Source organism: uncultured Candidatus Thioglobus sp. (assembly GCF_963981275.1).
In the GTDB taxonomy this organism is placed as follows: domain Bacteria; phylum Pseudomonadota; class Gammaproteobacteria; order PS1; family Pseudothioglobaceae; genus Thioglobus_A.
Genome location: NZ_CAXCCZ010000002.1, coordinates 1 through 57,671, shown reverse-complemented (window position 1 = coordinate 57,671; position 57,671 = coordinate 1). Strand labels below are relative to the sequence as shown.

56 protein-coding genes (1 of these 56 running past the window's edge) are annotated in these 57,671 nt (G+C 40.1%); 26 read left to right on the top strand and 30 right to left on the bottom strand.

What is annotated here, in order from left to right:
- Together ABNR88_RS00700 and asd are read left to right on the top strand one after the other, a co-directional pair.
- A protein-coding gene (locus ABNR88_RS00700) for a proline--tRNA ligase (protein WP_291928215.1) crosses the window boundary here: on the top strand, positions 1-1,647 show its 3' portion. The gene continues 36 nt to the left of window position 1, outside the view; only the last 1,647 of its 1,683 coding nucleotides appear in the window; its start codon lies beyond the left edge, outside the window; it ends in the stop codon at positions 1,645-1,647.
- A 16-nt stretch (positions 1,648-1,663) separates the two neighbouring features.
- Positions 1,664-2,476, top strand: a complete 813-nt coding sequence (gene asd / locus ABNR88_RS00695) for an archaetidylserine decarboxylase (protein WP_291928212.1) — start codon at positions 1,664-1,666, stop codon at positions 2,474-2,476.
- Here the strand turns inward: asd and ABNR88_RS00690 are convergent.
- From ABNR88_RS00690 to ABNR88_RS00655, 8 genes are all read right to left on the bottom strand, one after another.
- Entirely contained in the window at positions 2,468-3,715 is a 1,248-nt protein-coding gene (locus tag ABNR88_RS00690) for a CNNM domain-containing protein (RefSeq protein WP_291928208.1), read from the bottom strand. The two genes, asd and ABNR88_RS00690, sit on opposite strands and share 9 nt — an antisense overlap.
- A gap of 36 nt (positions 3,716-3,751) precedes the next feature.
- Positions 3,752-5,032: a phosphopyruvate hydratase gene (gene eno, locus ABNR88_RS00685; protein WP_291928206.1), complete on the bottom strand. Its 1,281-nt coding sequence runs from the start codon at positions 5,030-5,032 to the stop codon at positions 3,752-3,754.
- A gap of 17 nt (positions 5,033-5,049) precedes the next feature.
- A complete protein-coding gene (gene dnaJ / locus ABNR88_RS00680; RefSeq protein WP_291928203.1) occupies positions 5,050-6,159 on the bottom strand; it encodes a molecular chaperone DnaJ in 1,110 nt (369 codons plus the stop codon).
- An 82-nt stretch (positions 6,160-6,241) separates the two neighbouring features.
- Positions 6,242-8,152, bottom strand: coding sequence for a molecular chaperone DnaK (dnaK, locus tag ABNR88_RS00675; RefSeq protein ID WP_291928200.1), 1,911 nt, complete (start codon positions 8,150-8,152; stop codon positions 6,242-6,244).
- 79 nt (positions 8,153-8,231) lie between these two features.
- On the bottom strand, positions 8,232-8,711 hold the full coding sequence (coaD, locus tag ABNR88_RS00670; RefSeq protein ID WP_291928195.1) for a pantetheine-phosphate adenylyltransferase: 480 nt from the start codon (positions 8,709-8,711) through the stop codon (positions 8,232-8,234).
- A gap of 25 nt (positions 8,712-8,736) precedes the next feature.
- Positions 8,737-9,312, bottom strand: coding sequence for a 16S rRNA (guanine(966)-N(2))-methyltransferase RsmD (gene rsmD, locus ABNR88_RS00665; protein WP_291928192.1), 576 nt, complete (start codon positions 9,310-9,312; stop codon positions 8,737-8,739).
- Between the two features lie 3 nt (positions 9,313-9,315).
- A complete protein-coding gene (ppa, locus tag ABNR88_RS00660) occupies positions 9,316-9,846 on the bottom strand; it encodes an inorganic diphosphatase (protein ID WP_291928186.1) in 531 nt (176 codons plus the stop codon).
- Positions 9,830-10,873, bottom strand: coding sequence for an HRDC domain-containing protein (locus tag ABNR88_RS00655; RefSeq protein ID WP_291928183.1), 1,044 nt, complete (start codon positions 10,871-10,873; stop codon positions 9,830-9,832). Before ABNR88_RS00655 ends, ppa begins: the two co-directional genes overlap by 17 nt.
- A gap of 86 nt (positions 10,874-10,959) precedes the next feature.
- Here ABNR88_RS00655 and ABNR88_RS00650 point away from each other — a divergent pair, with 86 nt between their 5' ends.
- The 4 genes from ABNR88_RS00650 to ABNR88_RS00635 are packed head-to-tail and all read left to right on the top strand — an operon-like array spanning position 10,960 to position 16,552.
- Positions 10,960-13,119, top strand: coding sequence for an ATP-binding protein (locus ABNR88_RS00650; protein ID WP_291928180.1), 2,160 nt, complete (start codon positions 10,960-10,962; stop codon positions 13,117-13,119).
- Positions 13,120-13,138: 19 nt separating this feature from the next.
- Positions 13,139-13,714, top strand: coding sequence for a response regulator (locus ABNR88_RS00645; protein ID WP_348669773.1), 576 nt, complete (start codon positions 13,139-13,141; stop codon positions 13,712-13,714).
- A 2-nt stretch (positions 13,715-13,716) separates the two neighbouring features.
- A complete protein-coding gene (gene trkA, locus ABNR88_RS00640; RefSeq protein WP_291928175.1) occupies positions 13,717-15,090 on the top strand; it encodes a Trk system potassium transporter TrkA in 1,374 nt (457 codons plus the stop codon).
- Between the two features lie 13 nt (positions 15,091-15,103).
- Entirely contained in the window at positions 15,104-16,552 is a 1,449-nt protein-coding gene (locus ABNR88_RS00635) for a TrkH family potassium uptake protein (protein WP_348669772.1), read from the top strand.
- Between the two features lie 47 nt (positions 16,553-16,599).
- Here ABNR88_RS00635 and dinG read toward each other — a convergent pair whose 3' ends face one another.
- Genes dinG through rlmE form a run of 3 tightly spaced genes read right to left on the bottom strand, consistent with a single transcriptional unit; the run spans position 16,600 to position 20,280 of the window.
- Positions 16,600-18,687 carry an ATP-dependent DNA helicase DinG gene (gene dinG / locus ABNR88_RS00630; protein ID WP_348669770.1) on the bottom strand — a complete coding sequence of 696 codons (2,088 nt, stop codon included), beginning with the start codon at positions 18,685-18,687 and terminating at the stop codon, positions 16,600-16,602.
- Positions 18,687-19,658: a polyprenyl synthetase family protein gene (locus tag ABNR88_RS00625; protein WP_291927604.1), complete on the bottom strand. Its 972-nt coding sequence runs from the start codon at positions 19,656-19,658 to the stop codon at positions 18,687-18,689. The genes dinG and ABNR88_RS00625 overlap by 1 nt, the downstream gene beginning before the upstream one ends.
- A gap of 4 nt (positions 19,659-19,662) precedes the next feature.
- Positions 19,663-20,280, bottom strand: a complete 618-nt coding sequence (rlmE, locus tag ABNR88_RS00620; RefSeq protein ID WP_291927601.1) for a 23S rRNA (uridine(2552)-2'-O)-methyltransferase RlmE — start codon at positions 20,278-20,280, stop codon at positions 19,663-19,665.
- A 91-nt stretch (positions 20,281-20,371) separates the two neighbouring features.
- On the opposite strand from rlmE, the gene typA reads away from it, so the two are divergent.
- Both typA and ABNR88_RS00610 read left to right on the top strand, forming a co-directional pair.
- Positions 20,372-22,177 (top strand): translational GTPase TypA, encoded by a 1,806-nt coding sequence (gene typA, locus ABNR88_RS00615; protein WP_291927598.1) that lies wholly within the window; start codon positions 20,372-20,374, stop codon positions 22,175-22,177.
- A 58-nt stretch (positions 22,178-22,235) separates the two neighbouring features.
- The gene (locus ABNR88_RS00610) at positions 22,236-25,286 is read left to right on the top strand and encodes an efflux RND transporter permease subunit (protein ID WP_291927595.1); all 3,051 of its coding nucleotides are present in this window, start codon (positions 22,236-22,238) and stop codon (positions 25,284-25,286) included.
- 139 nt (positions 25,287-25,425) lie between these two features.
- On the opposite strand, the gene ruvA is transcribed toward ABNR88_RS00610, so the two are convergent.
- Genes ruvA through leuC form a run of 3 tightly spaced genes read right to left on the bottom strand, consistent with a single transcriptional unit; the run spans position 25,426 to position 28,038 of the window.
- Positions 25,426-26,016 (bottom strand): Holliday junction branch migration protein RuvA, encoded by a 591-nt coding sequence (gene ruvA / locus ABNR88_RS00605; protein ID WP_291927594.1) that lies wholly within the window; start codon positions 26,014-26,016, stop codon positions 25,426-25,428.
- A 7-nt stretch (positions 26,017-26,023) separates the two neighbouring features.
- The gene (gene leuD / locus ABNR88_RS00600; RefSeq protein WP_348669766.1) at positions 26,024-26,638 is read right to left on the bottom strand and encodes a 3-isopropylmalate dehydratase small subunit; all 615 of its coding nucleotides are present in this window, start codon (positions 26,636-26,638) and stop codon (positions 26,024-26,026) included.
- Positions 26,638-28,038: a 3-isopropylmalate dehydratase large subunit gene (leuC, locus tag ABNR88_RS00595; protein ID WP_291927591.1), complete on the bottom strand. Its 1,401-nt coding sequence runs from the start codon at positions 28,036-28,038 to the stop codon at positions 26,638-26,640. Before leuC ends, leuD begins: the two co-directional genes overlap by 1 nt.
- A 55-nt stretch (positions 28,039-28,093) precedes the next feature.
- Here leuC and ABNR88_RS00590 point away from each other — a divergent pair, with 55 nt between their 5' ends.
- The 7 genes from ABNR88_RS00590 (at position 28,094) to ABNR88_RS00560 (ending at position 33,570) form a co-directional block, all read left to right on the top strand.
- Positions 28,094-29,872: an N-acetylglutaminylglutamine amidotransferase gene (locus ABNR88_RS00590; RefSeq protein ID WP_348669765.1), complete on the top strand. Its 1,779-nt coding sequence runs from the start codon at positions 28,094-28,096 to the stop codon at positions 29,870-29,872.
- Between the two features lies 1 nt (position 29,873).
- The gene (rnhA, locus tag ABNR88_RS00585; protein WP_291927588.1) at positions 29,874-30,314 is read left to right on the top strand and encodes a ribonuclease HI; all 441 of its coding nucleotides are present in this window, start codon (positions 29,874-29,876) and stop codon (positions 30,312-30,314) included.
- Between the two features lie 123 nt (positions 30,315-30,437).
- Entirely contained in the window at positions 30,438-30,668 is a 231-nt protein-coding gene (locus ABNR88_RS00580; RefSeq protein WP_291927586.1) for a hypothetical protein, read from the top strand.
- Between the two features lie 92 nt (positions 30,669-30,760).
- Positions 30,761-31,405, top strand: a complete 645-nt coding sequence (locus tag ABNR88_RS00575) for a rhodanese-like domain-containing protein (RefSeq protein ID WP_291927584.1) — start codon at positions 30,761-30,763, stop codon at positions 31,403-31,405.
- 51 nt (positions 31,406-31,456) lie between these two features.
- Positions 31,457-32,143, top strand: coding sequence for a rhodanese-like domain-containing protein (locus ABNR88_RS00570; protein WP_291927582.1), 687 nt, complete (start codon positions 31,457-31,459; stop codon positions 32,141-32,143).
- A 28-nt stretch (positions 32,144-32,171) separates the two neighbouring features.
- A complete protein-coding gene (locus ABNR88_RS00565; protein ID WP_348669763.1) occupies positions 32,172-32,690 on the top strand; it encodes a tetratricopeptide repeat protein in 519 nt (172 codons plus the stop codon).
- An 85-nt stretch (positions 32,691-32,775) separates the two neighbouring features.
- The gene (locus tag ABNR88_RS00560) at positions 32,776-33,570 is read left to right on the top strand and encodes a DUF3530 family protein (RefSeq protein ID WP_348669762.1); all 795 of its coding nucleotides are present in this window, start codon (positions 32,776-32,778) and stop codon (positions 33,568-33,570) included.
- 3 nt (positions 33,571-33,573) lie between these two features.
- Here the strand turns inward: ABNR88_RS00560 and ABNR88_RS00555 are convergent, their stop codons facing one another.
- The 3 genes from ABNR88_RS00555 to ABNR88_RS00545 are packed head-to-tail and all read right to left on the bottom strand — an operon-like array spanning position 33,574 to position 35,301.
- On the bottom strand, positions 33,574-34,362 hold the full coding sequence (locus ABNR88_RS00555) for a ferritin-like domain-containing protein (protein WP_348669760.1): 789 nt from the start codon (positions 34,360-34,362) through the stop codon (positions 33,574-33,576).
- On the bottom strand, positions 34,349-34,873 hold the full coding sequence (locus tag ABNR88_RS00550) for a pseudouridine synthase (protein WP_291927572.1): 525 nt from the start codon (positions 34,871-34,873) through the stop codon (positions 34,349-34,351). Before ABNR88_RS00550 ends, ABNR88_RS00555 begins: the two co-directional genes overlap by 14 nt.
- Positions 34,873-35,301 (bottom strand): type II toxin-antitoxin system RatA family toxin, encoded by a 429-nt coding sequence (locus ABNR88_RS00545; RefSeq protein WP_291927568.1) that lies wholly within the window; start codon positions 35,299-35,301, stop codon positions 34,873-34,875. Before ABNR88_RS00545 ends, ABNR88_RS00550 begins: the two co-directional genes overlap by 1 nt.
- On the opposite strand from ABNR88_RS00545, the gene smpB reads away from it, so the two are divergent.
- The 6 genes from smpB (at position 35,300) to ispG (ending at position 39,271) form a co-directional block, all read left to right on the top strand.
- A complete protein-coding gene (smpB, locus tag ABNR88_RS00540; RefSeq protein ID WP_291927565.1) occupies positions 35,300-35,782 on the top strand; it encodes an SsrA-binding protein SmpB in 483 nt (160 codons plus the stop codon). The two genes, ABNR88_RS00545 and smpB, sit on opposite strands and share 2 nt — an antisense overlap.
- Before the next feature lie 182 nt (positions 35,783-35,964).
- Complete coding sequence (locus ABNR88_RS00535; RefSeq protein ID WP_291927562.1) at positions 35,965-36,240, top strand: HU family DNA-binding protein; 276 nt, start codon at positions 35,965-35,967, stop codon at positions 36,238-36,240.
- Positions 36,241-36,347: 107 nt separating this feature from the next.
- On the top strand, positions 36,348-36,773 hold the full coding sequence (gene ndk / locus ABNR88_RS00530; protein WP_291927560.1) for a nucleoside-diphosphate kinase: 426 nt from the start codon (positions 36,348-36,350) through the stop codon (positions 36,771-36,773).
- A 53-nt stretch (positions 36,774-36,826) separates the two neighbouring features.
- Positions 36,827-37,900 (top strand): 23S rRNA (adenine(2503)-C(2))-methyltransferase RlmN, encoded by a 1,074-nt coding sequence (gene rlmN, locus ABNR88_RS00525; RefSeq protein WP_291927557.1) that lies wholly within the window; start codon positions 36,827-36,829, stop codon positions 37,898-37,900.
- The gene (locus ABNR88_RS00520; RefSeq protein WP_291927555.1) at positions 37,884-38,186 is read left to right on the top strand and encodes a hypothetical protein; all 303 of its coding nucleotides are present in this window, start codon (positions 37,884-37,886) and stop codon (positions 38,184-38,186) included. Before rlmN ends, ABNR88_RS00520 begins: the two co-directional genes overlap by 17 nt.
- On the top strand, positions 38,183-39,271 hold the full coding sequence (gene ispG / locus ABNR88_RS00515; protein ID WP_291927552.1) for a flavodoxin-dependent (E)-4-hydroxy-3-methylbut-2-enyl-diphosphate synthase: 1,089 nt from the start codon (positions 38,183-38,185) through the stop codon (positions 39,269-39,271). The genes ABNR88_RS00520 and ispG overlap by 4 nt, the downstream gene beginning before the upstream one ends.
- Here the strand turns inward: ispG and ABNR88_RS00510 are convergent.
- From ABNR88_RS00510 to yegQ, 3 genes are read right to left on the bottom strand one after another with little or no spacing between them, the layout of a single operon-like run.
- A complete protein-coding gene (locus ABNR88_RS00510; protein WP_291927549.1) occupies positions 39,266-39,760 on the bottom strand; it encodes a DUF2062 domain-containing protein in 495 nt (164 codons plus the stop codon). The genes ispG and ABNR88_RS00510 overlap by 6 nt on opposite strands.
- Positions 39,757-41,559 (bottom strand): 1-deoxy-D-xylulose-5-phosphate synthase, encoded by a 1,803-nt coding sequence (gene dxs, locus ABNR88_RS00505; protein WP_291927546.1) that lies wholly within the window; start codon positions 41,557-41,559, stop codon positions 39,757-39,759. Before dxs ends, ABNR88_RS00510 begins: the two co-directional genes overlap by 4 nt.
- A gap of 53 nt (positions 41,560-41,612) precedes the next feature.
- Complete coding sequence (yegQ, locus tag ABNR88_RS00500; RefSeq protein WP_291927543.1) at positions 41,613-42,968, bottom strand: tRNA 5-hydroxyuridine modification protein YegQ; 1,356 nt, start codon at positions 42,966-42,968, stop codon at positions 41,613-41,615.
- A gap of 56 nt (positions 42,969-43,024) precedes the next feature.
- On the opposite strand from yegQ, the gene ABNR88_RS00495 reads away from it, so the two are divergent.
- Both ABNR88_RS00495 and grxD read left to right on the top strand, forming a co-directional pair.
- Positions 43,025-43,615 carry a methyltransferase gene (locus tag ABNR88_RS00495; RefSeq protein ID WP_291927540.1) on the top strand — a complete coding sequence of 197 codons (591 nt, stop codon included), beginning with the start codon at positions 43,025-43,027 and terminating at the stop codon, positions 43,613-43,615.
- A gap of 56 nt (positions 43,616-43,671) precedes the next feature.
- Positions 43,672-44,001 carry a Grx4 family monothiol glutaredoxin gene (gene grxD / locus ABNR88_RS00490; protein WP_291927537.1) on the top strand — a complete coding sequence of 110 codons (330 nt, stop codon included), beginning with the start codon at positions 43,672-43,674 and terminating at the stop codon, positions 43,999-44,001.
- Positions 44,002-44,143: 142 nt separating this feature from the next.
- Here the strand turns inward: grxD and ABNR88_RS00485 are convergent, their stop codons facing one another.
- The 8 genes from ABNR88_RS00485 to htpX form a co-directional block, all read right to left on the bottom strand.
- A complete protein-coding gene (locus ABNR88_RS00485; RefSeq protein ID WP_291927534.1) occupies positions 44,144-44,794 on the bottom strand; it encodes a SprT family zinc-dependent metalloprotease in 651 nt (216 codons plus the stop codon).
- Positions 44,795-45,010: 216 nt separating this feature from the next.
- Positions 45,011-48,838 (bottom strand): phosphoribosylformylglycinamidine synthase, encoded by a 3,828-nt coding sequence (gene purL / locus ABNR88_RS00480; RefSeq protein ID WP_291927531.1) that lies wholly within the window; start codon positions 48,836-48,838, stop codon positions 45,011-45,013.
- A complete protein-coding gene (locus ABNR88_RS00475) occupies positions 48,835-49,578 on the bottom strand; it encodes a YebC/PmpR family DNA-binding transcriptional regulator (RefSeq protein ID WP_291927528.1) in 744 nt (247 codons plus the stop codon). The genes purL and ABNR88_RS00475 overlap by 4 nt, the downstream gene beginning before the upstream one ends.
- Before the next feature lie 42 nt (positions 49,579-49,620).
- Complete coding sequence (gene nadA / locus ABNR88_RS00470; protein ID WP_291927526.1) at positions 49,621-50,568, bottom strand: quinolinate synthase NadA; 948 nt, start codon at positions 50,566-50,568, stop codon at positions 49,621-49,623.
- 5 nt (positions 50,569-50,573) lie between these two features.
- Complete coding sequence (gene aspS, locus ABNR88_RS00465) at positions 50,574-52,325, bottom strand: aspartate--tRNA ligase (protein ID WP_291927525.1); 1,752 nt, start codon at positions 52,323-52,325, stop codon at positions 50,574-50,576.
- 4 nt (positions 52,326-52,329) lie between these two features.
- Positions 52,330-52,938, bottom strand: a complete 609-nt coding sequence (locus ABNR88_RS00460; RefSeq protein ID WP_291927522.1) for a DUF502 domain-containing protein — start codon at positions 52,936-52,938, stop codon at positions 52,330-52,332.
- Between the two features lie 56 nt (positions 52,939-52,994).
- Positions 52,995-53,771, bottom strand: a complete 777-nt coding sequence (gene map, locus ABNR88_RS00455) for a type I methionyl aminopeptidase (RefSeq protein WP_291927518.1) — start codon at positions 53,769-53,771, stop codon at positions 52,995-52,997.
- A gap of 3 nt (positions 53,772-53,774) precedes the next feature.
- Positions 53,775-54,665 carry a protease HtpX gene (gene htpX, locus ABNR88_RS00450; protein ID WP_291927516.1) on the bottom strand — a complete coding sequence of 297 codons (891 nt, stop codon included), beginning with the start codon at positions 54,663-54,665 and terminating at the stop codon, positions 53,775-53,777.
- 85 nt (positions 54,666-54,750) lie between these two features.
- Here htpX and ABNR88_RS00445 point away from each other — a divergent pair, with 85 nt between their 5' ends.
- Positions 54,751-54,978 (top strand): hypothetical protein, encoded by a 228-nt coding sequence (locus ABNR88_RS00445; RefSeq protein WP_291927513.1) that lies wholly within the window; start codon positions 54,751-54,753, stop codon positions 54,976-54,978.
- Here ABNR88_RS00445 and ABNR88_RS00440 read toward each other — a convergent pair whose 3' ends face one another.
- On the bottom strand, positions 54,979-55,803 hold the full coding sequence (locus ABNR88_RS00440; RefSeq protein WP_291927510.1) for an RluA family pseudouridine synthase: 825 nt from the start codon (positions 55,801-55,803) through the stop codon (positions 54,979-54,981). It abuts the gene before it with no gap.
- A gap of 17 nt (positions 55,804-55,820) precedes the next feature.
- On the opposite strand from ABNR88_RS00440, the gene ABNR88_RS00435 reads away from it, so the two are divergent.
- Together ABNR88_RS00435 and ABNR88_RS00430 are read left to right on the top strand one after the other, a co-directional pair.
- Positions 55,821-56,672, top strand: a complete 852-nt coding sequence (locus ABNR88_RS00435; protein ID WP_291927507.1) for an Hsp33 family molecular chaperone HslO — start codon at positions 55,821-55,823, stop codon at positions 56,670-56,672.
- 2 nt (positions 56,673-56,674) lie between these two features.
- On the top strand, positions 56,675-56,923 hold the full coding sequence (locus ABNR88_RS00430; protein ID WP_291927504.1) for a glutaredoxin: 249 nt from the start codon (positions 56,675-56,677) through the stop codon (positions 56,921-56,923).
- A 63-nt stretch (positions 56,924-56,986) separates the two neighbouring features.
- Here the strand turns inward: ABNR88_RS00430 and ABNR88_RS00425 are convergent, their stop codons facing one another.
- On the bottom strand, positions 56,987-57,331 hold the full coding sequence (locus ABNR88_RS00425; protein ID WP_348669752.1) for a hypothetical protein: 345 nt from the start codon (positions 57,329-57,331) through the stop codon (positions 56,987-56,989).
- Between the last annotated feature and the right edge of the window lie 340 nt (positions 57,332-57,671).

The window sequence follows — 57,671 nt, the reverse complement described above, 5'->3', positions numbered from 1 at the left end:
GAAGCGCCGAATGATGCGCAAATTATCTCGCACCAATTAATGATCCGGTCCGGCCTTATTTCTAAGCTGGCTTCAGGCTTGTATTCGTATTTGCCCATGGGTGTAAGAGTGCTTAAAAAAGTTGAAAATATCATTCGTGAAGAAATGGATAAATCAGGCTCTCAAGAGGTGTTAATGCCAGTAACACAACCGGCAGAGCTTTGGCAAGAATCAGGCCGTTGGCACGAATATGGTCCAGAATTATTACGTTTTAATGATCGCCATGGCCGTGATTTTTGCCTAGGCCCGACACATGAAGAAGTTATTACCAATTTAGCCGCTCAGTATATTCGTAGTTATAAGCAGTTGCCAATGAGTTTTTACCAAGTTCAAACTAAATTCAGGGATGAAATTCGCCCTCGATTTGGCGTGATGCGCTCACGTGAATTTATCATGAAAGATGCCTATTCCTTTCATTTAGATCAGGATTCATTGCAACAAACATACGATTTAATGCACCAAACCTATTGTCGTATTTTTGATCGTCTAGGGCTTGATTATCGACCTGTGTTGGCAGATTCTGGCTCTATTGGTGGTGATGCTTCTCATGAGTTTCATGTGTTAGCGGATAGTGGCGAAGATGCAATTTGTTTTTCTGATGAATCGGGTTATGCCGCTAATATTGAAAAAGTTGCTTTTACCAAGCAAGCCCAAACTTGCACACCAACAGCACAACAAGAATCTGTTTTAACTAAGAAAAAAACCAGTATTGAACAAGTCTCTGAATTTTTGAAAGTAGAGCGTTCTCAGTGCATTAAAACATTAATTGTTAAAACAGCAGGCGGATTTAAGGCATTAGCCCTTCGCGGCGATCATGAGTTAAACGAAATTAAAGCGCATAATTTATTGGGTGAATTTGAACTGGCAACCGATGAAGAAATTAAGTCATTAGGCCTTAAAAAAGGATTTATTGGCATCAAAGGCTTAAGCATTGAGCTAATAGCTGACTATTCGGCCAGTATTTTATGTGATTTTGTTTGTGGTGCTAATGAGTGGGATCAGCATTTAATTGGCGCTAATTGGCAAGGTGTTGAGTTTGTTGAAGCTGATTTGCGTAATGCGCTTGAAGGTGATGAGTCTCCAGATGGACAAGGAAAATTAGTGATCAAACGTGGCATTGAAGTGGGCCATATTTTTCAATTGGGCGATAAGTATTCTAAAGCTATGAAAGCTAACGTGATTGGCGAATCTGGCAAAGCGGTAACCACCACTATGGGCTGTTACGGTATCGGAGTTACGCGTGTGATTGCAGCAGCTATTGAGCAAAATTATGATGATCGTGGTATTATTTTTCCCGAAGCCATTGCGCCGTTCCAAGTGGTCATCGTACCGATTAATTACAACAAATCAACTCGAGTGAAAGACTTGGCCGATAGTTTATATCAACAGTGTCTAGAAGCGGGCATTGAGGTGTTACTAGATGACCGTAAAGAGCGAGCTGGTATTATGTTTGCAGATTCTGAATTGTTAGGCATTCCACATAGAATGGTGCTGAGTGATACGCATGCAGATAATGGCAATGTTGAGTACAAGGCGAGAAATCGTGCTGATAAAATTGAAGTTGTCTACAGTGAGGCTTTGAGTTTTATTCAGTCTAAGTTAGCTTAATACTGAAGGATATATTATGACTTGGTGGCAACACATTATTCCCCAGCACGCTTTATCAAAGCTTATGTTTCGTTTTGCGCGTATTGAAAATGCTTGGATAAAAAACACTTTTACTCGCTGGATCATAAAATCTTATGGTGTTGATCTATCTGAAGCAGTGCGTGAGAATGTTGAAGATTATAAGCATTTTAATGATTTCTTTACTCGTGCACTTAAGCCTGGTGCGCGTGAAATTGGCTTGAGTGACATTGTGAGTCCTGTTGATGGAGTGGTTTCACAAGCTGACAATATTAGCCATGCAACAATTTTTCAGGCTAAAAATCATTACTATACGGTTTCAGCATTATTAGCTGGAGATTATCGCGCCGATCAGTTTGATGCAGGTCTGTTTGCCACAATATACCTGTCACCAAAAGACTATCATCGTATTCATATGCCTTATGATGGCAAGTTGATTTCTATGGATTATATTCCTGGCGACTTGTTTTCAGTGAATAAGGCAACTGTCGAAGGTGTGGATAATTTGTTTGCTAGAAATGAGCGAGTCGTGTGTTATTTTCAAACTCAATTCGGCTTATGTGCTTTTATTTTAGTAGGTGCTATTTTTGTTGGCTCTATGCAAACGGTTTGGGCAGGTCAAATTAACCCGCCTTATCAAAAGCAAGTCCAGCATTTTGATTATTCAGACCAAAATATTGAGCTCAAAAAAGGCGAAGAGATGGGGCGCTTTAATATGGGTTCGACCATTATAATGCTAATGCCAAATCAGAAAAACCTGTTAAATTTAAACCCCGGACAGGCAGTTCGAATGGGTGAATCTTTAATTTAGTTTAGTGAGTTTGACTAATTTAATTGCTTGATCAGATATTTGTAAAATTTCAACTAAAATTTTTCCAATTTTTAGACTAACATCTCGCTTTGGAATGGTTTGTAATTCTTCCAAAATAAGACCGTTTAGGGTTTTGGCTTTTGCACTCGGTAGCTGAACATTAAGGAGTGCGTTTAACTCTCGCACGCTAATTCTAGGATCAACCAGATAGCTTCCATCCTCTTGCAAACTAATCTCATCGATGCATTCATTTTGATTGGAGGTAAACTGCCCTACAATTTCTTCTAAGATATCCTCAAGCACGATCAACCCGCGAACCTCTCCATACTCATCAACAATTAAGCCTAAACGTCTTTTTTGAGTTTGAAAATGCTCAAGCTGATGTGCAAGAGAAGTGCCTTCAGGGACAAAGTAAGGAGATCGAACTAGCGCCAAAACGTTGTCCATACTAAATTCTCCTTTAGCATAAAGGTTGACAATGTCACGCATATGTAGCACACCTGTAATGTTGTCACTAGAGCCGTCATAGGTAAGCAGGCGAGTATGTTGAATGCGCTCAAATTGCTTTAGGATTTCATCAGGTTTATTGATGTCAACACTGATAAGCTCATGTCTAGGAATCATAATGTCTTCAACTTTTACTTTTTCTAAATCAATGATGTTGAGCAGCATTTTTTGGTAATTTGAAGCAATAACAGGCTTGGCGTTACTCACCACCATGCGTAATTCTTCAGAGCTAATATCATCATTTTGTTGATGAGTATGAATGCCAAATAATTTTAGAATAAGAGTTGAAATTTGTGAAATAATCCAAACAAAGGGCTTAAAAAGTTTGATTAGTGCGCTAATAATAATCGAGGCCGGTAGGGCGACTTTTTCTGGATTTTTAGCGGCAAAAGTTTTTGGTGTGGTTTCAGCAAAAACCAAGATAACAAAGGTGAGTGTAAGTGATGCCAAGACAATAGAATCCTCTCCCCAAAGCTTAATAGCTAGAATGGTGGCAATACTGGAGGCAAAAATATTAACAAAATTATTGCCCAGTAAGATAGTGCCAATTAGATGGTCTGTGTCTTTTAATAAATGCTCAGTTCTTTTGGCATTTTTGTTGGTAGCGCTTAAAGCCTTTAGACGATAACGATTAATCGCCATCATCGACGTTTCAGTAGAAGAGAAAAAAGCAGAGACTAGTATCAAGCCAAAAAGCAGGACACTAAGCCAAAAAGTTGAAAGTGATTCCAATCAGTTGTGGTTTGGTTGAATAAGTTAAAGCTTAGTTTAATTTAAATGTTTAAAAGCATCAAGCCCTGGATAGATCGCTTTAGCACCTAATTGCTCTTCAATGCGCAAAAGACGATTGTATTTTGCCAATCGATCAGAGCGCGATAAAGAGCCAGTTTTGATTTGGCCGCAACCCGTTGCAACGGCCAAATCAGCAATGGTGGTATCTTCAGTTTCACCAGATCGGTGAGACATAACTGCTGTATAGCCTGCTGCATCAGCCATATCCATGGCTGCAAACGTTTCAGTAAGCGTACCAATCTGGTTAACCTTGATTAGGATAGAGTTGGCAATGTTGTTATCTATGCCTTGTTTTAAAATTTTGCTATTAGTTACAAATAAATCATCACCAACCAGTTGTACTTTGTCGCCTACTTTTTTAGTGAGTAAATCCCAACCTTCCCAGTCATTTTCATCCATACCATCTTCGATTGAAATAATAGGGTAGTTTTCAACCCAGTTGGCCAGGTAATCAACAAACTCTTGTGAAGTTAGGGATCTGTTTTCTGAAACAAGATTGTAAGTGCCATTTTTGTAAAATTCAGAACTGGCTGCATCAATACCGATAAAAATATCTTTTCCTGCTGTGTATCCAGCATTGGCAATTGCCTCTAAGATTACTTTAAGGGCATCTTCATTTGATGCAAGATCGGGTGCAAAGCCACCCTCGTCACCCACAGCTGTGTTCATGCCTTGAGCTTCTAAGACTGATTTTAAGTGATGGAATACTTCAGCGCCATAGCGTAGTGCTTCTTTAAAGCTTGGCGCGCCAGCAGGAATAATCATAAATTCTTGGATATCAACGCTATTATTAGCGTGCTCACCACCATTGATAATATTCATCATCGGCACAGGTAGCTGATAGTCATCACCTTGGTCAAGTGAATCATATAAAGGCTTGTGCTGTCTATTAGCGTTAGCATGTGCTGAAGCAAGTGATACAGCTAAAATGGCATTAGCACCCAATCTTGATTTTGTTTCAGTGCCGTCTAGGTCAATCATGGCTTGATCAATCTTGCTTAAATCTTCAATACCAAAACCAATAAGAGTTTCATTAATTTCAGTATTAACAAATTCTACTGCCTTTAAAACACCCTTGCCTAGGTAACGAGATTTGTCACCATCACGCAATTCTAAAGCCTCACGTTGACCTGTTGAAGCGCCAGAAGGCACCATAGCACTACCAATAGTGCCATCATCAAGAATAACATCTGCTTCAATGGTTGGGTTGCCTCTAGAGTCTAAGATTTCTCTTGCTTTGATTTGCTTAATTTTCACACTGATTCCTATTATTTTTATTCGAAGAATGATTTCATTTTACCAAAAAATGAGTCTGACTCAGGGTGATGTTTCTTGCCACATGAGTCAGAAAATTCCTCTAATAGTTGTTTTTGTTTTTTACTTAGGTTGACCGGTGTTTCCAATTTAACTTGGCAAATTAAATCACCTGTTCCACTACTACGAATAGCGGTAATACCTTTTCCTCGTAGTCTGAACTGTTTGCCAGTTTGAGTGCCAGCTGGAATTTTAATTTTTAATTTTCCGCTGAGTGTCGGTACTTCAATTGAGCCACCTAATGAAGCGGTTACAAAATCAATAGGCACCTCACAATACAAATCACTACCTTCACGCTGGAAGATTTCATGTGGTCTAACATGTACTTCTACGTACAAATCACCACTTTGACCCCCGCGAACACCGGCTTCACCTTCGCCGCTAAGACGAATACGGTTGCCCGTATCAACACCTGCTGGAATCTTGACCGATAACGTTTTTTGTTTGCGCACCACGCCTTGGCCACGACACGTGCCACACGGAGATTCAATTTTTTGACCTGTGCCAGAACAAGTCGGGCAAGGGCGTTGAACAGCAAAAAATCCTTGTTGCATTTGCACCTGTCCGGCGCCATGGCAAGTGCCACAAGTATTAACACTGGTACCCGGTTTGGCGCCTGTGCCAGAACAAGTATCGCAAGTCTCATTTTTAGGAATGCGAATCTTAACTGTTGTGCCTTCGGCCGCTTCTTTTAGGTCAACTTCTAAGTCGTAGCGTAGATCAGAGCCACGATTGTCTGCTTGCTGATGGCCGCCGCCACCAAAAATATCGCCAAAAATATCGCCAAAACCACCGCCGCCAAAACCGCCTCCACCACCAAATCCACCAGCGCCAGCACTACCATCAACACCTGCATGACCAAATTGGTCGTAAGCTTGACGTTTTTGCTCGTCTGAAAGAATGGCGTAAGCTTTTTGAATTTCTTTAAATTTTTCTTCAGCCGCTTCTTTATCGTCTGTATTCCGGTCAGGGTGATGTTTCATGGCCAAGCGTTTGTAAGCCTTTTTAATTTGCTTCTTATCTGCGCCTTTTTCAACACCTAGAACGTCATAATAATCTCTTTGTGACATAACTACCTTTTTATAAAGTTAAAAAACCTTCTTCAAATACTCAGATCTGAAGAAGGTTAGTGATTGATTTAGATCTTAAAGACTACTTGTCGTCTTTAACTTCTTCAAAGTCTGCATCAACCACATCATCGCCTGCATCCGTTGCTTGTGAAGCACTGCCGTCAGCTGATCCAGCTTTGGCTTGTGCTTTTTCAGCTAGAGGCTGTGCTTTTTCAGTTAACGCTTGTGATTTGGCATCAATAGCTTCCTTATCATCGCCTTTAACAGCTTCTTCAAGCTCGGTAATCGCTGCTTCAATTGAAGTTTTTTCATCTTCAGATACTTCTTCTTTAAGCTCTTCTAAGGTTTGCTTGGTAGAGTGGATTAAAGAATCTGCCATGTTTTTAGAAGTAACTAATTCTTGGAATTTTTTATCTTCATCTGCATGCGCTTCAGCATCTTTAATCATTTTTTCAACTTCTTCATCACTCAAGCCACTTGATGCCTTAATTGTGATTGATTGCTCTTTGCCAGTGTTTTTATCCTTAGCAGAAACATTCAAAATACCATCAGAGTCAATGTCTAGTGTTACCTCAATTTGAGGCGTTCCTTTAGGTGCTGCATCAATACCTTCTAGGTTGAATTGCCCTAGAGATTTGTTAGCACTTGCTACTTCACGCTCACCTTGTAGTACATGAACAGTAACAGCAGACTGATTATCAGCCGCAGTTGAGAAAGTTTGCGAAGCATTTGTTGGAATGGTTGTATTCTTTTCAATTAGCTTAGTCATCACACCACCCATAGTCTCAATACCTAGAGATAATGGTGTTACGTCAAGTAGTAACACATCCTTAACATCGCCACCTAATACACCCGCCTGGATTGCCGCACCCATTGCAACTGCTTCATCTGGGTTGACATCTTTTTTAGGCTCTTTGCCGAAAAATTCTTGTACTTTTTCCTGCACCTTAGGCATACGTGTTGAGCCACCAACAATGATCACTTCATCAATGTCACTAGCTGAAAGGTCAGCATCATTTAGTGCGATTTGACAAGGATCAATTGAGCGTTGAATTAAATCTGCTACTAACGACTCTAGCTTGGCACGTGTAATTTTAATATTCATGTGCTTAGGACCAGAAGCATCAGCCGTTACATATGGAAGGTTTACTTCTGTTTGCTCAGATGAAGATAATTCAATCTTGGCTTTTTCTGCTGCTTCTTTTAAGCGCTGAAGAGCCATTGGATCGTTCTTTAAGTTAACGCCTTGCTCTTTTTCAAATTCTTCAACTAAATAGCCGATAATGCGTTGGTCAAAATCTTCACCACCTAAGAATGTATCGCCATTAGTGGATAATACTTCAAAGTGTTTTTCACCATCGATATCTTCCATTTCAATGATTGATACATCAAATGTACCGCCACCTAAATCATAAACAGCAACGGTTTTGTCACCAGTAAGTTTGTCTACACCATAAGCCAATGCTGCTGCTGTTGGCTCATTAATAATACGCTTGACATTAAGACCGGCAATCTTACCTGCATCTTTAGTTGCTTGACGTTGTGAATCGTTAAAGTAAGCAGGAACAGTAATAACTGCTTCTGTTACTGTTTCACCCAGGTAGTCTTCAGCTGTTTTTTTCATTTTGCCAATAACTTTTGCTGAGATTTCTGGTGCTGCCATTTTAGTGCCGTTAACTTCAACCCAAGCATCGCCATTGTCAGCTTTAACAATTTTATAAGGCACAAGATCGATATCTTTTTGCACTGCATCTTCTTCAAAACGACGACCGATTAAACGCTTAATGGCGTACAGAGTGTTTTCAGGGTTGGTTACTGCTTGACGCTTTGCAGACTGACCAACTAAAACTTCTTCTGAATCTTTTGGAAAAGCGATGATTGATGGGGTGGTGCGATCACCTTCTGAATTTTCAATAATCTTAATGTTGCTACCATCCATAATGGCCACACACGAATTTGTTGTTCCTAAGTCAATACCGATAATCTTTGACATTTTTCTTACTCCTTGTATTTGATATACCCCCTATATAGGGGTAAGTATTTTTAATTCAAGCAGTAGAAGGGTAAAAAAATTAAAGACGTGATTTAAGTAGTTTTTCCACAGTTTCAGGCACGAAGTGACTAACATCACCTCCTAAGGATAAAATTTCTCTAACCAGTGAAGAAGAGATATTGGCGTATTGTTCTGCCGGTGTCATGAACAGAGTTTCGATATTGGTATTTAAATGTTTGTTCATGCCAGAGAGTTGGAATTCGTACTCAAAATCACTCACCGCACGCAAGCCACGCAAGATAACTTGAGCATTTTGTGATTGAGCGAAGTCAACCAAGAGGGTGTTAAAGCTCAGTACTTTAATGTTATCAATATCCTTTAAGATTTCTTTAGAAAGGCTAATGCGCTCCTCAATGGTCAAAAAAGCAGACTTTTTACTATTTTGAGTAATGCCAATAATTACTTCATCAAACAGCTTGCTAGCACGTTTAATCAGATCAATATGGCCATTGGTAATCGGATCAAAAGAACCTGGATAAATGGCGATTTTTTTTGTCATAAGTGTACTTAGTGGAAATTTAGACTCATAATACCTCAATTAGGCAATAGTGTACTTGTCCTGAGTGTTTTTGTTGGTTGATTTTGATTTTTTGCGAAATTTCTTGATTTAAAAAAACATCAGTAATGGCAAACTCAGATTCTATATAGAGTTTGCATCCTAAAGTCAAAAAACCACCTGCTGAGAGGCGATTTAGCGTATTTTCTAGGATTTTTTGATGAAAAGGTGGGTCAAGTAAGACAAAATCAAAGGTTTGCGAGGGTTTTTTGGATAAAAAATCCAAAGCATCACCGTGAATAACTCGATGATTATCCGATTTTAAGTTTTTCCGATTTTTTTCTAAATTTTGAAAGGCATTTGAATCTTTTTCAAGACTGATAACTTGTCCAGCACCTCGAGAGATTGCTTCAAAACTTAGTGCACCACTGCCCGCAAATAAATCCAAAAAAACCTTATTACTCAATTCAAACTGAATCCAGTTAAATAAGGTTTCTCGAACTTTGTTTGGGGTGGGTCTTAGACCAGGTGCATCAGGAAAGCTAAATTTTCTACCCCGATGCTCTCCACCAATTATTTGAAATTGATTGGTGGCTTTACTCAAAAGTTACTTGCGATATGCGTCGTAAGATTCTTGCAATTCTTTTTTAGCTTCTTGTGCATCGCCCCAGCCATCAATTTCAACCCACTTGCCAGCGTCTAGGTCTTTGTAGTAGCGGAAGAAATGCTCGATTTGATCTTTAAGATTTGCGCCAACATCATCAATACATTTAATATCGTGATATGACTTACAAAGTTTATCCGTTGGTACGGCTAAGATTTTTGAGTCCTTACCAGCTTCATCAGTCATACGCAGTACGCCAATCGGGCGAGCAGTGATAACTGAGTCATGAATTAGTGGAAAAGGGGTGATGACTAAAACATCAGCCGGATCACCGTCGTCCGCTAGGGTTTCTGGAACAAAGCCATAATTACACGGGTAGAACATCGGTGTAGAAATGAAGCGATCAACGAACATGGCGCCAGTTTCTTTATCGATTTCATATTTTACTGGCGATGAATTTGCCGGGATTTCAATAATAACATTAACCTCTTCAGGTAAGTTTCCTGCCGATACGGGTTTAAGACTGTTTTGCATTTTCCAACTCCTCTTTTAGAATGTGATGGCGCCAACCGGTTAAAAAACTAACTGATTGGTCGCCACGAATAAATTTCATTAATGTTTTACCATTAGCGATAATCGTTTCGTCTAGATTATACTGAACTGCGATTTTTTTGATGAGTTTTTGCAGTTCATTTTTTTGTTGTTTTTCACTTTTGCTAGGCACTTGGTGTGTATCAATCTGAATACGTGTTTGCACTAGCTGGGTTTGTTGAGATAAAAACTCATCAAAGTGTGTTTTCTCTTGATCAGACATCTTTGCTTTATTAAGGCTATGATCAATGAGTTGATCATCACTCATAATCCATTTTCTAGGTTTGTTGCGCTCAATAGCTTGTGACTCTCGCCAAGCAGCGAGTTGTGCAGCTTTTTGGTGGCTACTTTTTGGTAGGCGTGATAAGCCTTTTATTTTTTGCCAAGCTTGTTCAAGATTTGGCGAGTATAAATTGATATTTGCCAAATCTGAACCGTCTTGCATCAACCAGTTGAGTTTATTCTCAGTCGTGAGTTGATCCTTTAATTGTGCATAATTTTTAATCAAATAACGCACATCGTCTAGTGCATATTCAATGGCCTCTTCTGGCAGTGGACGTGTGGTCCAATCCAAGCGTGTATAGGCTTTATCTAGTACAATGCCTTGTAAGACTTCAGTGAGATTTTGGTAAGAAATTTGCGCCGGATGGTTAAGAAAGTGGGCGGCGATTTGGGTGTCAAACAGCTGGATTGGTAAGCGTTTTGAAAGATAGTATAAGGCTTCAATATCTTGACGAGCTGAGTGTACAATCCAGACACACTCTGGCTGGTAGAGTTTATCAAACAACGGCTCAAGATCTTCAATAGCCAAAATATCAATACATTCAGCAGTGTGCTGCGTGGCGATTTGCACCAGGCATAAAATAGGATAAAAGGTATCAATACGTTTAAATTCAGTATCAATGGCCAAGTGCGTCTCTGTCTCGATAGAGCTAAGAAAATGGGTTAGTTGCTGTTGTGTTTGAATCATTGTTGTATTTTAGCAACAAGTAACGATACTGCTGGTTTATTTATGAGATAATTCCAAGCAATTAGTCAATCGCATAATAATAGTTAATGACGACCCGTCAACAAAAAAACTTTATAAAATCGCCACCCGCTTGGTTTTGGGCGTCAGTCTTTATTCTATCTATTTCAGGTACCTTTTATTTGGGCCTAAACCCTGAGTTAATTGAAAATTGGTGGGGATATTTGGTTGGCTATAATGTTGTCTTAACTATAACTGCCATTTATTATATCTATACCGATATACGTCGATTAAAGCGCGATATGGGTAGTGACATTGTTGGCTCAAAATTCACCTGGTCATTTATTAAAATTGTACCTATGTTGGTCATTGTTCCGGTGTTGTCGTTTTATATATTTTCATTTCAAACGATTCAAAACAATGTCGCTGATTCTGAAAATACCTTTGATGCCTTTAGTAAAAACTTTATCCATCAAGTAGATGGGTTGTACGAAGGCGTGCAAGCCGTGAGAACTGAGCGCTATACACAGCAAACCAAACGCCTGTTAACACTCATTACCTCATTTGGTGATTTTAAGAAAGAGTCGGAAAACTATCGCCAGAGTATGCAAGTCTTTTTAGAGGGCTTAATTGACAAAGGTTGGGCTTGTCAAATTACCCTATTGGATGATCAAGAGGAAGTTATCGCAAAAACAGCTGATGTGTCCAATTGTATGGCAGTTGAAGATCAGCCATTACCAGGCTCTCAGCCAAGAACCATTAACGAGGATAGTGCGACCAACGTTATCCAAGTGAAAATGTCCACACGTTTTATTACCCGATCAGCTGACAAGGGTTTTTTTGTTGTAGATGCGGTATATGCAGCTGACCCAGGGTTGTTAGGATTTTTATCTCAAGTTGAAGCGTTTACTGAAAGAACCAAAAATATTGACTTTGACTTAAACACCTCGATCACGCAAAAACGTTTTATGATTGATTTCTCTTCCACCATCTTACTGGCCGTATTAAGTGCATTGATGCTGGTTTTTCGTATGATTGAGAAGTTGATGAGACCACTTAATAATTTATCGCTTGCCACTCGAGAAATGGCTAAAGGTAATTACGGTGTACGTATTGAACAAAGTAAAGACAGCGATGATGTGCGCTTATTGATTGACCAATTTAACATCATGTCTAGAAAAATTAAAACCTCTCAAGAGGGTCTGGATACGCACAATCTTTATTTAGAAACCATTCTAAAATATTCTTATGGTGTTATTGCATTGGACAAAAACAAAGATATTCGACTGATTAATCCGATCATTGGAGAAATGTTTAACATTCAAAATGAGCAGTCTTTTGTGGGCGGAAATTGCTCAAAAATTAGCAAAAAATATCCACAGCTGGCGGCTTTATTCGCATTAACTGCTGACAAGTTTAAAGCACAACAAAGTGAATGGAATGAGGAGCTTGAGCTAAGCTTGCTTGATCGGCATTTGCTTTTATCATGCCAGGGTGCCAAGCTTGAAAGTCATGAAAAAACATTGGGTTACGTGATTATCATTAAAGATATTTCCAGACTTAATCGCGCCCAAAAGAAAGCTGCTTGGGGTGAGGTGGCTGTGCGTATGGCACATGAAATTAAAAATCCATTGACGCCTATTTTGCTCTCAGCACAGCGTCTGCGTAATCGATTTATGAACTCTTTGCAAGATCGTGATCTAGAAGTAATTGACAAAACTACCAGCACTATTATTGATCAAGTGCAATCCATGGACTTAATGGTGAGCGCTTTTGCTGATTATGCTAACACCCCTCAAATTGAGCGAAAGCTGGGCAACCTAAATGAAATTGTAAATCAGTCGATTTCTTTGTATGACTCACAAGAAGGTTTGGATATTACCTTCAACTTAGCTGAGGACATTCCGTTACTACTTCTAGATTCGGTTAGTCTTTCTAGAGTGTTAATTAACCTAGTTAAAAATTCGGCAGAATCCTCACCTGATAGTGACACCAAAGTAAAGATCGCCACGCAGTATTTACCTAAGAAAAAAATAGTGCGTTTAAGTGTGGTGGATAATGGTGAGGGGTTTGATGAAGAAGTGTTAGATCGCGTTTTCGAGCCTTATGTCACCACCAAGGTCAAAGGTAGTGGCTTGGGGATGGCCATTGTTCAAAATATTGTTGAACAGCACGATGCTCGAATATTTGCTGCCAATGTAAAACCACACGGCGCCAAGGTTACAATTGAATTTGATTATCAAGCATAAGGATAAAGGGGAAAAGACAATGAACGAAACAAATATCATCGGCAGAATTCTAATTATTGATGACGAAAGCATCAATGCAGAAACCATGATGGATACCTTAGAGGATGTTAATTATCAGGTGAGTTTGGCGGCGAATGCTCAGCAAGCTAAAGCCATTATTCAAGAGCAAGATTTTGACTTGGTAATGATGGATGTCTGGATGCCGGGCCAAGATGGCATGTCACTGCTAGAGGAGTGGATTCAAGCAGGGTTTTCAACCCCTATTGTTATGATGTCAGGCCATGCAGAGCATAAAGATGTGGTGAAAGCCATTAAGATTGGTGCGGTTGACTTCTTGAAAAAACCCCTGCATGACATCTTGCCATTAGTGCGTAGACTTTTGTCAGAGCGAGCGATTGAAAGCAATGATATTACCGGGATTGATTTTGACGCACCTTTAAAGGTGGCTAGAAATATTTTTGAAAAAGAGTATTTTAATCATCACTTGCAGGAAAATAACCATAATATTGCTGCTGTTGCAGTTTTGGCAGGGTTGGAGCGAACAACACTCTATCGCAAATTAAAAGATTTAGGAATCGATAAAAACAAGGCTTAATCATGAAAATTTTAATTTTAGGTGCTGGCCAAGTTGGCTCTACATTGGCCAGATATCTTAGTGAAGATAGTGATAACGACATTACCATTATTGATAAAGATGAGACTAACTTATTAGACTTGCAACGTCATCTAGATATCAAAACAATTTGTGGTCAAGCCTCATATCCTAATATTCTAGAAGATGCCGATATTCGCAACATGAATATGGTGATTGCGGTAACTAAGTCTGATGAAGACAATATGCTTGCTTGTCAAATGGCACATACACTTTATCAAGTGGACAAAAAAATTGCCCGCGTTCGCACAGCAGAATACTTGCACAGAAAAGAATTATTTTCCAATGATGCCATTCCTATTGACTTTATTATCACCCCTGAAGGCTTGGTGACTAACTACATTAAGCGTGTGGTCGAGGAGCCAGGATCAGAGCAAGTATTCGAATTTGAAAATGGATTGGTGCAATTAGTTGAAACTCGCGCTTATGCTGGTACGCCTATTGTGGGGCGTCCAATCAAAGAGTTGCATAAACATCTACCAAAGATCCGTATGCGTATTGTGAGTTTATACCGCAATGGTCGAGCCATTCCCGCCTATGGAGATACCGTTATTAAAGATGGTGACCGAGTTTACTTTGTGACCAAGAAAAGCGGTGTATCTAAAGTGTTGAAAGAATTTAGACGCTTGGATAAGTCTTATAGGAATATTATTATTGCCGGTGGTGGTCGCATTGGCCTTAATTTAGCCAAACATCTTGAGTCAAATCACCATGTGCGCATCATTGAAATGAATCAAGAGCGAGTTAAGAAGATTGCAGATGAACTAGACAATGTGTTAGTGTTGCGAGGCAATGCTTCTGATGAAGAGTTGTTGCTAGAAGAGGGGATTGAGAATACTGATCTGTTCTTGGCATTGACCGACTCTGATGAAATTAATGTGATTGTTTCTATTCTAGCAAAGCGTCTGGGCGCACATAAAACCGTCGCCCTAGTTAAGCGTAATGTTTATGAAGATCTGGCTGAGCAAAGTGAGGATGTGGATATGGTCATTTCACCAGACCAAATCACCACCAGTGGTATTTTGGCGCATATTCGCAAGGGTGATACAATGATGGTGCATTCTTTACGTCAGGGTAAATCAGAGGCGATTGAGGTTATTGTTCATGGCGATAAACAGCATTCAGATGTGGTGGGTAGATCCATTGAAGAAATCAAACTGCCAGACGGAGTGGTGGTTGGCTCTATTGTGCGTGATAATGAAGTTATTATGGGTTCAAGAAAGTTAGTAATTGAAGAGGGTGATCATGTACTTCTGGTGTTAACAGATGTTAATAAAATCCATGATGTTGAAAAAATGTTTGCAGGCTATTCAGATTAAACTAGGATAAATTATGCAATTTAGTATTGTTTTTAAAACCATTGGTCTGTTGTTGATGGTGTTTAGTCTGACCCAGCTACCACCTATTGTTGTGGATACTATTTACCAGCAACAAGAAGCATCTTCATTTTTAGCAGCATTCGCACTAACATTCATCAGTGGATTGTTGTTTTATCTGCCTTTTAGAAAGTCCACTAAAGATTTTAGAATTCGCGAAGGTGTTTTGGTGGTGGTAAGTTTTTGGTTTGTTTTGTCTTTATTTGCAACAACCCCATTTTTACTTTCAGAATCATTGAGCATGGGTTTTTCAGATGCCTTTTTTGAATCTATGTCGGGCTTAACTACCACGGGTGCTACTGTATTGTCGGGGCTTGATGATCTGCCAATGGCTATTTTGTACTATCGTCAGCAATTACAATGGCTGGGTGGTATGGGTATTATTGTTTTGGCAGTGGCTATTTTGCCTATGCTGGGTGTGGGCGGTATGGAGCTATATCATGCAGAGTCTAGCGGTATTTCAAAAGACAGGCTAACACCTAAACTAACCCAAACTGCTAAAGCCTTGTGGAAAATTTATTTGAGCTTTACAGTTGTGTGTGCCGTGGCATATTATTTGGCAGGCATGAGTATTTTTGATGCGATTGGACATAGTTATTCCACCGTTGCCATTGGTGGATTTTCAACACATGATTTATCCATTGGCTACTTTGACTCGGTTACTGTTGAATCGGTAGCCATTGTATTTATGTTCTTAGCAGGGATTAATTTCTCTTTACATTTCTTTGTGTGGCGCAAGAAAAATATTTTGGAATTTTTTAAAGACTCTGAGTTTAAAGCCTATCTTTTAGTGTTAAGTTTTTTAAGTGTTTTAATTGTTGGCTATTTGTGGAATTCTGGCTATTATCAAACCCCAGAGGGCGCACTTAGATATGGTATTTTTCAGGGTGTTTCGATGGCTACTACAACAGGGTTTGCATCGGTTGATTTTTCACTTTGGCCATTTATGCTGCCAGTATTATTAATTTTTGCCAGTTTTGTGGGCGCTTGTGCAGGCTCAACGGGTGGCGGTATTAAAGTTGTTAGAGTACTACTCATGTTTAAACTCGCCATGAAAGAAATTAAAAAGTTTATCCATCCCAATGCACAGATTAATATCAAGCTTAATCAGCGCAGTGTTGCCGAAAGCACCTTGGTGTCTGTTTGGGGTTTTTTCTCACTATATGTCATTGCCTTTATTTTTATCATGATTGCCTTAATGTTCACAGGCATGGATCAGGTAACCAGCTTTTCTGCAACTGCTGCTAGTATTAATAACCTTGGCCCAGGACTGGGTGATGTGGCGCAAAACTACGGCGCCATTAGTGAAAGTGCTAAATGGATTTTAAGTTTTTCAATGTTGTTAGGACGTTTAGAAATCTTAACGCTTATGGCCTTATTACATAAATCTTTTTGGCGTTTTTAGTCAAAATTACGCCATTCACAAAATTTCTTAAATTTTTATCAAAGGCTTTAGGATTCGACCACGATGTTATAACCTGGCAAGGCTGCCAGTAGTTGTTTGCCGTAGAATTTTTTTACTAAGCGATTATCAAATATCGTGATTTTGCCTGTATCTGTTTCGGTGCGAATTAGTCGACCACAAGCTTGAATTAATCTCAGTGATGCATCAGGTAAGGATATTTCCATAAATGGATTGCGATTTTGAGCTTGCAGGTAATCTGCCAAGGTTTTGTCGATTGGCGAGCTGGGTACGCTAAAGCGTAATTTAACAATCACTACGTGAGTGAGATTATCGCCTTTGAGGTCAACCCCTTCGGCGAAACTATCCAGTCCAAAAATAACACTACCTTTGTTTTTCTTGCGTAAGTTGGTGTGCTTTTCAAGAATGGTTTTTTTCGGATATTCACCTTGAGTAAATAGCGTGCAATCCAGCTTGTTTTCCACCATGTCTGCCACCATTTGCATCTGTTTGTTTGAGGCAAATAAGACCAAAGTCCCCTCTTCTGTATTAATGCGTTTAAGCAGTTGAGTAGCCACTTCTTGGGTATGTTCATAGACTTGAGTTGGATTGGCTTTAAACTTAGCAATAATAAAGTCAACCTGACCAAACTCAAAAGGTGAGGGTAGGCGTAGATATTGGTTCTCGGGTTTTTTTAGCCCGAGTTGTTTGTTGAGTCGCTCAAAGCTGCCAAGCGAAGATAGAGTGGCTGAGGTGAGTACAACGCCAGAGGCTTTTGACCAAATAAGCGCATCTAAGTTGTTGGAGATGTCAGTTTGGGCACTACATAAGCTGTAGTTGGTTTTTTTGTTGGCTAAGGTGTTTTTTTCAATCCATCTTGAGTGCGGTGATTGATTATTGTCATCACTTTTTAAGAAAGAAGATAGCAGTTCTACAATGCTTGAAAGGTGTTGCTCGCATTCGCCACTGGCATTATTAAGTGGATCGGTAATTGATTTATCCAGTACTTTTATTTTTAAATAGTCCGCCCAAGATTCCCTTAGAATGGCGAATTTATTTTGAATATTACCCAGTGCAATAAACAGATTTTTACCAATATCCTTGATGGGCTGATCCACTATACCTTGATCAAATAAATAAACATCTCCGCCTGGACTGCTGTGTGTCGTTGACTCATCAAAATCTAGTGCTTTTAGCAAGACGCTTAAATCAGTCAAATAATCATCCACTTGCTTGATATTAATATCTGGCGCATCTTGCTGAGTGATTTTACAAATTTGGTCGCTCACACCCTTGGCTTGGCGAATGCTGGTTTTGATAAATTCACTGCTTGTGTTAAGAGAAAAATGCGATAGCGCCTTACTGCTCAAATGGTGCGCTTCATCAAAGATAAAAATAGAATCATCTACATCAGGCAGCACTGTGTTGCCTGTGGCCAAATCGGCCAATACCAAATCATGATTGGCAACAATTACGTCAGCTTTGGTGATTTGTTTGCGCGCTTTGAAAAAAGCGCAATCTTGGTAGAATTCACAACTTTTAGCCGTGCAGGTAAAGCGATTACAATTGATTTTTTGCCAAATAGAATGATCGGGTGCGCGCATCAAATCGTCAATTTCACCATTCCATTTCTTAGCGGAATAATCCTCTAATAGCTCACCCATTTCTTCGAGTTGGTATTTCCCTGGCGGCTCATCAAATAACAAGCTTGAGTCAAATAGCGTACTATCAGCTGCGCTATCTTCACATAGATTAATAAGATTTCGAATACAAACATAGCGTGATCTACCCTTAACTAAGGCATATTCAAAATCAACTTGGCAGTATTTTTGCGCCTCAGGAATATCTTTGAGTAGTAATTGTTCTTGTAGGGCGACATTGGCACTGGAGACAATCAGCTTCTTTTTATTAGCCTTGGCAATTGGAATACTACTGAGTAAATAGGCAAAGGTTTTGCCTGTACCTGTGGGTGCTTCTACACACAAAATATTGTTTGAATTGGTGTATTCTCCGGTTAATGTTTTGGAGATTTCAGCAATCATTTTGTTTTGCGACGGCCTAATTCTAAAGTCTTTCATGTCGGACTTTAAAGCGATAAAAGAGTCGCGTATTTGAGCTTTAAGCTCGTCAGATAACACTATGACTTACGCGCGAGAGAAAGGTCACACAATAGAGTTAATGCATCCTTATAAGGTGATGAGTGGATGTGCTTTAATGAGGCTTTAGCCAAATCTGCAGATTTTTTAGCCTGTGACCGTGTGTAGTCAAATGCATTGACTGATTGTAGAATTGCTACCACTTGGTCGATTTTAGAATTATCAGCATTGTTAATAGCTTCTTCTAACAATTGTTTGTCCGCATCTGATGTGTTAGCTAGCGCATAAATCATTGGTAGGGTGGTTTTGCCTTCTGCCAAATCATCCCCCACTTCTTTACCCATGGTATCGCTATCGGATTCATAGTCTAGCACGTCATCAATAATTTGAAAGGCGTTGCCCAAATGTAGACCGTAGTCTTTAAGTGCTTGTTCTTGTGCGCTATCCACTTCAGAAAGAATACCGCCGATTTGCGTGGCTGCTTGAAAAAGAACGGCAGTTTTACGCTCGATAACTTGATAATACTCAGCTTCTGTTAAAGCTGAATTTTGACAATTGAGTAATTGCAAAACCTCACCTTGGGCAATTTCATTGGTGGCTTTGGATAGAATTTGCATGATTTTCATTGAGCCAGGCTCAACCATCATCTCGAATGCTCTTGAATATAAAAAATCACCCACCAGCACACTTGCTGCATTGCCCCAGACTTCATTGGCCGTGTCTTTTCCTCGGCGTGTTGCTGATTCATCGACAATATCATCGTGAAGCAAGGTGGCAGTATGAATAAGCTCAATAACCACTGCCATGAGTTGGTGTTGCTCACCCTGATAGTTGGTGGCACGGGCGCATAATAAAAGCAGCAATGGGCGCAAGCGCTTGCCACCGGCACTAATAATATAGCTACTCATTTGATTAATCAGTGCTACATTAGAGCTTAGGCGCGCGTGCAACAAAGCATCGGTTTGCACTAGGTCGTCTTTTAGCAGTGTCTGAATATCGTCAAAATCTTTCATGCGACTATTTTAGTCCATTTGCCAGTAAATATACTTCTTTAGAGCGCGCTCTTGAGGCTTTAGGTTTGCGAATAATAACCTTGGAAAAAGCCGCTCTACAGGCTTTAACATACTCATCAAATCCCGCCCCTTGAAAAACCTTGATAAAAAAAGTGCCGTTTGGTGTAATAGTTTTTACCGCCATATCAAGAGCGAGTTCGCACAAATACATAGACTTTGGAATATCTACAGAAAGCTGTCCACTCATATTGGGTGCCATATCACTCAGCACAACGTCAACTTTCTTACCGTCAGTTAGCGCAAGTAGTTCTTCATAAACAGATTCTTCAGTGAAATCGCCACAGAGAAAATCAACGCCGTCAATAGGTTCAATATCTAGAATATCACTGGCAATCACTTGGCCACTATTACCAACCATAGTAACAGCCACTTGACTCCAGCCACCGGGTGCGGCGCCTAAATCTAGTACACGGTCACCTGGTTTGATGAATTTATCCTTCTCAACAATCTCAGTGAGTTTGTAAACAGCTCGAGAACGATAACCTTCTTTTTGTGCTTTTTTGACATATTCATCACTAAGATGCTCACTCATCCAGCGACCTGAAGAACTTTTTTTAGCCATAAGTCTTAAGTAATTGATTCACATTAATAAATCATAATATTATAGGAGAGTTAGGGGATAATAGTGTCTTTTTCGAATCATCCTCAAACGCATGAACACTAAACTTAGAAATATCGCCATTATTGCTCACGTTGACCACGGTAAAACTACCTTGGTTGATAAACTATTGGAGCAGTCAGATACATTTGATGAGCGCTTTGAGTCAACAGATCGAATGATGGATTCAAACGATCTTGAAAAAGAACGTGGTATTACTATTTCTTCTAAAAATACAGCGATTAAATGGGGTGACTACCATATTAACATCGTTGACACTCCGGGACACGCCGATTTCGGTGGTGAAGTTGAGCGTGTACTGTCAATGGTTGATTCGGTATTGTTGTTGGTAGATGCGCAAGAAGGCCCAATGCCGCAAACGCGTTTTGTAACTAAAAAAGCGTTTGACCAAGGTCTAAATCCAATTGTTGTTGTTAACAAAATTGACAAAGACGCGGCTCGCCCTGATTGGGTGATTGACCAAGTATTTGAGTTATTTGATCAATTGGGTGCTACAGATGAGCAGCTTGATTTTCCAATTATTTACGCATCAAGTATCAATGGTTATGCATCACTTGAAGATGATGTGCGTGAAGGCGATATGCTACCAATGTTTGAAACCATTGTTGAAAAAGTAGCTGCACCAGAGGTAGATATTAAAGCACCACTACAAATGCAAATTACCGCACTTGATTATTCATCATTTGTTGGTGCAATTGGCATTGGCCGTATTACTCGTGGCACGATTAAAAAGAACCAGCAAGTGGTTGTTGTTGGTGCAGATGGCGTTGAAAAGAAAGCTAAAATTGCTAATTTACAAGGATTTTTAGGCCTAGATAAGGTTGATATTAATACCTCTGAAGCGGGCAATATTGCCTGTATTACGGGTATTGAAGGTATTTCAATTTCAGATACCATTTGTGATCCTGAAACGATTGAAGCACTACCACCACTAAGTGTTGACGAGCCAACTGTATCAATGGCATTCAGAGTAAATGACTCTCCATTTGCTGGTCAAGATGGCAAGTTTATTACTTCAAGAAATATTCGTGATCGCCTAGACAAAGAGCTTATTTACAACGTAGCACTGCGTGTTGAAGACACTTCAGATCCGTCTGAGTTTTTAGTTTCTGGCCGTGGTGAGTTGCATTTATCAGTATTGATTGAAACTATGCGTCGTGAAGGTTTTGAGTTAGCGGTAGGTCGTCCACAAGTTATCTTAAGAGAGATTGACGGGGTTGTTTGTGAGCCGTTTGAAGATCTAACGATTGACGTTGAATCTCAGCATCAAGGTACAGTGATGGAGAGACTAGGTGAGCGCAAAGGTGATTTAACCAATATGGAGCCAGATGGTAACGGCCGTGTTAAATTAGAATTTAACATCCCGGCACGCGGTTTAATTGGCTTTAGAACAGAATTTTTAACTGCCACAACGGGTACCGGTCTAATGAACTCAACGTTTGACTCGTACAAGCCGCAAAAGCCAGGTGATATTGGTCAGCGTTCAAATGGCTCGCTAATCTCAATGAACCAAGGTAAGGCAGTTGCTTATGCAATCTTTAACTTGCAAAAATCTGGAAAATTCTTTGTTGAGCATAACACAGAAGTCTACGAAGGTATGGTTGTGGGTATTCATGCGCGTGACAAAGATCTAGTGATCAATGTCATGAAAGGCAAGCAATTAACTAACGTTCGTGCCTCGGGTACAGATGAAGCAGTATCGCTAACACCTGCAATCAAGTTGGATCTTGAGCAGGCATTAGAGTTTATTGATGATGATGAGTTGGTAGAAGTAACACCAAACAACACGCGTATTCGTAAGCGCCTTTTGAAAGAAGTAGAACGTAAACGCTCTCGCTAAGTAATTTTTCCACATCACTGGGGCTTGATAAACACAAGCCTTGGTATACTGTTCTCCTATGAATAGTATTCTTGATTTTTTAGTCAGACAAAAAAAACTCGCACTGGTGTTTACCATCAGTATTATTGCGCTTGGATTATTAAGTCTTAATAACATACAACGTGATCAATTTCCCGCAGTGGATTTTGAAATCATGTCAATTGTTACCAGCTATCCAGGTGCATCTCCTGAGGACGTTGAGCAAAATATTACCAATGTCATCGAAGATGAGTTAAGTGATATTTCAGGCATTGATAAATTTACCTCAACATCACGTGCAGGTACTTCATCAATTGTGGCAACACTTTCACAAGATGTAAGTGATTTGTCTGAGCTCAAACAAGAGATTCGCAATGCGGTTAACCGCATTAAATCGCTACCAGAAGAGGTAGTGGATTTACCTCGTGTGACTGATTTCAAAACCTCTAGAAAAAGTATTCTTAAAATCAGCTTGGGTAGTGACACTTTAAGCTATGCACAACTTCGAGATGTTGTGGATGGTGTGGCCAAATCAGTGGCACTACTTGAAGGTGTGTCTGAGGTGGTTAAACAAGGCTATTTGGACAAAGAAATTCAAATACGCATTGATCCGAAAAAACTCTACCAATACGAGCTCTCTCTGCCACAAGTAATGGATGCGATTACTCAGCGTAATCAACGCTACACTGTGGGCAGTAATCATCACCAACAACACGAAAAAACCATCGTCGTGCTATCCAAATTTGATGCTGCAACAGACGTCTCAGAGGTGATTGTTAAATCTACTTTTGAGGGTTTGGTTGTGAGGCTTAAGGATATTGCTGTGGTCGAATCTGGCAATGTTGAAGAAAAATCTATTGTGCGTGTCAATGGCGAAAAAGGTTTTATTCTTCAAGTAAAAAAACAAGCGCAAGCTGATGTTATTACCACGGTTGATTTAGTGAAAGCGCATATGGATAAAACCCGTGCAAAACATAACAATCAGTTGGATATTTTTTATTCAGCCGATTTATCTAAATATGTACGCAATCGATTAGATATCGTGACTAACAACGGTCTAATCGGATTGCTGTTGGTGTTGGTGGTGCTCGGTGCATTTTTATCCTTTAAAACGGCTTTTTGGGTGGCGGTAAGTTTGCCAGTAAGTTTGCTAGGTACGGTGGCATTACTCGGTGTTACAGGCGAGACCATTAATCTGGTATCGCTTGCGGCGATGATTTTGGTGCTGGGCATTGTGGTGGATGATTCGATTATTGTGGCAGAGAGTATTCATCATTATAAGCAAACTGGCGAGAATAAATTTAAGTCAGCCGTACATGGTTTTAAACGCGTTATTATGCCGGTTGTCACCACCATTCTTACGACTGTTTTGGCATTTTCATCCATGTTTTTGATGGAAGGCATGATGGGTAAATTTATCTACGTTATTCCTTTGGTGGTGATCTTTGCTTTGGTGTTATCTTTTTTGGAAGTTTCTCTGGCGTTACCTGCTCATTTGGCAGGTGTCACAGAAAAACCAAAGCAGCATAATTGGTTTGAATATTTTGAAGATAAATTTGAAGGTTTTTTAGCTAAGGTATTAAAAATCAGATACTGGGTGGTGGTGACTTTTAGTGTGGTATTAGTCTTTTCTCTGTATTTTGCGAGCACGCAAATGAAGTTCTCCTTGTTTCCTGCTGTTGGCGTTGATACCATTAGCGCACGGATGACTATGTCTGTTGGTTCTTCGCTAAGTAATACTGAAGTCAAAGCTAAGCAGGTGGAGGCGTTAATTATCCAAACAGTGGGAGAAGATTTGGTCTCAGTTACCACTGATGTGGGTAAATACTTTGATCATAAAGCGAAATTTACCATTGAATTGTTACCCTCTTCAGGGCGTGATCGAGATTCGAAAGTCATTTTAAAAGCGCTAAAGTCCAAAGCCAAAAATATTGATCAAGTTGAAACCCTGAAGTTTTCCGTGCACCGTCCAGGCCCGCCACAAGGTGAAGATGTAGAAATTAATCTGATTAGTCAAGTGGGCGGTGAAAACCTGCAAGCAGCTGATAAATTAGAGCAAATTTTGTTAAGCTTGAATGGGGTTGATAATGTTCAGCGAGATGACGAGCCAGGCAAGGATCGCATCGAAGTCAAGCTCGATTTTGAAAAAATGTCACGCCTTGATATTGACTTTAACACAGTCAATCGTTACCTTCGTGCTGCCTTTACCGGTATTGATGTTACTAACATTCGTGAAGGGCAGAATGATGTCAATTTCCGACTTTATTTGGGTGATATGCAGCAATCGGAAAATTTTATCAAATCTTTAAAAGTGGCTAATAAAACAGGCAGGATTATCCCATTAACTAATTTTTCCCATATTCGCGAGATTATTGGTGAGCCAGATTTTAACCACTATAACGGCCTTAGATCTATCTTGTTAAGTGCTAGTATTGATGATGAAAAGACGAGCACTAGCGAGGTGATGGAGGCTGCTTTATCTCAGCTTGAGCTAGATACACGCTTCCCATCAGTACGCGCTATTTCAGAAGGTGGCGCAAAAGAGACCATGAAATCCATGAACAGTTTCAAGCAGGCGTTTGTCATGGCGGTTTTTGGAATTTTCCTACTACTAGTACTATTATTTAATTCTTACACACAGCCAATGTTAATTCTCAGCGCCATTCCTTTTTCAGTGATCGGCGTTATTTGGGCATTTTTCCTGCATTCAGAAGCGCTCAGCTTTTTTGCCATTTTAGGAATTTTAGCGCTGGTGGGTGTAATTGTTAACGATTCTCTAGTTTTGGTTTCGCATCTTAATTATTTGAAAGACAAGGCTTTGGATAAAATGTCAGTTCATCAGTGGATTATTAAGGGCACTAAAGATAGGCTTCGTGCTGTAGTGCTCACCAGTCTTACCACGCTGGCGGGTATTATTCCTTTAGCGTACGGCATTGGTGGCACAGATTATATTTTGCAGCCGATGGCGCTGGCTTTGGGCTATGGTTTGTTATTCGGCACGCTGATGACGCTGGTTTTGCTACCGTGTTTGTATCTTATGAACTACGAGTTTGTCAATTGGGTTGGAAAATTCAAGAAAACCAACCATTAGCAAAATTTCTAAAATTTTAGAAAAAACCTGTATTTAAGGCTGTTTTTAGGCTAATTTAGCCAAAAAAATGGCTTATTTAAGCTATTAATTCACCCTAAACAATCCCATTTGAATTATTTCCGATATTTTTAATATCGCATTATTTGTTTTGAAGCGCTTGACGAATAAGCTCTTCTGTAGAAAGCTCGTCATCCGTAATAGCAGCGAGCATCTTTTCCGCTTCCTTAACTTTAAAGCCGAGTGCTTGTAAGGCTTGCGAGGCTTTTTGTGTATTTGGATTGGCATTGACGCTGGCGGTAATGTGCTGAGTGTGCGAGCCATTTAGCTCAATTTTGGCTAGACGATCTTTAAGTTCAACGATGAGTTTTTGAGCGGTTTTCTTGCCAATCCCTGGGGTTTTGGCCAGTAGCGCATCATCTTCATTAGCCACAGCGTTCATCAGTGAGGCGATATTCAGATGCGACAAAATAGCAAGTGCCACTTTGGGGCCAATACCGTTAACGCGAATTAGCTCTCTAAAGAGAGTTTTTTCATCTTTAGAGATGAAGCCGTATAAGGTTTGAGCATCTTCTTTAACGTGAAAATGCGTGTGTAGTGAGAGGCTGTTAGATTCACCCATCTCATAAAAACTTGACATTGGGCACAGAATTTCATAGCCAATACCACCTACCTCTAATAGAATTTCAGGTGGATTTTTTTCGAGAATTTTTCCAGTTAAGCGACCAATCATAGCTTAATTATAGCCAAGAATAAGTTTTAAAGTATTGAGACTCGAATGCTTTAATATCTTTTGCATATTGTAGTGTTAGGCCGATATCATCCAGACCATTCATCAGACGACGCTTGCGTTCTTGGTCAACTTCAAAGGAATATTCTTTAATTTTAGTACGAACAATTTGAGCTTCTAAGTCAATGGTAATTTCACCCTCAACAGCAAACAATTCGTCCATCACCTCGTTACTTTGCACAATCGGCAAAATGCCATTTTTAAAACAATTATTGTAAAAAATATCAGCAAAACTTGGAGCGATAATTGCTTTAAAACCGTAGTCTTCTAGCGCCCAAGGTGCGTGTTCACGTGAAGAGCCACAGCCAAAATTATCACGTGCTAAGAGTATTTGTGCGCCCTGATATTCAGGTTTGTTAAGAACAAAGTCTGCGTTAAGAGGGCGCTTGGAGTTATCCATGCCCACTTCACCATGATCTAGGTAGCGCCATTCATCAAATAAATTTGGGCCAAAGCCTGAGCGTTTAATGGATTTTAGAAATTGCTTAGGAATGATGGCGTCTGTGTCTACATTGGCGCGATCAAGTGGCGCTGTGATGGATGTAAGTGTGGTAAATTTTTCCATTATTTAACCTCCGAAAAATGACCGGCAATGGCGCTCGCTGCTGCAATAGCAGGGCTAACTAAATGCGTGAATGAGCCTTGACCTTGGCGACCCTCAAAGTTTCGATTGGAAGTACTTGCACACCTCTCGCCAGGCTCTAATTTATCGGCATTCATCGCCAAACACATCGAGCAGCCGGCTTCGCGCCATTCAAAGCCTGCATCGGTAAATATTTTATCTAAGCCTTCTTTTTCCGCCTGAGCTTTAATTAGCCCTGAGCCAGGTACGACCAAAGCTAGTTTGATATTATCAGCAATATGCTGTCCATTAGCCACACTGGCTGCAGCCCTCAAGTCTTCAATGCGAGAATTGGTGCAAGAGCCAATAAAGACCTTATCAACACTCACTGTGTTAATCGGTGTGTTGGCCTCTAGGTGAATGTAGTTTAGTGCGTTACGAATACCTTCAGCTTTAACTGGATCAGACTCTTGAGTTGGGTCTGGGGTGATACCATCAATGGCGACCACCATTTCTGGCGAAGTACCCCAAGTGACTTGAGGTTTAATGTCTTTTGCATCAATCTTAATAATCTGATCAAAGTGCGCCCCTGCATCAGAGTGTAGCGATTTCCAATAGTCAACTGCCTTATCCCATTCATCGCCAGTTGGCGCCATAGGGCGGCCTTTAACATATTCTAGAGTTTTGTCATCAACGGCCACCATGCCTACGCGTGCGCCAGCTTCAATTGCCATATTGCACAGAGTCATGCGCCCTTCGATGCTTAAATTCTGAATGCTCGTACCTGCAAATTCAATGGCAAAACCTGTGCCACCTGCAGTGCCGATTTGGCCAATAATATACAGCGCAATATCCTTAGCGCTGACATGTTGATTAAGCTCGCCATTCACTTCAATTTTAAGATTTTTGGATTTGGCTTGCCATAAGCAGCCAGTTGCCAACACATGCTCTACCTCTGAGGTGCCAATGCCAAAAGCCAAAGCACCCAAAGCACCATGGGTTGAAGTGTGGGAATCGCCACAAACAATACTCATCCCCGGTAGGGTGGCACCTTGTTCCGGGCCAACCACGTGCACAATACCTTGGCGAATGTCGTTCATTTGGATTTCATTGATGCCAAATGCCTCGCAGTTTTTGTCTAGTGTTTCGATTTGCAGTTTCGAGATTGGATCTTCAATGCCGCTAACACCGCTTGAGCGATCAGTGGTGGGTACGTTATGATCAGGTACAGCAATACTTGCGTCTAATCGCCACGGTTTTCTACCAGCCATTTCTAAACCTTCAAAGGCTTGAGGTGAAGTCACTTCGTGAATCAGTTGTCTATCAATGTAGATAAGCGCTGTGGTGGCTTCTTCGCGCACGACGTGCGCGCTCATTAATTTGTCATAAAGTGTTTGTGGCATAACTCGATTGAAAAGCTTGATAAAATAGCTATTTTACATTTTCTCTATTCGATATATGTGTGGTATTTGTGGACAATTAAGATTTGACAATAAGTCGGTTGATTCTAAGGATCTGAATATTATGATGTCTAAGATCGCACGCCGTGGCCCAGATTCTTCTGGTGAGTGGGCACAGACTGGTGTTGGTTTTGGTCATCAGCGCTTGAGTATTATTGATTTATCTAATCATGCGCATCAGCCGATGGAAGATCAGGCACTAGATTTAGTGCTGGTGTTTAATGGCACGATTTATAACTATAAGGCTCTGCGAGTAGAGCTAAGCAAACAAGGCTATGAGTTTTTCTCACAGTCTGATACTGAAGTTATTCTTAAGGCGTACCACTTCTGGGGTGAGGATTGTGTGCTGCATTTGGACGGTATGTTTGCTTTTTGTATTTGGGATAAAAAACAGCAACATCTATTTGTCGCTCGCGACCGTATGGGCATCAAGCCGCTGTATTTTAATCTCACTGATCAAGCCTTTAGTTTTGCCTCAAATGCGCAATCTTTGGTTGCCATAGGTGCTGACACGAGTATCAATTCCGTGGCTTTGCAGCAGCAACTATCTTTGCACGCGGTAGTGCCAGCGCCAAATACAGTATTGGCAGGGGTTAATAAAATTAAGCCAGCAACCACACTTATTATTAAGTCGAATGGCGATATTAAAGAGACCACCTACTGGCAGCCAAAGGCTCAGCGACCAGACATTGCATTGACAGATTCTGAGTATATTGAAAAAACTCATGACTTGCTAACTCAAGCTGTGCTCAAACGTATGGATGCAGCAGATGTGCCAATTGGGGTGTTGTTGTCTGGCGGGCTAGACTCTTCATTGTTGGTGGCGTTGCTCAAAGAGGCAGGCCATGAAGATATTCGTACTTTTTCAATAGGCTTTGAGGATATTGATGATGAGGCGGGTTCCGAGTTTGAGTATTCGGATCAGATCGTAGATAGATTTGATACACACCATGAAAAATACGTGGTCAGTAATTCTCAAGTATTACCAAGATTGGGCGAAGCTATCGCCAACATGAACGAGCCGATGGTGGGTCAGGATTCGGTGGCATTTTATTTACTGGCTGAACAGGTCTCAAAACATATTAAAGTGGTGTTGTCGGGTCAAGGTGCGGATGAAGCTTTTGCAGGGTATTTTTGGTATCCACGTATGCAGGCTGAAACTGGCTCAGAGGTTGAAAGGTTTTCAAAGCATTATGTTGATAGACCGTATGAGGAATACTTGCAAACGGTTAATGAAAAATATCATTCAGGCAATCACACCCAAACCTGGCTTAATAAAGAATTTGCTAAAGCTAATGCTGATGAATTTATGGATAAAGTGTTTCGCACTGATATCACTCGCTTAGTAGTGGATGATCCAGTAAAACGAGTGGATAACATGACTATGGCTTGGGGTTTGGAAGCCAGAGTGCCATTTATGGATTATCGATTGGTGGAGCACGCACTGAGCATACCACCAAGTCTTAAGATGAGTGAGGAGGGTAAACACCCTCTTAAACAGATTTCTCGAGGATTATTACCTGATAGTGTAATTGATCGTAAAAAAGGTTATTTTCCCATGCCAGCGCTTAAGTATGTTCGAGGTGAGTTTTTAGAATTTATGGCTGACATCTTAACTTCAAGTGCTTGTGTTAATCGTGGTGTATTTGATCAGAATTTTGTACAAAAAGTTATTAATCAGCCAGAAAAATACATGACAGCATTAAATGGCTCACGCCTTTGGCACTTAGCATTGCTTGAATACTGGCTACAGATAAACGTGGACGGAAAAAAATAATATGGAAAAGATTGTAATTTACACAGATGGTGGCTGTAGAGGGAATCCTGGGATTGGTGGCTGGGGGGTTTGGTTGCGCTATGGCGATCATGACAAAAAACTTAAGGGTAGTGAAAAAGACACCACCAATAATCGTATGGAATTATTAGCAGCGATTAAAGCGCTTGAGGCAATTAAATCTAAAGATATCTGTATTGATTTGTTTACTGATTCAAAGTATGTCATGAATGGCATTAATGATTGGATTAAAGGCTGGAAAGCTAAAGGCTGGAAAACAGCTGCCAAAAAGCCGGTTAAAAATGTGGATTTATGGCAGCGTCTAGATAAGCTTAATGCAACGCACACCGTGCATTGGCACTGGGTTAAAGGTCATAGTGGCGATGAAGGCAATGAAATGGCTGATGAGCTAGCTAATCAGGCCATGGATCAGGTAATTAGATAACATAGGTTAAGTATTATTAGAATATTATGATATTTAGATAGTTCGTCAATAACTTGCTTTTATGACTCTAGATGGTATAAATGTAGTTTTTAACGTAACGTGTCTTAATTAAGGAGAGAGATAGTGAAAAAGTTAGCCGTATTATTTGGTTTATTATTAAGTGCAACAACATTTGCACACATGAGTGGTGAAACAGTAGCGCCATTAGCAAAAGATGCAAGCGATGCACAAAAACAAGCCGTTCGCGATGGTGCACAAGATTTTTGTGACAGTGCGGAAGAAGATGAAAAAGAAGAATGCGTTATGGACTTCTTTGCAAATCACAATTTAGAAGAAGAGCCTAGCTGTGATTAAACAACAAAATTTATAACAATTTCCTTCTTGGGGAAGAAGTTATTAATAACAAACTCAATAACGAGTTATTTTTATAAAAAGAGGAGAGAAGTATGAAACTTCAAACATTAGTATTATCAACTGCAGTAGCTGCAGTACTAACAACATCGTCAGCATTTGCTGGTGAGAAAGTAACAGGTAAAGCAGTAGGCATCGTTAAGGGTGTTATGGAAGTTGCGGGTATTTCACGTAACCAAGATAACAAAGCAACAATCGACCCTGCATTCGCAAAGACTTCACGTCCTTGTCCACCATTCTGTATTCAACCAACTGCACCGTTCGCGCCTGCAGCAGTTGACACAGTGACTGAATTAGACGTTATTCATGCTGCACGTGATGCTGCAAATGGCGACACTTCGGTATTAGTAGTTGATGCACGTACACCGGGTTGGGTTAAGAAAGGTACAATCCCTCACGCAGTAAACGTTCCATTTACTAAGCTTAACTCTAAGGCATTAGCTAAAGATCCTATGGCTGTAGTAGATATCTTGACAGGTACTTTTGGTGTTAAGGATCTTGACGGTGTTCTAGATTACAACAATGCTAAAACTTTATACTTATTCTGTAATGGTTCATGGTGTGGTCAGTCTCCAGCTTCAATTAGAGCGCTACTTACTATGGGTTACCCTGAAAACAAGATTAAATACTACCGTGGTGGTATGAACGCTTGGAAATCTTTAGGTTTAACAACTAAGTAACTGATTCATAAAAGCACTCATACCGAGTGCTTTTTAATCTAGGAGATTAATATGAAAACTAAATTATTAGCAATTGCTATTGCTTCTGTATTTACTTTAGGTGCTCAGGCAGACTTTTTAGGTGCAGACCATAACTGGAATAACGGCTCTTCTGCAGTTAAATCTGCTAAAAAAGCTGGCAAACCAGTAGGTATCACTAAAGGTGTTTTAACAATTGCAGGTATTTCTCGTAACGCCGATAATGGCAATATGGTAGATCCAGCTTTTGCAAAGACATCACGTCCTTGTCCGCCATTTTGTATTCAGCCAACTGCACCGTTCGCGCCTGCAGCTGTTGAAACGGTTACTGAGTTAGATGTAATCAATGTGGCTCAGCTAATTTCTTTTGGTGATGCAGATAATATGATTATTGATGCACGTACTAAAGGCTGGGCAAAGAAAGGTATGATTCCTCACGCAGTGAACGTACCATTTACTAAGCTTAACTCTAAAGCGCTAGCTAAAGATCCTATGGCTGTTGTAGAGTTGATGGTTGAGAAGTTTGGCGTTAAAGATCTAGACGGCGTTCTAGATTACGACGGTGCCAAGACTTTATACTTGTACTGTAATGGTTCATGGTGTGGCCAGTCGCCTGCGGCGATTCGTGCACTATTAACGATGGGTTACCCACAAAGCAAAATCAAATACTACCGTGGTGGTATGAATGATTGGAAGCTTTTGGGTTTAACAGTTAAGTAAATTGTTAACCATTGGTTTAAAAAGGGGGATGTTAATAGCATCCCTTTTTTATGTTTTTACAACTTCTTTCGCGCAAGCTGAAACAAGATTTGATCGCTGGTATCAAATTGGCTACGATTATTCACAAATGGGTCGCAATGACGACGCTTTTGAATGGATGATGCGTGCCGCTGACGGCGGACATAGTGCTGCGCAAAATAATATTGGCCTAAGTTACTTGCACGGCTTAGGTGCAGAAAAAGACGAACAAACAGCTTTTAAGTGGTTTGAAAAGTCAGCTGAACAAGGCCTGTCTTATGCCCAAAGTGAGCTGGCTATGCTCTACTACGAAGGCAAAGGTGTTGAAAAAAACACCCAATTAGCACAAGATTGGTGGCTGGTTGCATCGGAGCAAGAAGATGAATATGCCCAATATAATTTGGCTTCGTTAATGTTGGAGCAGGGTGATATTAAACAGGCTTATTATTGGTTTAATCGTGCTGAGAAGAATAATCATCCAGATGCGAAAGTGGCATTGGATTTACTCAATGAAAAATATGTGGAATAAACTTATTACAATAATAGCGCTAAGCTTATCGGCAAATGCTTTTGCTTTTCTTCCGGGTTTAGAGAGTTTTCCTAAATTTCCGGAATTGCCTAAAATTGGAGATTTTGATCCAAGTTCTTTGCAAAAATTCTATAATCAATTCACCAATGCACAACCTGATTTTGAGCGTGAAAATCGTATGATTAGTGAGATTGAGGATGCAGTAATGGACGGTGATGTGGAGTATTTACCAGTTTCTAACGATAAGGAAATCTTTAGTATTTATATGGAGGCACAAGCAGAGAAGGCAAAGGGCGGTGTCATTATTCTCCATTCAAGAGGTTATCATGCCAACTGGGATAGTGTTATTAAACCGCTGAGAGTAGGCCTGACTGAAAAGGGCTGGCATAGTTTGTCTGTGCAAATGCCAGTGCTTGACAAGAAGGCCAAGTATTATGATTATGTTCCAATTTTCCCATACGCACATGAGCGAATTGAAGCCGCTATTGATTTTTATAAGCAGCTCGGTGTTGATAATATTATTTTAATATCTCATGGCTGTGGTGCGCATATGGCCATGAGTTATTTTGATAAATTTGGCGATGATAAAGTGAATGCATTTGTTGGTATAGGTATGGGTGCTACTGATTATAAGCAAAAGGTTATTAAGCGCATGCCACTTGATGCCATGTTAAAGCCAGTGTTGGATGTGTATGGTGAAAAAGATTTTCCTGGTGTTAGGCGATCGGCAGAAGACCGAAAGTGGTTAATGGATATTTCTGCAAACAAGCGTAGTACACAATTGGTGATTGAGAAGGCAGACCATTACTATAAGGAAAATGGCAGTGTGGCTGACTTGACATCGGCAATTGACACTTGGCTGGTTGGCCTTAGTGACTAAGCTTTATCTCGATTGCAGGTAGTGTAGCTCTTGGTCGGTAAAGTCAGCCATTTTTCGCGCTTCTAGATTAAAAGGCCCTCGTAGTTGTTCGCCAATATGCTTTTCAACTAACTCGTCAAAGGTTTTAATAGGGTCTATTTTTCGCACTTTGCACAAGTGGTGAAACCAAAAATTACCAATTTTTACATGTCCAATTTCATCTTGAAAAATGATATCTAGCAAACCAACCATGGGTTTAAATGTTGATTTGCTAAAGCGTTTTTGAATCTTTGGGGTTGCGTCCAGACCTCTTGCCTCTAACACACGAGGTACTAAAGCCATCCTGGCTAGCACATCATAATCCGTTTCATAAGTCATTTTCCACAAGCCATTATGCGCATCAAAATCACCATATTGATATCCTAATTCAATCAGGTAGTTATTTAGTAACTGAAAATGCTGAGACTCTTCAAAAGCAACCTGAATCCAATCTTGATAAAATTTATCAGGCATATTGCGAAAACGGTAAGCCGCATCAAGTGCTAAATTAATAGCATTAAATTCAATATGGCAAATGGCATGAATGGTTTCAATAAAGCCAATGTCCGACTGGCCTCTTTTTGGCATGTTTCCAAACCTTGCCAAGGTTGGTTTATCAGGTCTACCGGGGAATTTGACAGGATCGATGTGATATTTTGATTGATAATTAAGCAGTTGTTTATTTTTTAAATTATGAAGCTGATTTGTGATTTCAATCTTCTCAACAACATTCCCGCACATGAGTGCTTTATGGCTTAGTTCAAATGGATTCATAACACCCTGGACTGATATTGTCTACTGACCAAGAGCCAATTCTGGTTCGTATGAGTCTTAAAGTCGGAAAGCCGACGTGAGCGGTCATACGCCTTACCTGACGGTTTTTACCTTCGGTGATCTTAAGCTCAACCCAGGATGTGGGGATATCTTTGCGAAAACGTACCGGCGGCTCCCTTTCCCAAAGCCAATTAGGTGGATCGATAATACGGGCTTTTGCAGGCTTTGTTAATCCATCTTTAAGCTGAATTCCTTGACTTAGAAGTGCAATAGCCTTAGAAGTAATTGCCCCGTCAACTTGGACGATGTAAGTTTTTTCTTTATCAAATTTAGGATGTGAGATTTGATGTTGTAGTTTGCCATCGTCGGTGAGTAGCAATAAGCCTTCTGAGTCTTTATCTAATCGACCGGCAGGGTAGATATTTTTAACATTGATGTGATTGGCCAGTGTATTGCCTTCCCCACTAAATTGGCATAATACACCAAAGGGCTTGTTAAATGCATATAGCATTAATACACAACCTTGGCTCTTGCAACAAAAGCTTCTAATTGAGAGTTGGCAATACTGGTAAAAATGGGGGAAATGGCCATGTCAACAATCTTTGAAGAGAAGCTAAAGCTTAAATTAAGCTCCACTTTACAGGCCTGATCATTAAGTTTAGTAAATACCCAGGCGCCATTTAGTTGTTTAAATAGTCCTTCTTTGAGTTTCATGTCAATACGTTGATTTTTGGTTAGGGTGTTAATAGTGGTAAAACTTTGTTTTAATCCAGCTTTATTAATCTCAACCGAGGCTGTAATTTGATCATGAGTTTGCTTTAAAATGGAGGCATCTGAGCACCAGTTGAGAAATTTTGGATAATCATCAACTTGGTTGACTAATTGATACATTTGCTCAGCTGAATAAGGCACAAGAGCACTTTTAGAGAGTTGATGCATGGCAAAATCCAAAAAACCTAAAGTAAGTTCAAATACGATTGTGCTCAATAAAAAAGCACGTCATGACTATTTTATCGAACAAACACTTGAAGCTGGGCTTTCTTTGGAAGGTTGGGAGGTGAAAAGTCTAAGAGAAAATAAGGTTCAAATTAAAGAAAGCTATGTTATTTTGAAAAATGGCGAGCTGTTTTTGTTTGGCGCTCATATCTCCGCATTGCAAAGTGCCTCCACTCATGTTACTGCAGATCCAACAAGAACGAGAAAACTACTACTTAATCGTATAGAAATTAATCGCTTGAGAGAGAAAATTGAGCAAAAAGGTGCGACTGTTGTACCGTTAAAAATGTACTGGAAACGTGGGCGTGTAAAGTTAGAAATCGGCGTTGCCAAAGGTAAAAAGGCACATGACAAGCGCCAAGACGTTAAATCTAGAGATTGGCAAAGAGATAAAAATAGAGTTTTAAAAGAGAATAATAAGTAAATCGTTAAAAGTGAATCTTTCTTCACTGTTTTTTTTTGCAAATGCTTGATTTAACAGTAATTTTTTGCTTATAATTAGTAAAACTTTATTGAGTAAGAATGGTGATATTTAAACTACATTGGAGAGATGTGCTTTACTCACTTGATATTTTTTTATAATTTTATAAACCAAAGGGGAAGAGAATGAACAAATCAGAATTAATTGATGCAATCGCATCAGCGGCAGATATTTCAAAAGCAGATGCTGGCCGTGCACTTAACGCAACAACGGATGCAATTACAGGCGCTATGGCGAGTGGCGATGGCGTACAACTAACCGGTTTTGGTTCGTTTGTTGTTAGAGATCGCGCAGCACGCACGGGTCGCAACCCACAAACGGGTGCAACAATTCAAATTAAGGCCTCTAAAGTAGCTGCTTTTAAAGCAGGTAAGGCGCTTAAAGATGCAGTTAACGGCTAAACCTTAACTTTCTGTATCGTGATAAAGGCACCTTCGGGTGCTTTTTTTGAGCCTAAAGTTTGGTAAAATAACAATTTTATCCAATCTATCATTCAGTGGAGATACCTATGGAGCGTACACTATCAATTATTAAGCCAGATGCAGTTTCAAAAAATGTTATTGGTCAAATTTATACTCGTTTTGAAGCGGCCGGTTTTAAAATTGTTGCTGCAAAAATGCTGCACTTAGATGAACAATTAGCCGGTGGATTTTATGCCGTACATAAGGATCGTCCTTTTTATGGTGAGCTGGTTGCATTTATGACCTCTGGCCCCGTTATGGTTCAGGTATTGGAAGCTGACAACGCAGTTGCCAAGCACCGTGAAATCATGGGCGCAACCAATCCTAAAGAAGCGGCAGCTGGAACGATTCGTGCGGATTTTGCACAATCTTTAGATGAAAACGCAGTTCATGGGTCTGATTCACTAGAAAATGCCGCCATTGAAATTGAATATTTCTTTGGTGCAGACGGTGTCTGCCCCAGAACGCGTTAACTTTTGCTAATTAATACCGTTCAAATAGTACACCTTCCTGCGCTGTTTTAGTTATGCAAAGTAAAATAAATCTACTCAATCTTAATCAAAAAGCACTAGACGAATTCTTTAAAAAGCTTGGTGAGAAGTCTTATCGCACTAAGCAAATAATGAAATGGATTTACAAAGACCAGGTGTTTGATTTTGATCAAATGCTCAATCTGAGTAAAAAATTAAGAGAGCAGCTTAAAGAAATTTCTTGTATCGAGTTTCCGAGTGTGGTCAGCAAGAGTCATGCATTAGATGGTGTGATCAAATGGGTGGTTGAGCTTGGCGGCGAAAATCATGTTGAGATGGTCTATATTCCAGAAAAAGACCGGGGCACACTGTGCATTTCTTCTCAAGTTGGCTGCGCACTCGCCTGTACTTTTTGTTCAACGGGGTACCAGGGTTTTAACCGAAACCTTTCAACAGCAGAAATAATTGCTCAAGTATTGATTGCTAATTTACACTTAAATCCGGCTGGCAAGCGCATATCGAATGTCGTTTTTATGGGCATGGGTGAGCCAATGCTTAATGAAGAAGCGGTTTATAGTGCGTGTGATTTATTAATGGATGATCTATCTTTTGGATTATCTCGACGTCGAGTCACCATTTCTAGCTCGGGTGTAGTGCCTGCTTTAGAGCGAATGAGTGAGCGAGTTCCTGTGAGTTTAGCCATTTCCCTACACGCGCCGAATAATACCTTGCGTGATGAGTTGGTACCTATTAATAAAAAATATCCAATTGAAGCGTTAATGAAGGCCTGCGATGTGTATCTCAATGCGGGTACACAAGAGCGGCACATTTTGTTTGAGTACGTTATGCTAAAAGGCGTGAATGATTCATCAGAACATGCGCAGCAACTAGCCCAGCTTTTAAAAGGCGTGTCAGCCAAGGTTAATTTAATTCCTTTTAATCCATTTTCTGAATCTGAGTATCAGACATCCAGTATTAAGACTGTTGAAAATTTTCAAAATATTTTATTTTCTAAAGGTATTCGTACCATGACTAGACGCACCCGTGGCGAAGATGTGGATGCCGCTTGCGGACAATTAGCCGGAAAAGTAAAAGACAAAACCAAGCGAACGCATGCTAGACGGGATTGACTACTACCCGCGTAAAAAAAAACGCCAACCAAAGTTAAAAATATGGGTGTTAATACTGAGTGTTTTTTTCATAGGGTTGTATGGATATCAGGCTTCTGAAAATACCACCAAAAAGGTTAACGACAATACTTTAATTGTGATTAGCAAGGGAAAAAAGCCAGTAGAAGAAAAGGCGGATAGCGTTATAATTAAATCTAATCAAGCATATCAGCAGACTGAGATTGATCGTCGAGTTAAAAGTGATCGAGGCTTAGATGAATTAATTCAAACATTTAAACAGCAATGAAACCTATACATACCATTAGTAGAAGAAAGTCTCGACAAATTTTTGTAGGCAATGTTGCTATTGGTGGCGATGCGCCAATCTCTGTGCAGAGTATGACCAACACGCAAACCACAGATGTGACAGCAACCCTAAAGCAAATTAAGGCAATTGAAGAGGCGGGTGCTGATTTAGTGCGTGTTTCTGTGCCCACTATGGAAGCAGCTGAGGCATTTAAAGAAATTAAAGCACAGGCTAATATTCCGCTGATTACGGATATCCATTTTGATTATAAGATTGCCCTTAAAGTGGCAGAATATGGCGCAGATTGCTTGCGCATTAATCCGGGTAATATTGGCCGTGAAGATCGTATTCGTGAAGTGGTTGCTTCTGCTAAAGATCATGGTATTCCAATTCGTATCGGTGTTAATGCAGGATCTTTAGAAAAAGATTTACAAAAAAAATATACTGAGCCTACGCCTGAAGCTATGGTTGAATCAGCTTTTAGACATATTGATATTTTGGATCGACTGAATTTTGACAATTTCAAAATCTCTCTTAAGGCCAGTGAAATTTTCATGACTGTTTTTGCTTATCAGCAGCTAGCCTCTCAAATTGATAATCCGCTACATTTAGGCATTACCGAAGCAGGATCATTACGCTCAGGCACTGTTAAGTCCTCTATTGGCTTAGGATTGTTGTTGTCTGAAGGAATTGGCGATACGATTCGAGTGTCGCTAGCGTCTGATCCAGTTGATGAAGTGCGTGTTGGCTTCGATATCTTAAAATCATTAAATTTAAGACAAAAAGGCGTGAATCTAATTGCTTGTCCTTCATGCTCTCGTCAAAAATTCGATGTTATTAAAGTGGTTAACGAATTAGAGGCTCGATTGGAAGATATTAAAGAGCCAATCGATGCGGCAGTGATTGGTTGCGTGGTGAATGGTCCAGGTGAGGCTAAAGCAGTATCAGTAGGATTAACTGGTGGAGAGCCAAACCTGATGTATGTTGATGGAAAGACGGATCAAAAAGTTAGCAACGAATCGTTGGTCGATACTTTAGAGGAAAAAATCAGAGCTCAACTCAAACTTAATTTGAATAATTTATAGCTTTTTTGAGCGTCTATAAACTCTAAATCGATAAATAAATTGTACGCCAAAATAGCCAATCAATGCACTCACCACTGAAACAATCAAACAACCCAATAAAAAGGGCTGCCAAATTGTATCAAAAACTTGCCAAACGTACTCAAGTGACATTATAAAATCAGCCTCAATTTGTACGTTAAGTAGCCAGGCGCCAAGTTTATAACAGCCGTAGTAAATTGCAGGCATGGTTAGTGGATTAGTAATCCAAACAAGCGCAATAGATAAGGGTAGGTTAGCACTGAAGATAACCGCACCTGGTGCAGCGAGTAACATCTGAAAAGGGACAGGGATAAACGCAAAAAATAGTCCAACTGCAAAAGCCTTAGAGATTGATTTTCGATTGAAATTCCATAAACTAGGGTCGTGTAAGTGTTTACTAAGCCAGCCTAAGTGTTTATGATTTTTAATTTCATGAGGCTTTGGGCTGTAACGTTTTAAGAGTTTTTTCATGTTTGGCTAACAGCGATAATAGCCTTGGCATCTAAGCCGTACAATGCGTGCAGTTGAGATTGCGAACCTTGTTCGGTAAAGACATCAGGCAGGCCAAGAATTTTAAGAGAAGTGTTAATTCCTTGCTGATGAAAAAACTCACTAACACCACTACCAGCGCCACCTTTGATGGCATTATCTTCAATAGAGATAAAATGAGTATGCGTTTTACTAAGCTCAATCAATAGCGCCTCATCAAGCGGCTTAACAAAGCGCATGTCAACGACGGTTGCATTAATTGAATCTGCTGCGTCTAGGGCGTAATCCAGCATAGTTCCGAAAGCTAAAATTGCAATATTAGCACCACGTCGAACCACATCAGCTTTGCCAATTTGAATTCTCTCAGTACTGACATAATCTGTAATGCTTGAAGTGCCTCTTGGGTAACGTACACAGACAGACCCTTGAGTGTTAAAAGCGGTATTAAGCATTTGGTATAGCTGAATTGAGTTGCTTGGAGACATGATGACCAAGCTTGGAATGCAGCGTAGAAAGCTTAAATCAAAGCTTCCTGCGTGAGTAGCGCCATCACTACCAACCAGTCCAGCGCGATCAATGGCAAAAACTACATCTAAATTTTGTAAAGCAATGTCGTGAATAAGCTGATCATAGCCTCGTTGTAAAAAGGTGGAGTAGATGGCGACAACAGGTTTAAATCCTTGCACTGCTAATCCGCCAGCAAAAGTAATGGCGTGCTGTTCAGCAATACCGACATCAAAATATTGACTAGGATAATCCCTCTCAAAATCACTCATGCCAGAGCCGGTGCACATGGCAGGTGTAATGGCGATAAGCTCTTTATTTTCACTCGCTGTATTATTGATCCAAGTGCCAAAAACATCACTATAGTTTGGCAATGTGCTGGTGTTTGCTTGGGCAGGGGCGACACCGTGGAATTTGCATGGGTCTTGCTCTGCACTTTCAAGACCGTAGCCTTTTTTAGTGATAATGTGTAAGAGACGTGGCTTATCCTGAAGTTGTAAGTTCTGTAAAGTTTTAATTAAAGTTGGTAAATCATGACCATCAATGGGTCCAAAATAATCAAGCCCTAACTCTTCAAATAGCGTGCTCGGCAGTACCATGCCTTTTAGGTGCTCTTCTGAGCGCTTGGCAAATTCATGAATAATGGGCACTTTTTCAAGAAAATCTAGTGATTTGGTTTTCATGGTTGAGTACACTTTTCCAGAAATAAGCTTGGTTAAGTACTTATTCATGGCGCCAACATTTTTAGAGATACTCATGTCATTATCATTTAAGATAATTAACAAATCAGCATTTGAATCTCCCGCGTGATTGAGCGCTTCAAATGACATGCCGCCAGTTAAGGCGCCATCACCAATCACAGCTACAGACTTTTTTTGATTATGATGTAGACGGTTGCCAATCGCAATACCAAGTGCTGCGCTAATCGATGTTGAAGAGTGTCCAGCACCAAAGCTATCATGCTCACTTTCACTGCGCTTGGTAAAGCCAGATAAGCCATCTTTTTGACGTAAGGTTGGCATTTTGTCGAGCCGACCAGTTAGGATTTTGTGTGTATAGGCCTGATGACCTACGTCAAATACAAAGCTATCTTCAGGGGTATCAAATACATAATGCATAGCAATTGTCATCTCAATCGTACCCAAATTTGGCGCCAAATGACCGCCGGTTTTTTGGATGTTTTCAATTAAGAATTCACGAATTTCACCTGCTAAGGATTGTAACTGATCTAAATCGAGTTTTTTGATATCCTGTGGCGAGTGGATTTGATCAAGCACGCTAATATAACCTTGTTACAAAGAATGACATTATACGTGAGTGGACTTATTATCTACCAAGAAGGGCGACGGATTTTTTGATCAGGGTCCTTTTTAATATTTTTGTTTTTGATGGTGATTTTTTCATCAAAATTTCGAGCAATAAAGCCAAGTTCTGGCTTTATTTCTGGCATTGGAATCCAAACTCGGTAGCCACTACCTTTGGCGACATCGAGCACTTCATTGTACTCAGTCACCATAGATTCAACTTCAGTATTAAAACATCCGTCTGGCAAAACCACTTCGATAGAATCCCCCACGCTGAATTTATTCTTGGCTTCAATTAAAGCCTTGCCATCTTTATAATCTAGAATTTCCCCCACTACTTGTTGTTTGTGTGAGCGTGAGTAATTGTCAAAATAGGTCTGTAACTCTTCAGGTTGGTGCCTACGGTAGAAGCCATCAGTGTAGCCACGATTAGCTAGATTTTCTAAAACACCAAAAGCTTCCGGGTTAAATTCTCGTCCAGCAACTGCATCGTCAATCGCTTGGCGATAAACCTGAGCAGTTCGAGCTGCGTAGTAGTGTGACTTAGTTCTACCCTCAATTTTTAAAGAATCAATACCCATTTTGGTTAAGGTATGCACGTGCTCGATAGCGCGCAAATCTTTGGAATTCATGATGTAAGTGCCGTGCTCATCTTCATAGGCAGGCATCTGCTCACCTGGGCGACCTTCCTCTTCTAGTAGGACAACCTGGTCAATCGGCGCCTTAATCTCAACAGCCTTGATATCGCCTTCAATGGTTTCCTGCGCTTCTTTAACATCATATTTCCATCTGCAAGAGTTGGTGCATGATCCCTGGTTTGGATCACGGTGATTGAAATAACCCGACAATAAACAGCGTCCAGAATAGGCAATGCAAAGCGCACCATGTACAAACACTTCTAGCTCAATATCAGGGCACTCTTGGCGTATCTCTTGAACCTCATCCAACGATAACTCTCGAGATAGAATAATACGGCTAATACCTGCATTTTTCCAAAATTTAACCGTAGCATAATTAATAGCATTGGCCTGTACAGAAAGATGAATAACTTGCTCTGGAAACTTTTCTTTAACCATCATAATCAAACCGGGATCAGCCATAATGAGCGCATCAGGTTTGAGCGCAATTACGGGCTCAATATCTTTCATGTAGGTCTTGATCTTGGCATTATGCGGAATGATATTGGATGCAACAAAAAATTTCTTATTATTGTCATGCGCCTCAGTAATACCTTGTTTTAGCGTATCAAAATCAAAAGAATTATTACGCACTCGAAGTGAGTATCTAGGTTGCCCTGCGTAAACAGCGTCTGCACCATACGCATAAGCATAGCGCATGTGTTTTAGCGAGCCTGCAGGGGAGAGTAATTCAGGTCTATTCATGTTGGCTATTTTATCATCGGATGTGTACGAATTAACCTTATGTATAATGTTGCAATATGTTTACCAGAAACGACATTCCAAAACTTAAACAAGACCTAATTATTGAGTCAAATTTACTTGACCATGCGTTAAAGTTAAAAACCCGTTGGGGGGTTTTTAGCCCCAGAGCAATTGACGATGGTACAGTGATGTTTATGCAATATCTTGATATTGCTAAGGCAGATAAGTGTCTAGATTTAGGCTGTGGTTACGGCCCTATTGGTTTAAGTGTGGCCAAATCTTGCCCTGAAGGGGAGGTGCACATGGTCGATAAAGATTTTATCGCAGTTGAACTGTCCAACACTAACGCCAAGCTTAATCATATTAATAACGCTGAAGCTTATTTATCTGATGCGTTTTCAGCTGTCAATAAGCAAAATTATTTTGATCAAGTGCTATCTAATGTGCCAGCCAAAGTGGGGCGTGAGCAGCTTAGCATTATTTTGTATGATGCTTATGACGCTTTAAAACCGGGTGGTAAAATTACTTTTGTAACTATTAATGGCTTGCGACATTTTATTAAAGATAACTTTAAATCGGTCTTTGGTAATTATAAAAAACTTAAGCAAGGGCAAAAATACACAATTGCACAAGCAATTAAATTATAAAAGTCTAATATACGAGTACAATACTCGGTAATTTATTAATCATTAGGAGTTAAACCATGGATGTAATGGAAAGAATTCAAGCACAAGTAGACAGCGCACCTGTTGTTCTTTACATGAAAGGCACACCACAATTTCCACAGTGTGGATTTTCTGCAACAGCAGCACAAACATTAGCTTCTACGGGTGTTGAGTTTGCTTACGTAAATATCTTTGAAGATCAGGAAGTGATGCAAAACTTACCTGCTTTTCAAGATTGGCCAACATTTCCACAAATTTACTTTAACTCTGAATTAATGGGTGGTGGTGATATTATTGTTGAAATGGCAGAAATGGGTAGCCTAAAAGGCGCCATGGAAGAAGCGGTAGAAAGGTTTAGTAAAAAATAATCTTCGCCTTTTACTTTCTGATTGCGCTAGATTTTAAAAAAAAGTATTCAATTGTATAGTTTTACTACACGCTTTCATATTTTTAAAATCCGCCTTACATAAAGAAAAAACTTGTTTATTCAGTGTTAACACCATGAGTTATTTATAAGTTTTGCAACTTGTGACCATGTTCTTTAAGCCAGCTTTTGCTGGCTTTATAGTTTGGGAGTATTTGCCCAACTAAATGCCAAAAATCCTTTGAGTGATTCTTATGAATGGTATGGCATAACTCATGCACAATTACATAATCAACCACACTCATTGGCGCCATTATGAGCAAATAATTTAGGTTAATGTTATTTGCACTACTACATGACCCCCATAAGGTTTTTTGAGTTTTTAGCCGTACCTGGTTGTAATTAAGGTGATGCTTTTTTGCATAATATTCAAGACGTGGTAGGGCGATCTTTTTAAAAGCCGCCTTGTAGTAAGCTAAAAATTCTTGTTTACCGCCCGTGCTAAGGCTAAATGTCTGCCCATCAAACCTTAGTCCTTTCGCATTAGCTGTGTCAATATTTAGTGGGTATTCATTACCTAAATATAAGAATTTTTTACCTTCTGTGTAGCTAGGTTTTCGGGGTTTATTGGCATGCATAGAGCTTGATTTCTTATCAATCCAATCAGATTTTTCATCAATAAATTGCTCTATTTTTTTAACCGATAACCGATTCGGCGCTCGCACAATCAGCTCAGCATTTTGGTTAATTTGCAAACTTAAGGTTTTACGCTGTGAGCGAATCAGTTGATAGTCCACAATTAATATTTAACCTTATAAAATCTCTCATTCATGAAATTTCCGAATTTTTCCAATACTATTGCTTTCAGTAGTGTCATAAGGGTCAAAAAAAACTATAAAAGCATCAATTTACGCCCATTTTATGAGAAGACAAGGCCTGTCCAGATGCTTCTGATACGGATAAAGCGTATCTTAAAGTAATGTTTTCATGATTTGTATTATTTTTGAAATTTTTTAATCAACCCAAGCTCTAGCATTTTCAAACATTCTCATCCACGGACTACGCTCATCCCAATCTTTTGGATGGTGTGAGTGTTGCACAGCTCTAAATACACGCTCAGGATGCGGCATCATAATGGTGACGCGTCCAGAATCGTTAGTCACACCGGCAGTTGCTAGGTCTGATCCATTTGGATTATGCGGGTAAGTTTGGGTGGTATTACCTTGATGGTCAACATACTGTAAAGCGATATTATTTGAATTGCCAGTAAAGCTTGCTTTACCTTCGCCATGGGCAATGGCAATTGGCATGATAGAATCTTGCATACCGTTTAGGAATATGGAGTTAGACTTGCCAATTTTAACACTGGAGAATCGCGCTTCAAATTGCTCAGAAACATTACGAGAAAAGCTTGGCCAGTTTTGTGCGCCAGGGATGATTTCGCTGAGGTTTGAAATCATCTGACAGCCATTACACACACCCAGGGCGAAGCTATCATCACGATTAAAGAATGCTTCAAAATCCTCTTTGGCACGTGCGTTGTAAAGAATTGAGCTTGCCCAGCCGCGACCTGCACCGAGTACATCTCCGTAAGAGAAGCCACCACAAGCCACAAAGCCTTTGAATTCATCTAGGGATAATCTACCTGATAGAATGTCACTCATGTGCACATCAATCGCATCAAACTCAGCTCTATCGAACGCAGCGCCCATTTCCACTTGACCATTAACACCTTGCTCCCTCAGGATGGCGATTTTTGGCTTAACATTGGTTTTGATATATGGCGCTACAACAGACTGATTAAGGTCAAAACTTAGATCGGTTTTGATACCATTGGTTGTTTGACTGATCGCGTCAAATTCTTGCTGGGCGCAGTCAGGGTTATCTCTAAGTTTGGCAATTTGGTAAGAAGTTGAAGACCAAAGTGCATGTAGCTCAGCACGAGGCTGAGAATAAATCACTGAGTTATTGGTTGTAATTTCAATGGTATCGGCATCATTGATACTGGCAATGGTGTGCGTACAATTGGACAACCCTGCGGCATTTAAAGCATCACTAACAGCTTGTCTGTTTTCAGACTTAACCTGAATGACACAACCTAGCTCCTCATTAAATAGTGACTCAATACTGCTATCAGTGTTGATGGTTAAGCCGCAATGTGAGGCAAAAGCCATTTCCAATAAGGTAGTGATAACACCACCGTCAGAGCGGTCATGATAGGCGCTAATTAAATTGTCTTTGTTGAGCTGGTTAATAACCGTAAAGAAACTCTTAAATAGGGCTGAGTCATCAAGATTTGGCGCAGTGTTGCCAATCTGGTTATATACTTGAGCTAAGCACGATCCACCCATTCTATTTTGACCAAAACCAAGATCGATTAACAATAACTCTGAATCTGATTCAGTATCTAGTAAAGGGGTTTTTTGCGCTCTAACATCTAGTGTTTTTGAAAAAGCTGTAATAATGAGTGACAAAGGCGAGGTGACAGACTTGTCTTCGCCATTTTCATCCCAAGAGCTTTTCATACTCATTGAGTCTTTACCAACTGGCACGGTTAATCCTAGTTCAGGGCATAAATCCATACCCACAGCTTTAACAGCCTCAAAGAGTTTAGCATCTTCACCTTTGTGTCCGCTGGCACTCATCCAGTTTGCACTCAGACTAATGTCATGGATATCTTCAACATAACCACCGAGCATATTGGTTAGCGCTTCACCAATCGTCATGCGTGCTGCAGAATTTGCATCACATAGGGCTAATGGTGTGCGCTCACCAAGTGACATGATCTCGCCTTTATAGCCAACATAATCAGAAATAGAAATAGCACAATCAGCCACTGGCACCTGCCATGGACCGACAAATTGATCCCTAGCTACCATGCCTGTTACACTTCGATCGCCAATGGTGATAAGGAAATTTTTGCTGGCAACAGTAGGAAGCTGTAAGATTCTATTAATAGCTTCATCAAGCTTTATGTTGCTAGTATCTAATGGATTTAGGTTAATGTCTTGGGTACTGGCATCAATGTTAGTTTTTGGCGGGTTACCCAATAAAACAGACATCGGCATATCAATTGGCGTGTCTTCAAATAGCTTATCACTTAAGACTAGCTCTTGTTCTTTGGTAGATTCACCCAATACGGCAAAAGGTGCACGCTCACGTGTACAGATGTTTTCAAATAAAGCCAAACTTTCTGGGGCAATAGCAAGAACATAACGCTCTTGTGATTCGTTACACCATATCTCAAGTGGCGACATTTGATTGTCATCATTTGGAATGTTGCGCAACTCAAAACGACCGCCACGTCCAGAATCGTTTACTAGTTCTGGTAGGCCGTTAGATAAGCCACCCGCACCAATATCATGAATTGAGATAATTGGATTGCTATCGCCTAAATTGGCACAGCGATCAATTACCTCTTGGGCGCGTCTTTCCATCTCAGGGTTGGCACGCTGAACCGAGGCAAAATCTAAATCTTCACTTTGCTCACCACTCTTAATTGAAGAAGCTGCGCCACCACCCAGGCCAATGAGCATAGCAGGACCACCAAGTACAATGATTTTACTGCCAACAGGGATTTCACCTTTTTTAATGTGTTGCTCTTGAATATGCCCCAAACCACCGGCTAACATAATTGGTTTGTGGTAGCCACGAACATCACCCTCTGGGGTGTCTTGTTCGTAAGTTCTAAAATAGCCCAAGGTGTTAGGGCGGCCAAATTCGTTGTTAAAGGCGGCAGCGCCAATCGGACCTTCCAGCATAATATCGAGTGCTGAAACAATTTGAGAAGGCTTGCCATGCTCAACTTCCCAAGCTTGAGTGGCGTTGTCAATTTTTAAATTTGAAACACTAAATCCGCACAAACCCACTTTAGGTTTAGAGCCTTGACCGGTGGCACCTTCATCACGAATTTCACCACCTGAGCCAGTTGCTGCACCAGGGTGTGGGGCAATAGCGGTAGGGTGGTTGTGAGTTTCAACCTTCATTAATATCGCTCTGTGTTCGTTGGAGCTGACATATTTACCATTTTCATCGGCATAAAAACGTTCACCTTCAAGACCTGCCATAACAGCTGAGTTGTCTGAGTAGACACTGAGCAATCCTTCAGGATGCTTGTGATAGGTGTTGCGAATCATGGAGAAAAGACTTTTTGCTTGTTCGATTCCGTCAACCGTCCAATCGGCGTTAAAAATTTTGTGACGACAATGTTCAGAGTTTGCTTGTGCAAACATCATGAGCTCAATGTCAGTTGGGTTGCGCTCTAACTTTGTAAAGCTTTCTAGTAAATAGTCAATTTCACTATTCGATAGGGCAAGTCCAAGTTCGGCATTGGTTTTTTCTAGGGCTTTTTTACCTTGAGTTAAAATATCAACACTGGCAAATGGCTGAGGCTCAAAATGATCAAACAGGGTGTGTGCATCTTCTATATTACTAAGTTCTGACTCTGTCATTTTATCCATAACACAAGCTAAAACTTTTGCTTGATTGGTGATTTCAGCATCAAAATGATAAATAACAGCACGCTCTATACGCTTGATTTGCGATAGATCACATAAGTGCATGATATCAGTTGCCTTGGAAGACCAAGGAGAAATGGTACCAAGTCTTGGAATGATAATAAGACTTGATACTGCGTTGTTAATACTGAGTGAATCGCTATAAGCTAGTAGTTGGGCAAGTTGTTTTGTTTTGTTTTCATCAAGACTATGATTAAGGTCGGCAAAGTGAATAAACTCAGTGCCCAATAAGCCTAATCCTGCTTGAGCTTGAGTAATCTTTAACTGTAAAGCTTTAGTCTTAAAGGTGCCTAATGCACGAATACCTTGATGAATGTGAATCATAATTGTGCCATCACCTCGTCAGAGATATCAGCGTTGTGATAGACCTCTTGAGTGTCGTCTAAATCCTCTAATCGATCAATCAGTTTCATGAATTTTTCTGCATCCCCTAAATTAAGCTCAACTCGATTTGCCGGCTCCATAGTGACTTCAGCATGGCTAGACTCTAACCCCGCTTCAGTTAGTGCATCTTTTACGGTGAAGAAATCTTCAGGAGAGGTTAATACGTCAATTGATCCATCGTCATTGGTAACTACGTCATCTGCGCCTGCGTCGAGTGCAGCTTCCATGATGGCGTCTTCATTGGCACCAGTAGCAAAGCTAATAAAACCTTGCTTGGTAAATAAATAAGACACGGAGCCATCAGTGCCTAAATTGCCACCATGTTTAGTAAAGGCGTGACGCACATCGGCAACTGTACGATTGCGATTATCGGTTAGCGTATCCACCATAATAGCAGTGCCACCAAGGCCGTAACCCTCATAGCGTACTTCATCATAGTTTTCACCTTCTAAATCGCCACTACCGCGCTTAACTGCACTTTCAATAGTGTCACGCTTCATGTTGGCAGCAAGTGCTTTATCGATGACCATTCTCAGGCCTGGATTGTTTTCAATGACACCGCCACCAGCTTTGGCAGCAATAACAATTTCCTTAATAAGTTTGGTGAATACCTTCCCGCGCTTGGCATCTTGAGCACCTTTTCTGTGCTGAATATTGTGCCATTTAGAATGTCCTGCCATGATTAATGTCTCCGAAAATATGAGTAGTTTGGATTTTACCGTTTATGCAGTAAAGTCGAGTAATTTTTGTATGGAATTTTTTGCTTTTTGATTAATAGAAGGGTCAATTTTTATTTCGTTATTTCCAAATTTGATTGTGTTTAAGCAGTTATCCAGTGTGTTCATTGCCATCCATTCACAGTGTGCACAAGACTCACAATCGGCACCTTGGCCTGCAGTAGGCGCTTCGATTAGGGTTTTATTCGGTGCAACCTCACGCATTTTATGAAAAATACCATTGTCAGTCGCCACAATAAAAGTTTGTTCGTCGCGATCTCTAACAGCATTAATGAGTGCCGTAGTTGAGCCAACAACATCAGCTAAATCAACCACTTCTTGTGGCGATTCAGGATGAACCAAGACACCCGCTTCAGGGTGGTGGGCTTTTAGGTTGGCCAATGCGTCTGCTTTAAAGCGCTCATGAATAACACAAGAACCTTGCCATAGTAGCATGTCAGCACCAGTTTCTTGCTGGACATAATTACCCAGGTGTTTATCTGGCGCCCAAAGAATTTTCTTACCTTGTTGTTTAAGGTTTTTGATTACTATTAAGGCACTACCTGAGGTGACTACCCAGTCAGCTCTTGCTTTAACCTCAGCAGAGGTGTTAGCATAAACCACCACAGTGCGATCAGGATGCTGATCGCAAAATTTTGAAAATTCATCAATAGGGCAATCTTCATCAAGTGAGCAAGTGGCTTGTTCGTCTAGTACTAACACGGTTTTTTCCGGAGAAAGGATTTTAGCCGTTTCCCCCATAAATTTAACCCCGGCAACGACAATGGTATCTGCTGTAGAACTTTGACCAAAACGCGCCATCTCTAAAGAATCTGAAACAATGCCACCAGTTTCTTCAGCTAAAGTTTGTAGTTCAGAGCTAACGTAATAGTGCGCCACTAAAACAGCATTTTTAGCTTTTAATTCTGTCTTGATTTGATCGGTAATGCTCACAAAAACTAATCTTTTTTCGGCAAGCTCACTTGTACACTTAATTCTCTAAGTACTTTTCTTGGCACTTGTGCAGGTGCATCGGTTAATAAACAAGCCGCTGTTTGAGTTTTAGGGAAGGCAATAACATCACGAATAGAATCACTACCTGTCATAATCATAACAAGTCGATCCAGGCCAAATGCCATGCCACCATGTGGAGGACAGCCGTACTCTAGAGCATCAAGTAAAAAGCCAAATTTATCTTGCGCATCTTCATCAGAAATACCTAGCAGTTTCAAGACGGTTTGTTGCATTTCAACCTGGTGAATACGAATCGATCCGCCACCTACTTCAGAGCCATTAATAACCAAATCATAAGCTCTTGATAAAGCGGTTGGGGCGGTTTTCTCTAGTGTTTGAGCATCAACGCTTGGCGCGGTGAATGGATGGTGAATAGCGCTTAAAGAGCCGTCATCATTTTCGTCAAACATTGGGAAATCAACCACCCAAATTGGCGCCCATTTTTTATCAAATAAATCTAAATCTTTAGCCAGCTGCTCGCGTAAGTTTCCTAATGCTTCGTTAACGATTTTAGTTTTGTCCGCACCGAAGAAAATAATATCACCAGTTTGTGCGCCTGTCATTTCAATTACTTTTGCAGTGATATCATCACCTAAGAATTTTAAAATTGGTGAGGCTGGACCATCTTCATTTAGCTTAATATAAGCCAAGCCTTTGGCGCCATAGATGCTGACGTATTTGGTGTATTTATCAATTTTCTTGCGACTGATTGTTGCACCACCTGGAACGCGCAAAGCAGCAACACGAGATCCTTCACTGCTGGCAGGGCCAGAAAATACTTTAAAATCAACCCCTTGCATAAGTTCATCGATATCTGTCATTTGCATGGAAATACGCATATCAGGGCGATCAACACCATATAGGTGCATGGCATCTGCATAAGTAATACTTGGGAATTTGTCACCCAAATCAACGTCAATGGCTGATTTAAACATGCCGCGAGTTAGCTCTTCCATCATCGCCATAATTTCATCTTCGTTCATGAATGACGTTTCAACATCAAGCTGGGTGAATTCTGGTTGACGATCAGCACGCAAATCTTCGTCTCTAAAGCATTTAACGATTTGATAGTAACGCTCAAAACCTGACATCATTAACAGCTGTTTGAATAGTTGCGGTGATTGTGGCAGTGCAAAGAATTCACCTGGATGAGTGCGAGAAGGCACTAAATAATCACGCGCACCTTCAGGGGTGGCTTTGGTTAAAAAAGGCGTTTCAATATCTAGGAAGTCGTTGTTATCCATAAACTCACGCATAAAGTGCGTTACCTTTGAGCGTAGACGCATGCGTTTTTGCATGGCATCACTGCGTAGATCTAGGTATCGATACTTTAGGCGCACTTCTTCAGAAGTGTCTGTTGCATCAATTTGGAATGGTACTGGCTTTGAAGTGTTAAGAATCTCAATATGATCAGCAACGATTTCAATCCCACCTGAGGCTAGCTTTGGATTTGTCATTCCTTCGCCACGAGCAATTACTGAGCCCGTAATTTTTAAGACGAATTCGTTACGAATGCTTTCGGCCAAAGAAAAATCGCTGTTATCTGGATTGATCACCACCTGGGCAATGCCGCGTTTATCGCGCATGTCTAAAAAGATAACGCCACCATGATCTCGGCGACGGTTGACCCAGCCGCAAATTTCAACAGTTTGACCGATATTTTCTTGGTTTAATTCGCCACAATAGTTCGTTCTCATAGTTTTATCCTTTTGGTAATTCGTTTGGTTCTACCACACCGGTAGAGATAATTAGTTTAAATGCTTCGTCAACACTCATGTCTAGTTCAATTATTTCAGCTTTTGGTAGCATGATAAAAAAACCAGAGGTTGGATTTGGGGTGGTTGGTACGTAAATATTAATAATTTCTTCGCCAATCTTGTTAGCAACTTCACCTTGGTAGGTGCCCGTTTGAAAGGCGATTGTCCATAGACCTTTACGCGGATATTCAACTAAAACTGCTTTCTTAAAGCTGTTTCCAGTGGGGCTGAGTACAGTATCAGAGAGTTGTTTTAGAGCTTTGTAAATGCCACGAAACCCTGGGATTCTGTTGAGTAGCTGCTCCCATAATTCGACCAGCTTTCTACCGATAAAATTACTCACTAAAGCGCCAGTAAAGATCAGAATTAGTATTACCCAAACAATACCAGATCCAGGAATACTACCCTCGAGGTTGAATAATGATTCGGGTAAATACTCAGGCGGTACAATATCGTTAACCAATTCTAAAAAGAACTTGATAACAACAATACTTAATCCTAGTGGAATCCAGAAAAGTAGGCCAGAAATGAAATAGTTTCTTAGGTTTTTCAACGCTTACAGTTGGGTAGTCATAAAAAGTACTTATTTTAGCATAAGCAGCTATAAGGTTAGATGTCCTCTTCGGCTCTAAGTGTAAGGATTTCGTAACCATTTTTGGTTACTAAAATTGTATGCTCCCATTGTGCTGATAATGAGCGATCTTTAGTGGTTACTGTCCAGCCATCAACCTTAGAAGTGGCCACTTCAAAACTACCAATATTAACCATGGGCTCAATAGTGAATGTCATGCCTTGTTCAAGGACTGGGCTAGTATTGACATTGCCATCATCGTAATGCACTACTTGAGGTTCTGAGTGAAATTTAAGGCCAATGCCGTGACCACAATAATCATGCACAATTGAATAATTATTATTTTGCGCGTGGGCGCCAATAGCAATGCCAATTTCACCCAGTCTAATACCTGGTTTTACTTTTTTGATACCAATGTATAAACATTCTTGTGCAATGCGACAAATACGCTGAGCCTTAACGCTGGCCTTGCCAATTACAAACATTTTTGAGGTGTCGCCGTGATAATCGTCTTTAATGACAGTGATGTCAATATTGACGATATCTCCTTTTTTGAGTAATTTATCTGAAGGAATGCCGTGACAAACGACGTTATTAATACTGGTACAGATTGACTTTGGAAATCCGTGATAATCAAGTGGTGCAGGAATGGCACCTTGTTCATTGATGATATAGTCGTGGCAAATTTTGTCGAGTTCATCGGTGCTAATGCCAGCCTTAACAAAAGGTGTGATCATCTCTAAAACCTCTGCAGCTAGGCGCCCAGCTGTACGCATTTTTTCGATTTCGTCAGCTGATTTAATATCAATAGCCATGTTTTATTTGCCTAATGTTGTTTCACGGTTTTCCAAGGCTTTAATGCGATCTTCAATAGGAGGGTGTGAAGAAAACCAAGAGGCAAAGCCTTTTTTATCGTTAATGCCAAAGGCTGCCATTTGCTCAGGCAGTGCTTCTGGCTCTACTTGGCCAAGGCGTTTTAATGCACCGATCATATTTTGATGTCCAGCCAAATCTGCTCCGCCCGTATCAGCCACAAATTCACGCTTGCGCGACACATACATTACAATCGTTGAGGCTAAAATTGATAAGACGATTTGGGCAAATAAAGTGGTGACAAAGTAGCCGATACCATGTCCGCGTTGATTTTTTAGAATAACGCGATCAACAAAATGACCAATCACTCTTGAAAAGAAAATTACAAAAGTATTAACCACACCTTGAATCAGAGTGAGAGTAACCATGTCGCCATTTGCAACATGACTCATTTCATGGCCAACGACCGCTTCAATTTCACCTTTATTCATATTATCAAGCAGGCCTTGAGAAACCGCAACAAGTGCTTTATTTTTACTCATGCCAGTGGCAAACGCGTTCATGGAAGCTGAAGGGAAAATGGCCACTTCAGGCATGCGAATACCAACAATTTTCGCCTGTTTTTCAACTGTTTCTATTAGCCATTTTTCTAAATTGCTAGTGGGTGATTCAATAACAATAGCGCCAGTCATGCGTTTAGCCATCCATTTGGAAATAGCCAAGGAGATAAAGGCACCGCCAAAACCAAATACAGCAGAAAAAATGAGTAGCGCCTGTAAGTCAAGATCTGAACCATTCTCTTTTAAAATCCCTTCAACACCAAGCAGGCTTAAGGTGATGCTTAATAGGATAAGAATAGCAATATTGGTCATTAAAAATAAAAAGATTCTTTTCATGGGTGCCTCTTGTTTGATATTAATTGAGTATTAGATAGGGGTATTATCCAATAGATTCAAGTCTATTGGGTTACAATGATATTTAATGATTAAAATTTTTATAATACTAGCATTGTTTCTTTCTGGCTGCGAGGATCAAATTGATGATCAAAATCCAGTTTTAAAGGAGTCAGACACCTCTGTTGTCAAAAAACATCGCCATCCGCCAGCGCCAGAAGAGCCTGCAATTTGTGCTGAGTTGTCAGTGATGGAGTGCTTGAGGATTATTATCCCAGCTATCTGGGATCAAGAAGTGGAGCGAGACTGCTCTTAACTAGAGTTTTAGTTGGTCTGACTCAGGTAGTGTAATATCAATTGGTTGCTGGTCAATAGGGCATTTAAAAACTAAATTTACAGCTTGTAATTGCAAATCTTCTGGATGATTTTTTTGAGCAGTGCCGTAGAGTCTGTCGCCAACAATAGGAAATCCAAAGCTTTTTAAATGTTTTCTAATTTGGTGCTTTCTGCCAGTTTCAATGCGCACATTAAGCAGGGATTTTTCTTGGTTTTCTGCAAGTTTAGTTACATGGCTTAAGGCATGTTTCTTATCAATATCCCCATCTAGGCTAACCTTGTCAACTGGAAAATTTGCAGCAACAATAGCCAGATAGGTTTTTTTGATTAGTCTATCGGCAAATAATTTGGAAAAATCCCTGGCCATAGTTTTTGAGTGTGCCAGTATCATTAGGCCGCTCGTAGCACGATCTAATCGATGTACTAGAAAACTAGGCTGGTCTAATTTTTTTTCAACCAGTCGAGTTAGTGCGCAATGATCTCCCCATTTTGAGCCCTGAGAAAACACACCGGCAGGTTTAAACCAAATACTATAGCCTTTTTTATCTAGCAGTAGAGTGGGCTGAGTAGGGTCTGAAGATAGAATTTTTTCATTAAAATAAATATATACTTCGTCGCCAATTTTTAACGGCTTTTTAATGCGTCGAACTCGGTTGGTCTTTTTGCCCGTTTTTAGCCAAACACAGCCTTTGTCAAGTGCAGACTTAAGTGTTTGTTTTGATAGATGTGTTGATTCTGCTAACGCATCAATTAATAATTGATTGTTAGTTTTAATGATGATTTTTCTTTCAATTATAGTGGTCATAAATTAAAATAATACCTATGAATACAATAAACAGATTTTTATTTAAAGATTTGAACATTCGTGGCCAGCATCTTTCACTTAATGATGCTTGGCAAGAAATGATTCAAAATCGTAGTTATAGCCCTCTAGTTCGCCAATTATTTGGTGAGTTGAGCGCTTTAGCAATCTTTTTGGCCAGTGGCATGAAGCATCAAGGTAAGCTTACTCTGCAAATCCAGGGTGATGGAGTTGTTAGTTTGCTGCTCGTTGAGGTGAGTAGTGAGCTTAAGATTCGCGGCATGGTGAGAGCAAATGGCACTATTAAGCCAAGTGATTCTTTGGATAAAATTTTGGGTAAAGGGCAAATTGTTGCCACTTTATACAATGCACAAACAGACCACAGTTTTCAATCATTAGTTCCTAGAAATTCACAAGGTTTGGTTGCTACATTCGAAGATTACTTTTCGCAGTCGGAGCAGCTTGATTCAAAATTATGGGTTTCGTCAACTAAGGATAATTTATCAGCCATGCTCATTCAAAAAATGCCAGAAGCGGATCAATACAATACCGAGGGTTGGCATAGAGTCTGTACACTAGCAGGTACGGTTACTGATAAAGAGCTGAGTGAGCTGGATGCAGAGCGGTTGCTTCATCGCCTATTCCATGAAGAGACTTTGCAATTATTTGAGGCAGACTGGGTGAGCTATGAATGCACGCAAAATAAAGAACGCTTTGAAAAAATTATCTTTGATTTAGGTGAGCAAGATGCGCGAGATTTGCTCAACGAGCAAGGAGAAATATCTATCCATAATGAAATCTGTAATGAGCATTTATTTTTTGATGAACAAGATGTTAATCGTATTTTTACCTCTAAATTTCCAGAGGAATAATAATGAAAAATATCATTTGGACCAAACCAAATTGCTCGTACTGCACTCGAGCAAAAAATATGCTGGATGAAGAGGGTGTTAGATATGAAATTCGTTTAGTTGATGAGGTTACGTGGACTAACAGCGATATGCTTAAAATGGCCCCGAATGAGCTAACTTATCCTCAAGTTTTTCTAGGCGACAGGCATGTTGGTGGATGTGATGATCTTGAGGCGTATTTAACACTACGAGAAATGGGGATAGAGGTTTAATAAAGAGCGTAATGAGCCCATTTTTTTTGATTCATAATCATGGTGGGCGTGAGGTTTTCTATACTATCTTGGCAGTATTTGGCTTTTGTTATCTTGAGAGTCGATAAGCTTGCCATCGTAATAGCATACAAGCATTTCTTCAATTGTATTCCAGCGAACACTATACATATAATCGCCATATATATATGTTTCCAAAGGCTGGTTTTTGTTGATAGGTTTAGAATCAATTAAAACACCTTTTTTCATTATATTTATACAGTCTCTTAGAGAGGGTTGATTATTTTCATAATCACTTTTATCAAGTATCCAGCTGTTAGAAAAAGCAAAAGTTGAGATGAGTAAAAAAACTGTTAAAAAGACTATTTTTATATAACTAATTATCAAAACCATCCCCCCATTTACACGCATGCAATTTTTATTAACATTGTACTAATAAGCCGACTTATTATCAAGCAAATCATATTTCAAACTAATATCGCCAAACAATAGATTTAAAATATTTACTTCTATGATACGTTTAATTGTCTATTCGTATCATTTTATGATATTTAGATGATGCTATTTATGTGGTTTTATTATTAAGTGGAAATTAACACAATAGACTGCTCCAGATAAATTGCACGCAAAAAGGCACAGAAAGAGGTTTTCCTATGTCTTTATTTGAATGAAGTTGTCTGCAAACACAGACAGAGTATGGGGCGAGAAACGGGGTTTGAACCCGCGACAACCGGAATCACAATCCGGGGCT

Excerpts from the sequence above, each read along its gene's own strand:
- smpB (WP_291927565.1), top strand. The coding sequence starts at position 35,300 with ATGGCAAAATCCAAAAAACCTAAAGTAAGTTCAAATACGATTGTGCTC.
- ABNR88_RS00550 (WP_291927572.1), bottom strand. The coding sequence starts at position 34,873 with ATGCTATATGCATTTAACAAGCCCTTTGGTGTATTATGCCAATTTAGT.
- map (WP_291927518.1), bottom strand. The coding sequence starts at position 53,771 with ATGGCTATTGATATTAAATCAGCTGACGAAATCGAAAAAATGCGTACA.
- ndk (WP_291927560.1), top strand. The coding sequence starts at position 36,348 with ATGGAGCGTACACTATCAATTATTAAGCCAGATGCAGTTTCAAAAAAT.
- grxD (WP_291927537.1), top strand. The coding sequence starts at position 43,672 with ATGGATGTAATGGAAAGAATTCAAGCACAAGTAGACAGCGCACCTGTT.
- ABNR88_RS00650 (WP_291928180.1), top strand. The coding sequence starts at position 10,960 with ATGACGACCCGTCAACAAAAAAACTTTATAAAATCGCCACCCGCTTGG.
- ABNR88_RS00575 (WP_291927584.1), top strand. The coding sequence starts at position 30,761 with ATGAAACTTCAAACATTAGTATTATCAACTGCAGTAGCTGCAGTACTA.
- htpX (WP_291927516.1), bottom strand. The coding sequence starts at position 54,665 with ATGAAAAGAATCTTTTTATTTTTAATGACCAATATTGCTATTCTTATC.
- ABNR88_RS00635 (WP_348669772.1), top strand. The coding sequence starts at position 15,104 with ATGCAATTTAGTATTGTTTTTAAAACCATTGGTCTGTTGTTGATGGTG.
- asd (WP_291928212.1), top strand. The coding sequence starts at position 1,664 with ATGACTTGGTGGCAACACATTATTCCCCAGCACGCTTTATCAAAGCTT.
- rnhA (WP_291927588.1), top strand. The coding sequence starts at position 29,874 with ATGGAAAAGATTGTAATTTACACAGATGGTGGCTGTAGAGGGAATCCT.
- ABNR88_RS00610 (WP_291927595.1), top strand. The coding sequence starts at position 22,236 with ATGAATAGTATTCTTGATTTTTTAGTCAGACAAAAAAAACTCGCACTG.
- trkA (WP_291928175.1), top strand. The coding sequence starts at position 13,717 with ATGAAAATTTTAATTTTAGGTGCTGGCCAAGTTGGCTCTACATTGGCC.
- rlmN (WP_291927557.1), top strand. The coding sequence starts at position 36,827 with ATGCAAAGTAAAATAAATCTACTCAATCTTAATCAAAAAGCACTAGAC.
- ABNR88_RS00555 (WP_348669760.1), bottom strand. The coding sequence starts at position 34,362 with ATGAATCCATTTGAACTAAGCCATAAAGCACTCATGTGCGGGAATGTT.
- ABNR88_RS00645 (WP_348669773.1), top strand. The coding sequence starts at position 13,139 with ATGAACGAAACAAATATCATCGGCAGAATTCTAATTATTGATGACGAA.
- ABNR88_RS00495 (WP_291927540.1), top strand. The coding sequence starts at position 43,025 with ATGTTTACCAGAAACGACATTCCAAAACTTAAACAAGACCTAATTATT.
- dnaJ (WP_291928203.1), bottom strand. The coding sequence starts at position 6,159 with ATGTCACAAAGAGATTATTATGACGTTCTAGGTGTTGAAAAAGGCGCA.
- ABNR88_RS00570 (WP_291927582.1), top strand. The coding sequence starts at position 31,457 with ATGAAAACTAAATTATTAGCAATTGCTATTGCTTCTGTATTTACTTTA.
- ABNR88_RS00430 (WP_291927504.1), top strand. The coding sequence starts at position 56,675 with ATGAAAAATATCATTTGGACCAAACCAAATTGCTCGTACTGCACTCGA.
- ABNR88_RS00535 (WP_291927562.1), top strand. The coding sequence starts at position 35,965 with ATGAACAAATCAGAATTAATTGATGCAATCGCATCAGCGGCAGATATT.
- dnaK (WP_291928200.1), bottom strand. The coding sequence starts at position 8,152 with ATGTCAAAGATTATCGGTATTGACTTAGGAACAACAAATTCGTGTGTG.
- ABNR88_RS00435 (WP_291927507.1), top strand. The coding sequence starts at position 55,821 with ATGAATACAATAAACAGATTTTTATTTAAAGATTTGAACATTCGTGGC.
- leuD (WP_348669766.1), bottom strand. The coding sequence starts at position 26,638 with ATGGAAAAATTTACCACACTTACATCCATCACAGCGCCACTTGATCGC.
- typA (WP_291927598.1), top strand. The coding sequence starts at position 20,372 with ATGAACACTAAACTTAGAAATATCGCCATTATTGCTCACGTTGACCAC.
- ABNR88_RS00520 (WP_291927555.1), top strand. The coding sequence starts at position 37,884 with ATGCTAGACGGGATTGACTACTACCCGCGTAAAAAAAAACGCCAACCA.
- ABNR88_RS00445 (WP_291927513.1), top strand. The coding sequence starts at position 54,751 with ATGATTAAAATTTTTATAATACTAGCATTGTTTCTTTCTGGCTGCGAG.
- purL (WP_291927531.1), bottom strand. The coding sequence starts at position 48,838 with ATGATTCACATTCATCAAGGTATTCGTGCATTAGGCACCTTTAAGACT.
- ABNR88_RS00440 (WP_291927510.1), bottom strand. The coding sequence starts at position 55,803 with ATGACCACTATAATTGAAAGAAAAATCATCATTAAAACTAACAATCAA.
- aspS (WP_291927525.1), bottom strand. The coding sequence starts at position 52,325 with ATGAGAACGAACTATTGTGGCGAATTAAACCAAGAAAATATCGGTCAA.
- ABNR88_RS00625 (WP_291927604.1), bottom strand. The coding sequence starts at position 19,658 with ATGAAAGATTTTGACGATATTCAGACACTGCTAAAAGACGACCTAGTG.
- ABNR88_RS00510 (WP_291927549.1), bottom strand. The coding sequence starts at position 39,760 with ATGAAAAAACTCTTAAAACGTTACAGCCCAAAGCCTCATGAAATTAAA.
- ispG (WP_291927552.1), top strand. The coding sequence starts at position 38,183 with ATGAAACCTATACATACCATTAGTAGAAGAAAGTCTCGACAAATTTTT.
- ABNR88_RS00425 (WP_348669752.1), bottom strand. The coding sequence starts at position 57,331 with ATGCGTGTAAATGGGGGGATGGTTTTGATAATTAGTTATATAAAAATA.
- ABNR88_RS00475 (WP_291927528.1), bottom strand. The coding sequence starts at position 49,578 with ATGGCAGGACATTCTAAATGGCACAATATTCAGCACAGAAAAGGTGCT.
- ABNR88_RS00655 (WP_291928183.1), bottom strand. The coding sequence starts at position 10,873 with ATGATTCAAACACAACAGCAACTAACCCATTTTCTTAGCTCTATCGAG.
- ABNR88_RS00565 (WP_348669763.1), top strand. The coding sequence starts at position 32,172 with ATGTTAATAGCATCCCTTTTTTATGTTTTTACAACTTCTTTCGCGCAA.
- ABNR88_RS00545 (WP_291927568.1), bottom strand. The coding sequence starts at position 35,301 with ATGCATCAACTCTCTAAAAGTGCTCTTGTGCCTTATTCAGCTGAGCAA.
- rlmE (WP_291927601.1), bottom strand. The coding sequence starts at position 20,280 with ATGGCTAAAAAAAGTTCTTCAGGTCGCTGGATGAGTGAGCATCTTAGT.
- ppa (WP_291928186.1), bottom strand. The coding sequence starts at position 9,846 with ATGCAAAACAGTCTTAAACCCGTATCGGCAGGAAACTTACCTGAAGAG.
- ruvA (WP_291927594.1), bottom strand. The coding sequence starts at position 26,016 with ATGATTGGTCGCTTAACTGGAAAAATTCTCGAAAAAAATCCACCTGAA.
- yegQ (WP_291927543.1), bottom strand. The coding sequence starts at position 42,968 with ATGAATAGACCTGAATTACTCTCCCCTGCAGGCTCGCTAAAACACATG.
- leuC (WP_291927591.1), bottom strand. The coding sequence starts at position 28,038 with ATGCCACAAACACTTTATGACAAATTAATGAGCGCGCACGTCGTGCGC.
- ABNR88_RS00590 (WP_348669765.1), top strand. The coding sequence starts at position 28,094 with ATGTGTGGTATTTGTGGACAATTAAGATTTGACAATAAGTCGGTTGAT.
- coaD (WP_291928195.1), bottom strand. The coding sequence starts at position 8,711 with ATGACAAAAAAAATCGCCATTTATCCAGGTTCTTTTGATCCGATTACC.